The following is a 57671-nucleotide window of genomic DNA, read 5'->3' on the forward strand; positions in this document are numbered from 1 at the left end:
TAAGGCCGGGTTAAAGTTTGGGATCAGTTGCTTCACCTTATCGGCGGTAGAGTTATTCATATCCAGGAACGACCAGTTTTTACCACCATCGCCACTAACTGCCAGCAGGTTACTGTGCATAGCTACCCTGCCTTTAGGGCTTGACATAACGATGGTTTCCGGCAGCAGGCAATGAGTTTCGGTACCGGCCTTGTAAAATTTGCCGGGGTCGCCTACGGTAATACTTTCAAAGTTTATACCAGCGGCTTTCATCTGCTGCATGGCTGCGCCCATCATAGCTGTCATTTTTTCTTTACCACCGGCCATTTGCACCGCTTTAGGATAAGTGTAATTAACGATGCCTTTGTAATCGCCTTTGGTCATGCTTTGGGCCATTAAGGTAGCCTGTTGTTTTACCACAGCCGGATTTTGCGCGTGTAAAGCCAGTGGCGACAATATGATGATCAGGAGCCTGAATACTTTTTTCATAGGATGTTTCTATTTTTTAATGAGGATCTCATCGGCAAGTTGATCGGTACCGTCAACCTTACCATTGTATTTAAGCCCCAATATCCGATTTACTAAATTAAAAACATCAACATTTTTAAAAGAAGGTACTTGTTTACCTGTTTTAAAGGCCGGCCCCCAAGCCAGGAAGGTAGCGTGCATATCTTTTACAGCGTAGGAATCATAACCATGCCAGCCGATATTTATTTTTTTATTGTTCCATAAATTAAAAATCAGGGGATAATGCGGAATCAGCAAAATATCGCCTATGCGGCTATGCCAATCATCGGCAGCGCTGTAGTGCATATTAGTCGGCATATTGGCTTTCAGATATACATCGTAATCCTTCGCTTCAGCTTTAAGGCGATCATAAGTTGGCTGGATAGCCGCTTTGTCTTTAGCATACAATTCAACTAATATACCATCGCCAGAGATCCTGAATTTAGCCGTATCGATTGCAGCAGGAATGCCCAGGGTATGTTCGCGGTCAATTTTGGTCATGCCGTGGTCTGATACAAAAATAAAATTAACATCAAGCCCTGCAGTTTTTACAGCCTTGTTCAGCTCATTAACTGCCGAATCAACAAAATGTACCTCATGTTCGGTTTCTGGAGCATCGGGCCCAAAGGTATGCCCGGCATGGTCAACCTGTGGAAAGTAAAAGGTAATAAGGTGCGGGCGCTTATCTTCAGGCAGCTTCAGCCAGTTTACCACAGCGCTGATCCGGTCATGAATAGCTATCTTATCATTGTAAACATAATAGTAAGTAGGGTTAATGCCCTGTATAGCAGCCTCCGAAGCTACCCAGTAAAAACTTGCCGAAACCATTTTTTGCTGCTCGGCCAAAACCCAAAGTGGCGAGCCAAAATACCAGCTGCTGTCCTTTACCTTTTGTTTATTACCCATAGAATAGCTATCGTTACGTGCCCGATCATAAAAGGAGTTATTAACCAAACCCGAGTGCGATGGATATAACCCGCTCACTAAAGCATAATGATTAGGGAAAGTTACCGAGGGATATGAAGGGATCATAGATTCGGCCCGCACGCCTTTAGCACTTAAATCAAGTAAATGCTGGGCGTTATACTTTTTAGCATAATCATACCTGAAGCCATCTGCCGAAATCAGGATAACATAAGGCTTTTTCTGTTGAGCAATGCTGTTTTTACGGTTAGGGATGATTTTTTGAGCGGTATCCTGCGCGAAAGCGGTGCTAACCAGTAATAGGAAAACTAAAAGAATACTGTACTTTTTCATGCTGAAACAATGATGCGCGAATTTATACATACTGGGTTACCTGAATAAAAACAACCGGTAAACTTTGGCTGTTTTTAGCATTATCTAATCAAATTTTTACATCTTGCTATAAAAGCAGCAACGTAGCTATAAATTACTTTCCTCTTAATTTAATTGCGAATGAAAATCTTTATAGCGCTTTTATTATCTGTTACCCTTAGCTGGTCTGTATCGGCCCAAACACCGGTTGCCCAAAACGGTAAGCTAAAGGTTGAGGATGGCAAACTTGTAAACGAACATGGTGTTGCCCCACAATTACGGGGAATTAGCTTTTCATGGTCGCTTTGGCAGGGGCGTAAATATTTTAATCCGGGCGTAGTAAGCTGGTTAGCCGACGATTTTAAAGCATCCATTATCCGGGCCGCAATGGGTGTGCAGCCCGATGGCGGCTATCTGCAACAACCTGAAGAGCAAAAAGACCTGATTGTAAGTGTAGTTGACCAAGCGATAAGGAGCGGTATTTATGTGCTGATAGACTGGCACGATCATAACTCAAACATGCATGTGAGCGAGTCGAAAGATTTTTTCAGGCAGATGGCTAAGAAATATGCCGGTATACCTAACGTGATCTACGAAATCTGGAACGAACCTGAAAAAACCGACTGGAAAACGGTTAAGGATTATGCGCTGCAGATCATCCCCATTATCCGCAAATATGATAAAGACAATGTAATAGTAGTGGGCAGTCCGCACTGGGACCAGGATGTAGATATTGCCGCTGCCGATCCGATAAAGGGCTACAGTAATATAGCCTATTCTTTCCACTTTTATGCCAGCGACCCGTATCATCAGGATGCTTTACGGGCAAAAGCTGACAAGGCTATCGCCATGAAACTACCGTTGATTGTTACCGAATGGGGCGTTGGCGAAGCCAGCGGCGACGGTGAATTTAATCTGCAAAAAACAAAAACCTGGCTTAAATGGACCGAAGACAATAAACTAAGCTGGACTAACTGGAATATCACCGATAAACACGAAACCACCGCCCTGCTGCAAAACAATGCCCCCATACAAGGTGGCTGGACAGAAGCCAACCTAACCCCGGCAGGCATCTTTATCAGGAATGTATTAAGGGAATTAAATAAGTAGGAAGTACAAGTTTGAATATCTAATAACTCATGTCATTGCGAGGAGCGGCATGGGCAAAAGTGCTTGGACGCGACGCGGCAATCTCGTAGCCAATGCATATTCGATATGCTCAGCTACGAGATTGCTTCGTCGTTCCTCCTCTCAATGACCTTTTTTCCTAACGGTTATTTAGATTGATGTAATTGCAGATTTACTTCTTTTTCAACGCCTCTGCTATCCCTTTCTCCACCAACGATCCCATTATCCGGTACCCCTCTAAAGTAGGGTGTACACCATCGGCGGCAAGATTTTTTGGCAGGCCTTTGCGCTCGTCGGCCATGGCGCTGTGGTAATCTACATAAACCATTTTCTGGGCATCGGCAAAGGTTTTAAGCATGGTATTAAGCTGGATAACTTTTGGGGCAGGCTCCATACCCGGACGCCATGGGAAAGCATAAGCAGGCAATACTGAACATATTACCACTTTAATATTGGCAGCTTTAGCCAGCAAGGCCATAGATTGAATATTGCCAAATATATCTTCGATAGCTATAGGCCCGTTGTTTTGGGCTATATCATTAACGCCTGCCAGGATCACTACCGCGCCGGGTTTCAGATCAATTACATCCTCACGGAAACGTACCAACATTTGAGTAGTGGTTTGCCCGCTGATGCCACGGTTATAATAAGGTTTGCCACTCCAAAAGGTCGAATCCCTGTTGAGCCAGAAATCGGTAATGGAATCGCCCATATAAACTACACTTTTAGGGTTTAGGGCCGATGCTTTTAATTTATCGTTATCGGCCTTGTAACGGCCCATATTTGCCCAGTCTTTATGAAAGGCGTCTTCCCATTGTTTATGGTAGGCCTCCCACTGTTCGTTCCTTTCTTTTACCGATTTTATTTTAGGGTCAACCGGTTTCAGTAAGCCGTTTAGCTCCAGCCAATCGTTAAAACGCTCTATCCAGTTGTCGGTAGGCAGGTTTTGTTTACGCATGCCAAAACCGTGACCGCCTTTTTGGTACATGTGCAATTCGGCACTATGTTTTGATGCCTGCCATTTGCTGTACAGCTCAACACTGTGTGGCGCAAGACCAAGTTGATCGTCGGTAGCAGCGGCAATAAACATCGGCGGCGCGTCATCAGGAATCTTTGAAAGCAATTCGGGCGGCACGTAGGCATAAATAGGCGCATCAAAATCAGGTTTATTGGCGGCTGTATAATTAAATGCGGCAGCGCCTGCCAGCGTCCCCCCTGCCGAAAAGCCCATGATCCCGATGCGTTGCGGCGAAACATGATATTCGGCAGCATGTTCCCGCACATAGGCCAGCGCCGTACGCGCGTCTGCTACGGCCAGAGGGATAATTGGTGCTACCTGTTTCGGGAAATCTTTCTGACTCATTTTGCTCATCAGCTCTTTTACCGGATCGTTGGTTAAACTATGTGCCAGCCGGTATTTCAATACAAAACATGCTACGCCCTGTTTGTTGAGCCATTTGGCAACATCATACCCTTCGCTATTGATAGAAAGGGTATGAAAACCGCCGCCCGGACAAATAACCACAGCGGTACCGTTGGCAATAGTTGAATCGGGCAGGAAAACGCTTAACGATGGATGGGTAACATTGTAAACTACCTTGGTGTTAAAGGCGTTATTATCGCTTTCGGCTTCGTTCCAGTTCCAGTTTTCGGAACCGGGAGCAGCACCGGGATACAACGGAATAACTTTTTGCTGGGCTTGCGCACCAAGACACGCTAACAGGAGTAAGGAGCCTATCAGTTTTAAATTCATGGGAGGTTTAATTCAGGTTAATGTTGATGTACAAAAATAACAGCATAAAGCTAATAATCAAGATGCCGAAACGTTTTAGCAAAGATAAATTCCTAATTAGTCACCGTATCTGTAACCTCGCTGTAAAATATCTGTTATAAGGTTTAGTGACAGATATTTTCGCTATCTTAAACATTCCTGATTTATATGACTGCGGCGTTTATCCATATCAAAAATCTGCTCCGGATTTTTCCGTTGCTCATTTTGCTTGGAGCATGCGCCAAACAAAAAAAGATCTTTCAAAGCGATTGCAATATCTCCAAAGATTACAAGAAGGTTTCTTTCACCGAGTTGATCAATCATATCGAAAAATACGACAAGCAATACGTTGAGGTGAGTGGCAAATACAAAGAAGGAAATGAGCAGTCGGCGCTTTTTAATGATAGCCTTTTTTCAAGCCACAAATTGGAGAATGCTTTATGGATTGATTTCAGCCAGGACTGCCCGCTTTATCTTCCCGGTACACATATCGGTTTATTTACCTATAATGATGGGCAGTTTACCCAAATGAATAAATGTAAGGTAACCATTCGTGGCGTGGTTGACGCAAGCGACAAAGGCCATTTAAAACAATATAAGGGAACTATTGACAGGGTAAGCTTTATTGAGTTATAAGCCCTGACAGGTATTCAGGCACGCAATATTGATTAAGCCGGTAAAGATCTCAACGAATCATTAACAAAGGCCGAAGCATCTATATAGATAGATGAACTACAGCATAAAACCGGTCACGGGCTGAATAACTAATTTTTAAAACGACAGCGGCAACATATTGATCTTCGCAAAAGTTTTGAGCATCAAAACGGTAGCATGATTGTTGTCGCCAATAAAATTTGAGTTTGATGGATTTAAATAGCCCTCTATTAATTCCAATACGTCCGCATTTACTGAAGCAAAAGCCATTGACCAGTTGGAGAAAATCCTTTCTTCAACACTTCCGGATACCATTAAAATAATGTTACGATGACGAGAGTCGAGTGTGATAGCGTTATAGATAACGTAAAGATTTTCTTTTTCACCCTCAAGGGCTTGAATAAAAGTACCTTCACTATAAAGGAGCATACCTGTCACATTATGTTCGGCATTTTTTATCCGTGCTGCTTGTAACAGATCCAATAGTTCTGCATCGCTCATGAATTTTTTTGCCGTGCTTACATAAACAAGATATTCCATGAAATTAGGGTCAATATTACCTCCTCAATATACGAAGAGTTAATACAAAAAAAGCACAAAAAATGTTAATGTATCAACCCAGTTTCTAACCTAAATAACTAATTGAACAGCGTAAAAACGGGTGTTGCAAGCCTGTTACTTTCTGCAAAGGTTTTCACCATATTTACAGTGGGGTGATTATTAACATCAGCTGCAAAACTCATCTTTGCCGGGTTTAAGTAACCTTCAACCACTTCAAGCACATCCGCGTTAACCGATGCGAAAGACATCGACCATTTTGAAAAAATCCGTTCGTTAAGTATTCCGCTGATCATCACAATGATGTTACGATGCCTGAAATCGGCCTGGATGGCATTATAAACCCTGTGCAGATCTTCCTTTTCACCTTCAAGAACCTGCAAAAAGGTTCCTTCGCCATAAAGAAGCATTCCGGTAATGTTGTTTTCGGAGTTTTTTGACCTGGCCGATTGCAGCAGGTCCAATAGTTCGGCATCGCTCATTAGCTTTTTAGCGGTGCTAATAAATACAAGATATTCCATATAGAAATAAAATTAGGGGCTATTTTATTTTCATAACTACGAAGAAAAAGAGGCGGTGGTTTTATGTCGATGTTAAAAAGTCAATTTTAACCCGTCATAAGCCAGTTCGATACCCGCAGGTAGTTCTTTAGAAACATCGGCATGTTTGCCCAGCCTGTGGCTGATGTGCGTAAAATAGGTGGTTTCCGCGCCAATATCATTGGCAAAAGCAATGGCTTCGCTAAGTGTAAAATGCGAGATATGAGTTTCCTTTTGCAGGGCATTTATCACCAGCGTTTTGGTACCCCTTATTTTTTCCTTCTCAGCGTCCGGAATTGTTTTGGCATCGGTGAGATACGTAAAATCTTTGATCCTGAAACCTTTGATGGGAAGCTTATAATGAAACACCTCGATGGGGATAAGCTCAACATTACCTATCCTAAACGGATCAAGCGCGATAGTATGCATTTTTACCTGCGGAATACCAGGATAACCTGTGCCATCAAAAATGTAAGGAAATTCACGCGTCAAAGCTTTTTGAACCCGTTCATCCGCATAAATATCAATAGGTGCGTTTTGCTTGTAGTTAAACGCCCGGATATCATCCATGCCGGCAACGTGGTCTTTATGCTCGTGGGTAAAAACTATAGCGTCCAGATGCTGTACATTGGCGCGAAGCATTTGGTATCTGAAATCGGGACCCGAATCGATAGAAATGACCTTATCTTCGGCCTCAATTAAAATAGAGCTGCGCAGGCGCTTATCATGCTTATCTGCCGAGAGGCATACCTCACAATTACACGCTATAACAGGTACGCCCTGCGATGTTCCGGTTCCTAAAAATGTTATGGTCACAGCTGCAGTTTTGTTTGTTTAATTTCCTGCAAAAATGCAATCTGTTTATCATCAAGCAGCTTGTAGTCAACCTCAAGTTCGCGTAACAGTTCTGTTAAAGCAAGGATCTTACTTTCCAGGTTAGAGAAACGGTTCACTACGATCATTTTACTGCTGAGCAGCAAACATGCCCCGGTTTTAAAGTTGCCTTTTTCATAGCGTACCTTGTAACCTGCCGTTTTTAACAGCATTTCCAGTTTCTCGAGCGTATGGTTTGTTGCGGGAAGCATTAATTTCAAAAGTAGTAAAAACAGGGGTATTTAAAGTACCCAAATTGGCATTTGCATGTCACATTTGCTAATTAAATTTCTATTTTTATTTACCTTTTATATCCTAAAACTATCCAGATGAAGAACTTACTGCTCACCACAGCCGGTATTGTTTTTAGTATTGCCGTTTACGCCCAGCAAACAAAAACCTATGCCGAAAAGCTTGGCTGGCCCAAAGGCGCCCGTGTAATTATTTTGCATGTTGATGATGCAGGCATGTCGCATGAATCAAATAAGGGCGTTGAAAAAGCCATTGGTGAAGGTGTAGCTACATCAACCAGTGTGATGATGCCCTGCCCCTGGGTGCCCGATTTTAAACATTATATGGATCAACACCCCGGCATAGATGCCGGCCTGCATTTAACCCTAACTTCCGAATGGCAAAATTGCCGCTGGGGACCACTTTCCGGTAAAGCCGCGGTGCCCGGACTGGTGGATAAAGAGGGGGCTTTCTGGCCGGGAGTTGCCGCCGTATATTTCCGTGCTACCGCAGATGAAATTGATAAGGAAATACGTGCCCAGCTTGACCGCGCCTTAACCATGGGCTTTACGCCAACACATCTCGACTCGCACATGGGAACATTGTTTGCCAAGCCTGCTTTTCTTGAAAAATACATAAACCTGGGCATCGAAAAAAAGATACCGATAATGCTGCCCGGCGGCGAAGATCTTTTTTACCGGGCCGAAGCTAAAAACGCTACCATTGCCCAGCTTAAAAAAGATGGTAAATACACCGAGGGCATGACCATTCCTGAACCGGCAGAGCTGGCTAAAGTACGTGAGCTTGGCGAACTGGCCTGGAAAGGCGGTCTCCCCGTATTAGACGATCTTGATAATTCAAGCTACGACTGGGTTATGCCCGATATTGATAAGGCTACCGACAAAGAGCTACAAAAATGGTACACCGACCATTATATTGAAAACTTCGACCGTTTTTCGCCGGGCTTAACCATGGTGTTGATGCATTGCACCAATCCATCACCCGAATTTAAAAACATCTGCAACGAAGGCCAGAAACGAAAAGGCGACCTGCTGGCCATGACCGATCCGCGGTTGAAAGCTTACCTGAAACAAAAAGGGTTTATTTTAACTACTTGGAAAGAGGTAATGGAACGGCGGGTTAAGGTGGGAAATGAGTAAGTTTGTTTTATGAGTGATGATAAATACGTTAAAGTACTATTCAGGGTTTATAGCGATATATTAGAAGAGATTACTGTAGAAACCATGTGGACTAAAGTAATTGACGAGGTTCAAGGACTCTACGAGTTAAATAACATTCCTTTTTATCTACCCATTATAGCATCAGGCGATATCATATTTGCTGAGTTTGATGAAGATGAAAAAATGCTCACTTACCGTGAAACCCGGGAGTATTCGGGCAATTCAACTATCCACGTAATTTTGATGGATGATACCGCAGGGCTCAAAAACATTGGTAAAACATTTGAAGAACTGGGATGTAACTGGGAAGGGATGGGCAATAAATATTTTGCCATAGACGTCCCTGTTTCGGTCAATTACGTTTTAGTCAAAGCCCGCTTAGAAGAATTAAAACAGCAGGATATTATAGGTTATGCTGAATCATGTTTATCAGAAGAGCATCAATATTAACTATCTGAAATTACTCAATACACTGAGTTATTTTACTCAATGTATTGAGTAAAATAATAACCCAACTATAATCAATTGATTTATAGCTTATTTTTAATCTACTCCACATCACATCTTTGGCGGAATTTTAGTTACTTGCCGAACATTCTATCTGCTTTTATGCGCATCAACATCTTTGGAGCGTCAGGCTCAGGAGTAACCACGCTCGGCCAGGCTTTAAGCGAAAAACTTGGCTACCCCTATTTCGACAGCGATCATTATTTCTGGTTCCCTTCCAGTCCTCCTTTCACTAACCGGCGACCACCCGAAGAGAGAAATGCCATGATCAATAATGAAATCGCTGATAACAAAAATTGGATCCTCGGCGGCTCCGTTATCAACTGGAACAATAATTGGCAATTTGACCTGTCGGTATTCTTATATATCCCGCCGGCCATCAGGATCAGGCGTTTACAGGAAAGGGAGTTTGAACGTTACGGCGATATCATCCATACCGACAGAGAACGCAACAGGCTCTATAATGAATTTATTGAATGGGCACGAGGCTATGATGAGCTTATCACTAATAGCCGCAGCCTTCACTCGCACAAAAACTGGATGAATAACCTAAAAACGCCTTTATTGGTTATTGAAGGTGACACTACTGTGGAGGAAAGAGTTGAAGCTGTTTTGGGGAAGTTAAAAGTGATTTAAAAAAACTGCCGCTGCTCGCCACCAGGCCACGAGTATTGGCCGTTGTTGGTGTTGTCACCAACAACTCTACGACGTACAATTATCATATTTCGTTGGCTATCTGATGGTTGCTGATAACAGCATCAACAACAGCGCGAAAAACAAATAAAAACCATGTCATTGCGAGCGAAGCGTGGCAATCTCGTAGCCAATGCATGTCCGATATGCATAGCTACGAGATTGCTTCGTCGTTCCTCCTCGCAATGACATATTTTATATTAATACCCCGGTAATCCCCGTCTTTCCAACACTTGTAGCCGGGAGGCGAGCGGCGGCGAAAAAATTAAAAGAAACAAAAAAAGCGGGAAGTAAACCTCCCGCCTTCAAATATCTCACATCTAAATAAAACTTACCTCAAGTCCACCAATTCAACACCAGGGTGGCCTTTAACATCCCACGCAAAAGTTGCATCGGGCGCAGGTACATTTGGAGTAAAGGTGCGGACGGTATAAGTATACCTGTTTCCGTTCTTATCAAACAGTAAGGCGCTGTAGATTTGCTTTTTTACCTTATCGATAGTGAGTTTTACTTTGTAAATGGCCTTTTTCTCATCTTCCGGAGTAAGCTCAATGGTTTGATAGGTTTTACCTGCTATCTTCTGTTCGCCGGTGTACAGGTATTTGAAACCTTTTTCATACATGGTAAAAATCTGGGCCGGGTTGCTTAGTCCGTCGCCGTTTTTATCGGCATCGCTTACCTGTACTTCTTTATCTTTTTTTAGGTAAGTCCACTGACTTTTGCCATCGCTTAGTATTTCCTTATCAACTTCGGGTTTTGCTGCCGAGTTATACAATGTTACCCTGTATTTTCCGGATTTCGCTTTTGATACCAACGTACCGGTTTGTGTTTCTTTGATGTTGGCCTGCTGGTTATTGAGGCTCAGGGTAAAATCGGTTTTTATAACATCGTATGAACGATACTTTTGACTAACCTCACCTAAAATCGCTTTTGCCTGGCTGTCTTTTTGCGCAAAAGCCGTGCTGTATGTACTTATTGCTAAAATGGTATATGCTATGATCTTTTTCATTCAGTTTTATTCAACAACAACTATAATCATTAATAGTTATTGGATTAGAGTAATTAAATTTTGCTTGGTTTAATCTTTAATAGGTTTTTGCAGCGTTTCCAGGTAACGCTCAAGGCTGTACTCATCAGGATAAAGCACGTCGCGGGCTTTGCTGCCTTCAAACGGACCAACAATTCCTGCTGCTTCCAGCTGGTCAATGATACGACCGGCGCGGTTATAGCCCAGTTTCATTTTACGCTGAATAAGCGAAGTTGAGCCCTGCTGATGCAGTACAATTAAACGCGCGGCATCTTCGAACATCGGGTCGCGGTCATCAGGATCATACTCTTTGGCCCCGCTGCTGGCTTCACCTTCGCCAACATATTCAGGCAGGTACATGGCCGATGGATAACCTTTTTGGTTGCCAATAAAGTCGGAGATAGCTTCAACTTCAGGCGTATCTACAAAGGCGCACTGTAAACGGATCAGGTCGCTGCCGGTTGAGAACAACATGTCCCCGCGACCGATCAGCTGATCGGCACCACCCGCATCCAAAATGGTACGTGAGTCAATCTTAGAAAGTACCCTAAATGCCAGCCTCGACGGGAAGTTGGCTTTAATAGTACCTGTAATGATATTTACAGAAGGGCGCTGCGTAGCGATAACCAAATGGATCCCCACCGCACGGGCCAGCTGCGCGATACGGGCAATAGGCATTTCCACCTCTTTACCAGCGGTCATCATCAAATCGGCAAACTCGTCAATTACCAGTACTATAAATGGCAGATAGCGATGTTTTTCGGGATCGCTGATCTTGCGGTTCACAAATTTGGCGTTGTACTCTTTCAGGTTACGTACCTGTGCATCTTTCAACAAGTCATAACGCTGATCCATCTCAATACAAAGCGAATTGAGCGTATTTACTACCTTTTTGGTATCCGTAATAATGGCATCGCCATCATCGGGTAATTTCGCCAAAAAGTGCCTTTCTATCTTGCGGAAAAGCGTAAGTTCTACCTTTTTAGGGTCAACCAAAACAAACTTAAGCTCGGCCGGGTGCTTTTTATATAATAGCGATACCAGGATAGCGTTAATACCAACCGATTTACCCTGACCGGTGGCACCCGCTACCAGTAAGTGAGGCATTTTGGCCAAATCGGCAATAAACACTTCGTTTGATATGGTTTTACCTAAAGCTATAGGCAGGTCCATGGTTGTATTCTGGTATTTTTCTGTCGATAATATCGAACGCATCGAAACCATCTCCGGATTCTGGTTTGGTACCTCGATACCGATAGTACCTTTACCCGGCATAGGCGCAATGATACGGATCCCCAAGGCTGCCAGACTTAACGCGATATCATCCTCCAGGTTCTTGATCTTACTGATCCTTACACCTGGGGCCGGGATTATCTCATACAGAGTAACTGTTGGCCCGATAGTCGCTTTGATCTTATCAATCTCGATGTTGTAGTGGTTCAGCGTTTCAACAATCTTGTTCTTGTTAGCTTCCAGCTCTTCGGCATTAACCGAGATCTTGTTTGAACCATGGTTTTCCAACAACTCAAGGTGCGGCAGTTTATAGGAAGCCAGGTCGAGTTTGTGGTCGTAAACACCAAACTTGCTTAGCAAATCATCCTTTTTAGCTTCATCGGCCTGCTCAACACTCAGTTCGGGCAGAGGCCTGTTGGTATCAATAGTAAGTGGGATCTCATCCTCTTCTTCCGGTTCGTGTTTAAGGGTATTTTCCGGACGTAATACAACAGGCTCATGATATTCGGGCACCTGCTCCATAGGAGGCTGCCTGAATTGTGATGGAGGGGTAAGCGGTTCCTGCACCATTGGTTCAGGCATAATACTGCTTACATGGGTTTCACGAATCTTATTATTTCCCCGCGGCCATTCAAGAGGTTCTGATGGTTCTTCGTCAATCAATTCAACCGGTTCGGGCGCTACTTCTTCAACCTCCATCGGTGCTACCGGACGGTCTTTACGTTTAGGTATTTTAAAGTCGATGTTATAGGCTATTACCAATACGGTAAGGGCCAAAAACACCAGCAAGCCTCCGGTACCCGCCTCGCCTATCTGTGCTGCAAGTAAGCGGTTGCTCCAAAAACCAAAGCCACCTTCAAAGTAGTGCGGATAATCAATAATAAATGAGTGAAAATAAGCTATCGCTACCGAGATAAAAATAATGCTGAATAACGAGTATGCCAGTGTTTTACGGATAGAAAACAACCTTGCCTTGAAAAGCAAACGGTATCCAGCAACAAAAAACACAAAAACAAATATGAACGAAGCCACACCAAACCACTCATAAATAAACTGGTTTGATAACAGCGCTCCAAACTTACCCAGCCAGTTTTGTGCCCTGACGGTTTGATCGTTGAGGTCTGCTATTTCATGAATAGTGGTACCAGTTGAAAGGTTATGCCAACCGCCATTTGTTTTGGAAATATAGCTTTGATCTTCCTGCCAGGTAAACAGGTACGAGGTAAAAGCAATCAGGAAAAAAACAGATAAAAGCAGCGAAAACAAACCCGCAATTTTAACAGCTTTGCCATTTTCATAGTCAAAATCAAAGCTGGGCAGCTTAGGTAATCTCCTGCCTGTCGCACGTTCCTTTTCAGCTTTACCGGTTTGGCGTGGCTGATTTTCTCCCTTGAAATTATTAGTTCTAAACTGGTTTCCTTTTGCCGGCATCCTGATGTAACAATCGTTTATGTGCAAACTTACGTAAAATTTCACCTATGTAAACTTTGCGGCTACACCCGGTAAATATTTTATATAAGATTCATTAACCTGCCAAAAATTACAGGCCGAATGAATATAAAGTTAACAGATTATATAACTTATTGGTAACATTTTTAATTTTTTAGTATAATTGAAAAACAACATTTACCTCTAACATAAAAAGCAACTTTAATAAAGCAAATATACAGCGGGCTTAATAGTCACGCTTTACTTAACCGAGTAATGAGCATAGAAAGACTGGAAGAATACATTGCATCTGCCGATTTAGATAGTATCAATACCCTGCTTGGCCGCGACCGGGCATTGGCTACCAAAAAAACGAGCCTTAACGTATCTCCGCTTATGCTTTCGTGCTATTATAAAAAGCCCGAGGTTACCAATTTGCTGTTAAATTACGTAAGCGATATCAGTTTATTTGAAGCTGCTGCCGCCGGTAAATTCGATATTGTTGCCCACCTGGTAAGCAGCAACCCAAATACGCTGGATGATTATGCCGATGATGGCTTTACCGCCCTTGGATTGGCTTGCTATTTTGGTCAGTTTGATGTGGCGCGATACCTGGTGCTTAAAGGTGCAAGCGTAAATCTTCAATCAAATAATGGGTTCAACGTTTTTCCTATTCATTCGGCTGCCGCCGGTAATTACACCGAAATTGCCCGGATGCTGATTGAAAACGGCGCTAAAGTGAACGTTGTACAACAAGCAGGTGCTACCCCTCTGCATTCGGCTGCACAAAATGGCAACCTGGAGCTCATTATCCTGTTACTGGAAAGCGGAGCCGAAGTTTTTACCCGTATGGAAGGCGGTAAACTCCCTGCCGATCTGGCCCGCGAAAAAGGCTTTGAAGAAATAGCCGACATCCTGAGTTAATGTTTAAACGCTTAATTTCAAACTGATTAAGCGATAGTATTTTATAGTTCATGGGCGTTTTTTAAAGCTTATCGCATGTTTTTGTGTCGGGTGCTTTTATATATTTGTAATAACCTGAATTATAACAAATGAGAGAAATAGCGCTGCTTATTCACGAAGACATCAATCTTTCAACCATTTCCGGGGTATTGGATATGGTGAGGCATACCAACCGTTTTTTGGTAGAAAGCGGCAAAACCGAAGCTTTCAGCGTAATGCTTGTAGGCGAAAAAATAAACAATAACCTGCTTTATTTTCCTGCCCAGTTTACCGGTTTCAAAACCATTGACGAGATCGATAATATCGACCTGGTTATAGCTCCGGCATTTTACGGTCCGCCTGATTTGGTGATGCGTAAAAACAAAAACCTGATAGATTTTATCAAAAATATGTATGATAAAGGTGCCGAAGTAGCCAGCCTATGTTTTGGCAGCTATTTTTTGGCCGAAGCAGGGGTACTTAACGGCAAACCCTGTACCACGCATTGGGTTGCTGTTGACGATATGAAACGCCGCTACCCCCAGGTAGATATTTTACCCGACATGGTGACTACCGATAAAGATGGTACCTACACCAGCGGCGGAGCCTTTTCAAGCATGAACCTGGTACTATACCTTATTGAAAAATATTGCGGCCGGGATACCGGCATCTGGGCCAGTAAAATGTTTTCGCTGGACATTGACCGTACCAGTCAGGCACATTTCAAAGTGTTTGAAGGTCAGCATCAGCATGAAGACCAGGAAATTATGCGCTCACAATTATTTATTGAAAACAATTACCATCTGCCTATTTCGGTAGAGGAAATTGCCGGGCAAACCAATATGAGCAAGCGCAATTTTATCCGCCGTTTTAAAAGCGCTACCCAAAACACCCCTATGGAATACCTGCAAAAGGTAAAGATAGAATCGGTAAAAAAAGGGTTGGAGAAAACCAACCATAACATCAGCGAGCTGATGTATAAAGTAGGCTATAACGACTTAAAGACTTTCCGAAAGATATTTAAAAGGATAACAGGCTTAACCCCACAGGATTATCGCAGCAAATATTGCAGAAGGGCCGTGTTAGAGAATTAGATTTACGTTTTCACATCCCACGTTTACGGTTCAAGCTTAGCAATCAGCCATTGCTCACGGTATTGCTTGGGGGTTACCCCTTCAAAACGTTTAAAGAATTTAGTAAAATTTGACGGATCGAAGGTAAGCTTGCCTGCTATTTCGGCTACGCTTACCTGATTTTCCTGCAGCATGGCTTTGGCAATTTCCATGATCTTTTCCTCAAAAAAGAAACAGGGATGTTTGCCGGTAGTAAGCTTGATGGTATTGCTTAAATGCGTGGGATGGATATGCATTTCATCGGCAAAATCACGGATCTCGTACATATCCAATACGCGCTTGTTCAGCACATCGTCAAGATGTTTGTCAACAGCCTTTAGATAGTCGGCAGTAATTTCATGCTGCCGGGCCAGTATTTTCTTCGGAACGGTAAGCGTTGCTTCCATAACGCAAAATTAAGCAAACAGATCGGGCTTAAACAAAGGTGCTACCCGCTTTTTAGATGCCTGCTCATAGGCATATCCTAATTTGATGATTTCCCCTTCTGTATATGCGGTACTAAAAAACGATAACCCAATTGGCAAACCATGCGCCAGCCCCATAGGTACCGTGATGTGCGGATACCCGGCCATAGCAGCCGGCCCGGAAAAGCTGAAGCCATTATCATAATCACCATTTACCAGGTCGATACATACTGCCGGACCGTTGGTTGTGCCGATAATAGCATCGAGCTTGTATTTGGCCAGCATGTCATCAATAACTTTACGGGTACCAGTAAAGGTTTGCTTAACCGCGTCAAGATATTCCTTGCTGTTCAAACCGCCTTTGGCCTGGGCCTGCTCCAGAATCTCTTGTTTAAAAAATGGCATGGCTTTGGCCTCGTTCTGCTTGTTAAAGGCAATCACATCGGCCAGCGTTTTTATTTTGCTATTAGCGTTAACAAAGTATTGGTTAAGGCCGTCTTTAAATTCATAAAGTAGTACATTAAACTCACTATTATTGATGGTTTTCAACTCTTTGTTCAATTCTATCTCCACCACCTCAGCACCCTTGCTTTTCAAGGTTTTGATAGCTTCCTGCAATAGTGCTACAACAGCCGGATTATCATTTAATGCCGATTTTTCGATACCAAGCCGTTTGCCTTGTAAACCGTTGGCATCTAAAAATTTGGTATAGTCGGCCTCTACTCTGTCTTTGCTTCCAAGGGTTGCCAGGTCAAGCGTATCTATCCCGGTAAGTGCCCCAAGCAATATGGCGGCATCTTTAACCGTACGCGTCATTGGGCCGGCGGTATCTTGAGTTTTAGAGATGGGAATTATTCCCGACCGGCTCCATAAGCCCACAGTCGGCTTAATGCCCACCAAGCCATTAACCGAAGCCGGCGAAACAATAGAGCCATTAGTTTCGGTACCGATGCCTATAACACAAAGGTTAGCTGCAACGGCCGTTCCCGTACCGGCACTTGAACCGCTGGGGTTCCTGTCTAAAATATAAGGGTTTTTAGTCTGCCCTCCCCTGCTGCTCCAGGCGCTGGTTGAATGTGTAGACCGGAAATTTGCCCATTCGCTTAAATTGGTTTTACCCAATATCACCGCTCCCGCCTCGCGAAGCTTATGCACTATAAAAGCATCCTGTTTAGCAAAATTATCGGCCAAAGCCAACGAACCTGCCGTGGTATGCATATTATCGCCTGTATTAATATTATCCTTAATGAGTACAGGTATGCCATGCAGCGGACCGCGTACTTTACCTTTTTCGCGTTCCCTATCCATGGCATCGGCCATATTCAGGGCATCTTTATTAATCTCGATCACAGAGTTGAGCATAATACCCTTTTTATCGATCTGATCTATACGTTTCAGGTACAGCTCGGTGATGAGCCTTGAAGTAAACTGTTTGCTCTGCATTTTTTGCTGCAGATCAGTTATTGTTATTTCGCTCAGTTCAAATATATCGTCCTTGCTGTTTTCGGCAGCAACAGTATCATCGGCTTTGCTCGTCGCAGATGGCTGATTGCAGGAAGCAGCTACCAAAGTAGATATCGTTAGCCCGGCCAGCGAGCCGGTTTTGAGGAAATTTCTTCTATGCATAAATGTTTAAAATAAAAGGCATTACAAGTAACAAAATATTTAACTACTTTGAAAATTGTGGAGGGTGGAGATAGTTAAATGTTACAATGTGAAGGAAAATACAAGGAGAATGGCAGCAAAGAGCGCGGTCATGTTGAACTTGTTTCAACAACCCACTTGCTAAGTCGCCCGCCAATCAAATCGCCAACCCATCCTGTGGGGTGCTGAAACAAGTTCAGCATGACAGGTTGAGATATTATGAACTGCGGGTTTAAATCACCCGGCAATGCTAAGGATTCAATTTCATGTGATTTAATCTTACTTCGATATCATCCCCGATATCACATTAATACTCAGCGCCACAATAGCCGTATTAAAAGCGAAAGAAATTAAGCCATGCAACCAGGCCAGGCGGCGGATAGACCGGGCAGAGATCTCGACATCGGATACCTGGAAAGTCATGCCGATAACGAATGAGAAATAAACGAAGTCGAGGTAATCCGGCTCTTTTAAATCGCCCGGAAAGTCAAGGCCACCTAATGGTTTTATTTTTTTATCATCGTCCGGATCGGTAGCGTAGTACATATGCGCGTATCGCAGGGTAAAAATGGTATGCACCAGCCACCATGAGATAATAACTGAGCCCATAGCCAGTAAAACCCGGGCGGTCACCACCTCGTCCGACTGATTTTTAGTAGATATCAGTAAAAACACGATTGCCAGCAAGCTTGCCATTGAAGCTACTATTACAAACAAAAATATCAGCGTACGGCTCGAGTCTTCGATACTCGCTATCCTTCGGATCTCGGCCGGTTTGGCGGTCAGGATAATGATCCAATCCATAATGATGATGCACATACCAAACGCTATCCAGGTTACCAGAGCAATTACCGGTGCCGAAAAATGCCCCCATGAAAGAAATAAAGTTATCGCGGCAGCTCCCAATGAGATCAGGAGGCGGTGATGGGCATCAAGACTAAAAAATACTTTTGTTTTTATTCTGGCTTTTTGAGACATATCACTTAGGCTACACGGTAAATATGCACATGATTAGTGTAGAATAAATGAAGATACTAAAAATCGTCTTCCTCAACAATCCAGGCCACACGGCCTACCTGTCCGTCATCCAGCTGCACTTTTATCCCGCGCGAGTGGTAAGCCGCACTGGTAAGCAATCGCTTCACAAAGCCGCGTGTAAGCGTACCGGTACGCTGATCTTTTTTAAGTATAATGTCAACCTCAAGGCCTGGGTATATATCGCTTCTGTTTTGTCCGTTCATGACCGTTGATTGTTTTTATTACGTTGATTGCGCTGATTTCACCTTTTTGATATTTCTGATTGGTTTGATTTCACCGATCTAACAGGATTGATAATGTCTTTTGTTTTGCTTCGTCGTCAATTCCTTTAAATGGCTTTATGGTTACCCATCGCTGTGTTATCCATTCGGGCAGTTGGTTTATTGACGGATCATCATCAAGAATTACAAAATTTTCATCACAATTATCTTTTGCCCACACTTCAATCTCTTTTCCCCTTTCCCCCAGTTCGGCAAGAGATAGCTTGTTGTTTAACTTCGAAATACTATTTATAGCAATCCCTCTTAACTTAAATATCTCAAACCACTGTTGATTGGTGAAATTAATTCGATGTGTTGTAGTTAAAACCACAGCGGCATTTGTTTCTGCTAAGATATGTGCAAGATTATTGGCGGATTGTTTATCAAACCGCGTAAATCCGTCTGCTTCCGATTCAACTTTTCGCCATGCAGGTTCGATTACCAATACACCATCAATATCAAGCAAAATCACCATGGCTTTCACTTAAAGAACGTTCCCATATATTCGCAAAGATCAATTTTTCGCGAGATAATCGGCTATAAAAGTTTTAACGCGCTCTTCGTTACCCTCATTGAAACCGTCTATCTTTTTTACTACTATATTTTTATTATTAACCAGGTATACCTGTGGCACAAATCCCAAATTGTATTGTACTTGCGCTTTTTGAAAAATTGGCCGAGGGATGATCAACTGCTGCCAAGGCATATCTTCAGCTTTCATAACCGTTAACCAATTTTCTTTTTTTTCATCTACTGACACGCTCACAAACCTTATATCATCTTTATTAAATTGAGCTGCAATTCGCTTTAAGGATGGGATTTCCTGGCGACATGGCCCGCACCAGCTCGCCCAGAATATCACCATATTTAGTTTTTTAGTATTATCTACCAGGTTTACCGGTTTTTCATCAACATCATTGAAAATGCTGTTAGCAAACTGACTTTTATTTGCAGGTTGATTGTCTATAAACTGCTTTAGTTTTCTACCATAGTAAGATGTTCTTGCGGCATCGCCAAAAGAGTTGTATAATTCTATTAATTGGGCATGTTCTACGTAAAATCTAAAATTATGCAATGCTGATAAACTCCAATATGAGTCGGGGTTTTCACTAATAATTTTTTTTATCCTTTCTGTCTGGGCAGCTCTCCTAACGCTGTCTTTACTTATGCGGATATAAGGCAACGTTATATTCTTTAAATACGACTCAGATTGCGATCCACCGTTCAGGATTGCCCCCTCAGTTTTAGAAAGATCACCGGTTATTGTTGTCACTCCCGTCCCTACAACAAAATCAACGTACCTGGAATGATTTTTAGCGGGTTCATTCGGATTACCAACAGCTATATACTCTCTTTTCCCCTTTTCATCTTTATAACTTAAAGAAACAATATCAGCGAAGAAGGCGGTATCAGGCCGAAAGTTAAATTCAAATTTCCCATCAGTGACTTTGGCCGAATCGATGGATTTGCCTCCAATAGGAAATGTAGGTTTATAATAAACCCACTTGCTTTTAAGGCCTTTGATGTTGCCTCTGATAGTAACTGTATTATCTTGTTTACAGGAAAACAGGCCGATGAGCATCAGCAAAATGATGTAATAAGGTTTTTTCATTGGTTTAGTATCAGGGTTTTCAGAATTATCCTGATACTAAGATAACTATTCAACCAACCCTTTTATTGCCTGCTCTACTTTTCCGAAGTCAAAATTATTGATCAGCTTGTCGAAAGAAGCCGAGATTTGCTCATTACCCAAATTACCAATACTACCTTCATGTGTATGGTTCACGGTTTTATCTGGATTAAAATCACCTGCTTCAATAGCCAGGCCAACCTGTTTGTAAGCGTCACGGAATGGTGTGCCACTCAGGGTTAAACGGTTCACTTCTTCTACACTGAACAGGTATGCGTATTTAGCGTCATTCAGGATATCTGTTTTAACAGTGATATTTTGCAGCATGAAGGTTGCCATTTGCAGGCAGTGTTTCAAATCGGCAAAGGCAGGGAACAGCAGTTCTTTTAGCAACTGAAGTTCACGGTGATAGCCGGATGGTAGGTTAGTGGTCATCATGGCTACATCTGTAGGCAATGCCTGCAGGCGGTTACATTTGCCGCGCATAATTTCCCAAACGTCCGGGTTCTTTTTATGCGGCATGATGCTGCTGCCGGTGGTCAATGCATCCGGATAGCTTACGAACGAGAAATTCTGGCTTAGATATAACGTTTGATCCATGGCCATTTTAGCCAGCGTTGCCGCGATGGTTGAAATAGCCTGTGCTATGATGCGCTCGGTTTTCCCACGCCCCATCTGTGCGTAAACAACGTTATAGTTCAGGTTATCGAAGCCTAAAAGTTGTGTAGTTAAGGTACGATTAAGCGGAAACGACGAGCCATAACCGGCAGCCGAACCCAACGGATTTTTATTAGTGATGCGGTAAGCAGCCAAAACCAATTCCAAATCATCAACCAAACTTTCGGCATAAGCACCAAACCACAAACCGAATGACGATGGCATGGCTACCTGCAGGTGGGTGTAACCCGGCAATAACACGCCTTTATGTTTTTCACTCAGTTCAATAAGCTGGCGAAACAGAGTTTCGGTATTTTCAACGACTTCCTGCAGCTGGCTACGGAAAAATAGTTTCAGGTCCACCAAAACCTGGTCGTTACGGGAGCGGCCGCTATGGATCTTTTTGCCGGCATCGCCGATACGTTGCGTCAGTAGTAACTCAACCTGCGAGTGCACGTCTTCAACATGCTCATCAATTTTGAACCCTCCTTTTGCGATATCGGCATAAATATTTTTTAACTCACGCTGAACAAGCTCCAGATCGGTGTCGTCCATCAGCCCTACGCTTTGCAGCATACGGGTGTGGGCCAACGATCCTAAAACATCAAACGCCGCCATTTGCTCATCAAATTCGCGGTCGCGACCAACAGTAAAGTTTTCAACCAGTTCGTTAACGTTGGTAGTTTTTTGCCAAAGCTTGCTCATGGTGCAAATGTATAAATTTGTGTATTTATGTGCATTATTGTGTATTATTTAATGTCACCACCGCTCGGCGCCAACAAACTGGAAGCGTGAATTTGTCTGAACCGGAATTTTTGAAATTAATTGAATTCTCAGAATTACAGCAAAATGGATGATTCGATAAATTCAAAAATTCGTTTAATTCGAGTTCAGACAATAAGACAGTTCAGGATGCCAATCCCGATCTATCCGGTTAACATTGTTGATTGCGACAACATTTCATAGCCTTTGGCCAATATTGTATAAACCGCTATCTTAACCACATGAAACACCCTTTACGTAAGCCATTGCTTTGCATTGCCTTATTATGCTGCTCTTTTTCGGTAACACAAGCCCAAACGCCGGGGGCTGCAGGTCTTAAATCCGAATATCTTGTAAACCCCATAGGTATCGACAATGCGCATCCCCGCTTAACCTGGTTAATGAACGATAAAGCACAGGGTGCAGCCCAAAGTGCTTATCAGCTTTATGTAGGTACCGATTCAGTTGCTGTTTCAACAAGCAAAGGCAACGCGTGGACCACCACCAAAATAGCTTCATCAAATAACCTTGCTACTTATAGTGGCCAGCAACTAAAACCTTTTACTAAATATTACTGGCGGGTTCAGCTTTGGGACAAGGCAGGTAAAAAGCTTACATTATCGCCGGTAGCCAGTTTTGAAACCGGCATGATGAGCATGCAAAACTGGAAGGGCTCATGGATAAGCGATAATAAAGGGATAGCGGTTAACCCTGCGCCCTATTTCCGCAATACATTTAAGGTAGCTAAACCTATCCGCTCGGCACGGGCCTATATCGCCGTCGCGGGTTTATATGAACTTTATCTAAACGGTAAAAAGATCGGCAATCACAGGCTCGATCCTATGTATACCCGGTTTGACAGGCGTACACTTTACGTTTCGTATGATGTTACCGCACAATTACAAAGCGGCAAAAATGCGGTTGGCGTATTATTAGGTAACGGCTGGTATAATCACCAGAGTACAGCCGTTTGGTTCTTTCACCAGGCACCGTGGCGCGGTCGCCCGGCATTTTGTATGGATTTGCGTATAACCTATACCGATGGTACCGTTGAAACTGTAAAATCAGGTACCGACTGGAAAACATCACTCAGCCCTATCGTTTTCAATAGCATTTATACTGCCGAGCATTACGACGGCAGACTGGAACAACCGGGTTGGAACACCGCCAACTTTGACGATAGTAAATGGAAGCCGGTCATTAACCGTTCGGCGCCTTCTATGAATATTGTATCGCAGGCTATGCAGCCTATCCGCGCGGTTGATACCATCAGCACCAAAAGTGTTACTAAACTCGACAGCGACGTTTGGGTATTTGATATGGGCCGAAATATTTCGGGTGTAAGCCAAATTACGGTTAAAGGCGATTCGGGTACGGTGATCCGTCTGAAACATGCTGAAAGATTGAATAAGAACGGGCATGTCGATCAGTCAAATATAGACCTGCACTACCGCCCTACCGATGATAAAGACCCTTTCCAAACCGATATTTTCATTTTAGGCGGCAAGGGCCAGGAAACTTTTTCGCCTCGCTTTAATTATAAAGGTTTTCAATACATTGAGGTAAGCAGCAGTAAACCAATTCAAATCGGTAAAGAAAACATCAAGGCCTTTTTTATGCACAGCGATGTGGAACCTATTGGTACGGTTAAAGCATCTAACCAAACTATTAACCAAATCTGGACTGCCACTAACAATAGCTATTTAAGTAACTTGTTCGGTTACCCAACCGACTGCCCCCAACGCGAAAAGAATGGCTGGACAGGCGATGCCCACATCGCCAGCGAAACGGGTTTATACAATTTTGATGGCATCACAGTTTATGAAAAATGGCTGGCTGATCATCGCGACGAGCAGCAGCCCAACGGCGTTTTGCCATCTATTATCCCAACCGGTGGCTGGGGCTACGAATGGGGCAACGGCCCCGATTGGACAAGCACCATCGCCATTATTCCGTATAATATTTATTTGTTTTATGGCGATAGTAAGCTATTGGCCGATAGTTATAACGCCATCGAAAAATATGTGAACCACATTGATGAACTTTACCCAAGCGGTCTCACCACCTGGGGCCTGGGCGATTGGGTACCGGTAAAATCAGTTTCGCCGGTTGAGTTAACCTCATCGGTTTATTACTATACCGATGCCAGCATACTGGCCAAAGCAGCCAAAATATTAGGCAAACAGGCCGACTATGTAAAATACGCTGCATTGTCCAATAAGATCAAAAATGCCATTAACGCTAAATATTTAGATACTGCGACCGGCATTTACGGCAAAGGCTTACAAACAGAACTAAGCGTACCACTTTACTGGGGAGTTGTGCCTGAAAATATGAAAAGTAAAATCGCGGCCAATTTGGCAAAACGTGTTGAGGCCGATAATTTCCATTTAGACGTAGGTATATTAGGAGCCAAAGCTATCTTAAGCGCACTAAGCGATAATGGCTATTCGGATGTGGCTTACAAAATAGCATCGCAGGAAACCTTCCCGTCATGGGGCTGGTGGATGGTAAACGGTGCTACCACCCTGTATGAAAACTGGCAGATAGATGCTAAATCGGATATCTCACTCAACCACATCATGTTTGGCGAAATTGGCGCATGGCTTTACAAAGGCATTGCAGGTATCCATCCGGATCCTGAGCATCCGGGTTTTAAAAACGTATTGCTGCAACCGCATTTTGTACCGGGCTTAAATGAGTTTACCGCTACCCACAAAGGGCCTTATGGTAATATTGTTTCGTCATGGCAGCGCAGCAGCAAAAGGGTAACTTATAAAGTAACCGTACCTGCAAACTCAAGTGCCACCATTGCCTTCCCGGCGGGCAAAGTTTATCTTGCCGGCAAGGCAATTAACAATCCTGCGTTGTACAAGATAAACGCGGGCAGCTATGTATTCGAGGTAAAATAATATCGCCACAAATGCCATAGCATTTTCATATTTTAATATCTGCACATATCAAATGACCATTTACTGACAGGCCGGGGCAATCCCGGCCTGTTTTTGTATATAAATTTGTCACACCTTATTTACAGTCACTGATACAATGCGCAGGATATTATCTATCATCGTTTTATTATTTATTGCCAAATTTGCCGTGGCAGGACCTGAAGAGCCATGGTCGCTAAGCACCGACAAGGAAGGCATCAGGGTTTATACCCGGCACATTCCCGATTCAAAGATCAAAGCCATTAAAGTAGAATGCACTTTTAACGCCACAGCGGCTCAATTGGTAGCTGTACTAATGGATATTAAAACCTGCAGCGAGTGGGTTTATCATACCAAATCGGCCACTGTTATTAAAGAAGTATCTCCCTCAGATATATATTATTACTCAGAGGTAAACATTCCATGGCCGGTACATAACCGCGATTTTGTAGCGCATTTAAAAGTTACGCAAGATCCTAAAACCAAAGTGGTTACCATCGATGCGCCGGTTATATCAAATATGGTACCAGCAAAAGATGGCATTGTAAGGGTTGAAAACTCAACCGGCAGATGGGTTATTACCCCCATTGACAGCGCCCATGTAAGCATTATTTACACCCTGCACCTTGATCCCGGAGGTTCTGTACCTGCCTGGCTCATCAATATGTTTGCCGCGCAAGGCCCTACAGAAAGCTTTAAAGGCTTAAAAAAACAACTTCAGAAACCTGCTTATAAGGATGTGAAGTTGTCATATGTGCAGTAAGTTCCTCCGTACCCTACTTCTTAATCCAACCGTCATTGCGAGGCACGAAGCAATCCCAAACTATACAGAGCCGCTCTACTAATCGGGGATTGCTTCGTACCTCGCAATGACTTGGTGGTATATACGGGTCCCAAATCCCGGCTCAGACAATTCTTTTTCTGCAAATAAACGTCAACATTTTGCAAATAAAATTGAAAACTCGTATCACACTTAGCTGTACTTTCGGTGTTTAGTGTATAACCGTTTAATTTGCTTACAGGATACCAAAGGATAGTTGTGCAAATTATAAACGCTAATATTGCTTTAACCAATAAAGTAAACGTGTAAACGATGAGAGTTGCCTTGTTTGTTCCTTGCTATGTTGACCAGTTTTATCCCAATGCGGCCATTGCCACGCTGGAGTTGCTGGAGAAACTTGGCTGTGAGGTCCATTACCCTAAAAATCAAACCTGCTGCGGACAGCCGATGGCCAATTCGGGCTATGAGCATTTAACCGGCGGTTGCAATAATTTATTTGTCGATAATTTTTCGGGATACGATTATATCGTTTGTCCGTCGGGGAGTTGTACCCTGCACATCAAAGAGCATTTACATGCCGATGGAAAAGAAGAACAGGCAACGGAGATCCGTAAAAGGGTTTATGAACTCACCGAGTTTTTGGTTGATATATTGCGGGTGAAACAATTGTCGGCCAGCTTCCCTTACCGGGTTGGCTTGCACCAAAGTTGCCACGGCCTGCGCGGATTACGCATAGCCCAGATGAGCGAGTTGGTTGCAGAGCCTTTCAGCAAGCCGGCCCAACTGCTTGATATGGTTAACGGGCTTGAGCTGGTGCCATTAAGCCGCCAGGACGATTGCTGCGGTTTTGGTGGAACATTCTGTGTGGTTGAAGAAGCGGTATCGGCAAAAATGGGTAAAGACCGCGTGGCCGATCACGTATCGCACGGTGCGCAATACATCACCTCGGCCGATCTGTCATGCCTCATGCACCTCGAAGGTATTTTACGCCGTCAAAACAGCGATGTTAAAGTAATTCACGTGGCCGAAATTTTAAACCACAGCATGCAATGAGTACTACCACCACCAAAGATCACCCGCATTTAGCTGCCGACTTTAACCGTGATGAACCCCGTGTAAACTGGCACGATGAAACCCTGTGGTGGGTACGCGCAAAAAGGGATATTGCAGCACACAAACTACCCGAATGGGAATTACTGCGCGAAACGGCATCACAAATAAAATTTAACGTACTCTCAAACCTGAGCACCTATCTGGAGCAGTTTGAGGCCAACGCCACTAAAAATGGCATTATAGTACACTGGGCGGCAGATGCTGCAGAACATAACCAGATTGTACATAGCCTGCTTGAGCAACGCGGCATTACCAAAATGGTAAAAAGTAAATCGATGCTTACCGAGGAGTGCCATTTAAACGACTACCTGAAAGACCACGGCATCGACGTAATTGACTCCGACCTTGGCGAGCGTATTGTACAATTGGCCAACGAGCCACCAAGCCACATCGTACTGCCTTGTATCCATAAAAAAAAGGAAGAGATAGGCGATATTTTTCACGAGCATTTAGGGTCGGCCAAAGGCGAGTCGGACCCTAAAATATTGACTGAAACCGCGCGTCAACATTTGCGCGAGGTATTTTTAACCCGTCGCGCGGCACTTACGGGTGTTAACTTCGCTGTTGCGGAAACCGGCGAATTTGTGATTTGCACAAACGAAGGCAATGCCGATATGGGCGCGCACCTGGCCGAGATCCATATTGCCTCAATGGGTATTGAAAAGCTCATTCCCGAAAGAAAGCATCTGGGTGTATTTTTACGCCTGCTTACCCGCAGTGCTACCGGGCAGCCGATCACCACTTATTCGAGCCATTTCAGTAAACCACGGGATGGCAGCGAAATTCATATTATTATTGTTGATAACGGTCGCAGCATTCAGTTGGGTCGTGAGGAATTCCGCAACTCATTAAAGTGTATTCGCTGCGGGGCATGTATGAACACCTGCCCGGTTTACCGCAAAAGTGGTGGGCATAGTTATCATACAGCCGTTGCCGGGCCAATTGGTTCTATCCTGGCCCCTAACCTGGATATGAAAAAATATGCCGATCTGCCCTTTGCTTCTACCCTATGTGGCTCGTGCAGTAACGTGTGCCCGGTTAAAATAGATATTCATGACCAGTTGTATAAATGGCGTCAGGTAATTGTCAAAGAAGGATATTCGCCTAAAGCAAAAACTATGGCCATGAAGGCTATGGCTTTAACACTGGCTTCGCCAGCTTTATACCGCATGGGCGGCAAAACCGGTCGACTGGTATTTAAATATGCTCCATTCGCGGTAAATAACAAATTAAACCCCTGGTATAACCAAAGGGAAATGCCTAAAGCACCCGACGAATCATTTGGCGAGTGGTATGCCAAAAGGAAAGGAGCAAAAAACTCATGAGCCGCGAAAAAATATTAGCCGCTGTAAAATTTAATCAGCCAGCAGCTTTGCCTCTGCCTGATATGGAGGTATTGAATACGTTAACCGATGTCAGAACGGACCTGGTATCAAAATACAAAACCATAGCTACAGCAGGCGGCAGCTTCGTTTACGAGGTAAATAGTTTTGACGAGATTAAAACTATCATCAATAATGAATTTAAGCCAGGCGTAAAGATCATATCGGCCCTCGATGAGCTGAGCGATTACATTTATGCCGAAACCGTAAAACACGAAGACGGCCACAACTTTGCCGATGTGGAACTAACGGTACTTCGCACCCAACTTGGTGTTGCCGAAAACGGTGCACTTTGGCTCACCGAAAAGGATATGGGCAGCCGGGTATTACCTTTTATTGCCCAGCATCTGGCAGTTGTGATTGGCAAAGATAATTTTGTGCCTACCATGGCCCAGGCCTACCAGGTCATTGGCGCGGCCGATTACGGCTATGGCGCATTTATTTCCGGACCTTCAAAAACGGCCGATATTGAGCAATCCTTGGTTATCGGCGCCCACGGGCCGAGGAGTTTATCGGTGTTTATACTCTCGTAAAAGATTATTTCAATAATAGAGCGTCATTGCGAGGTACGAAGCAATCCCCTATAAGCAGGTCCGCCCTGTATAGTTTGGGATTGCTTCGTACCTCGCAAATGACGTTTTTGTTACATATTTTATCTCGAGCTCGTTTGTAACGAGTGCGTAACACTGGTTTGCTTTATAACGCAAACGGCGATACAATCGCCAGACCATATTAAGCGCTCGTTGCAAACGAGCGCAAGGCTAATTCCTTACAACCGAGCCCCCCTATTTCTCCTAAAAATCAACTATTTACAACAATGACAAAAAGATGATAAAAAAATATACCAATCGGTATATTTTTGTCTTGTCGAAATTAATGACACTCAACAAAATGAAAAACTCACAAAATACAGTACTTATCACCGGTGGCAGTGCCGGTATAGGTTTTGAAATTGCCAAACAACTATCAGCAAAAAATAACCATGTAATTATCATTGGCCGCAACCAGGAACGTTTGGATAAAGCAGCAGCTCAATTACAGAATGTAACTGCTATTAAAGCCGATATATCAAATGCCGATGATGTAGAAGCGTTAACCGCAAAACTGACTAAAGATTTCCCTCAATTGAACGTAGTGATCAATAACGCCGGTGCAGCATCAATCAACGACCTGCTTACTACGCCTAATGTTTTTGAAAACGCGCAAGCAGAAATGTTTACCAACTATATTTCAGTTATCCGTTTAAATGAAAAATTGTTGCCTGTTTTACAACAACAAAGCGAAGCTGCCATCGTGAACGTATCATCAATAGTTGCCTTTTTGCCCGGCAAACAAACTTCTACCTATTCGGCAAGTAAAGCTGCTTTACACTCATACACCATCTCGTTAAGGGTAGCTTTAGAAGATACCAATGTTAAAGTATTTGAATTGATGCCACCATTGGTTGATACCGAATTTTCGGCAGAGATTGGTGGCCATAACGGTATCCCGGCCTCACAGGTTGCTGATGAATTTGTTGCCGGTTTTGAAAGCAATAACTTCGAGATCCGCGTTGGTGGCACCGAGCCATTCTACCGCTTGTTCCTGTCAAACCCAGCCGAAGCGTTGAAAGCCCTTCACCAGAGATAATTCTCTGGTTTAATTTTTTCGGCCTAAAAAATACCGATTGGTATTTTTTAGGCCGATTATTAGTTTATAATTCATACTCCAATGAAAAAAAGCATCCTTATCATAACCGTTATAGCCGCCGCTATCATGGAACTGATAGATACCTCCATAGTAAACGTAGCCCTATCGCACATGAGCGGTAACCTTGGCGCCACGCTTGAAGATACATCCTGGGTTATTACAGCTTATGCCATAGCTAACATTATAGTAATACCCATGACCAGCTTTTTGACCACAAAACTCGGTCGCCGCAATTATTATATCGGCTCCATCATCGCGTTTACCTTCTTTTCGGCTATGTGCGGGCTGGCCTCAAATATCTGGACGCTGGTCGCCTTCCGCTTCTTGCAAGGCATTGGCGGCGGTGCACTGTTATCGGTATCTCAGGCCATTGTGTTTGAGGTTTATGGTAAAGAGCGCGTGAGCATAGCCAGCGCGTTATTTGGCGTGGGTGTGTTTTTAGGTCCGACCATTGACCCTACCCTTGGTGGTTTCATTACCGAAAATTATAGCTGGCCATGGATCTTTTACATCAACATCCCCATTGGTATTGCTGTAACCGTGTCAAGTTTATTACTGGTTACAGAACCGGAGATAAAAGCCAAAGTAAAAAGTGTAGACTGGTGGGGGATTCTCCTGCTGATCATAGGCATTGGATCGCTTCAAACTGTGCTGGAACGTGGTGAAACTGACGACTGGTTTTCTGCCAATTACATTATCGTTTTAACTATTGTAGCCGTTATCTCTTTAAGCACATTTATCTGGTGGGAATTGACAACCCCTAACTCGGTTATTGATTTAAGGGTATTACGAAGCAAATCCCTGGCTGTTGCTGCTATCCTTACATTTGTGACCGGTTTTGGATTATTTACATCTGTATTCCTTACACCGGTACTTGCACAAAGGGTGTTACTATTTCCGCCTACCATTACCGGGCTTATTTTGTTACCAGGTGCGGTGCTGGCCATTGTGGGCTTGCTATTTTCAGCAACGCTATTAAAGAAGGGAGTATCACCGTTGGTTATTATCACCGCAGGCTTTGTTATCTTCATCTCGTTTACCTGGCAAATGTCGCACATGAATCTGGAGGCATCACCCGGCGACTTGGTTGGCCCGCTTATTTACAGGGCTATGGGTATCGCGTTATTGACCGTTCCACTTACCGCTTTGGCTGTATCAGGTCTTGAGCCTAAAGATATCCCACAGGGTACAGCCCTTAATAACATGATGCGACAATTAGGCGGCTCCTTTGGTATCGCAGTGATTAATACCTATGTTGCCCAACGTTTCGGGTTGCACCGCAGCGACCTGTTGCAGAACATCAATATCTTTAACGATCAAACTACGGCAAGGATAGCCAAGTTAACTAATTATTTCAGCAGCCGGGGTTTCTCATCGTTCGACGCGCATAATAAAGCAATGGCTGTTATTGACAGTACCATTAACAGGCAATCATCACTGCTAAGTTACCTGGATGCCTACCTGTTTTCGGGCCTGATATTTTTACTGGCGATGCCGCTCCTGTTTTTGGTTGTTAGCCGTAAAAAACAAACCAGACCTGTTGTTATTGTTAGTGACCACTAAAAACTAAATACCAGTTGGTATATTTGTATTATGGAAAACGAATTGTCAAAAGCCGAGCGTACGCGTCAGTTCATTATTGAGCGTACTTCACCTGTATTTAATAAAAAAGGTTACGCGGGCACTTCTCTTTCTGACCTTACCGAGGCTACCGGCCTTACCAAAGGCAGCATTTACGGCAACTTTAAAAACAAGGAAGAAGTAGCTGCCGAAGTATTTGAATATAACTCGGGCAAGGTGCGTAAACAGATCCAGGAGCGCATTCAGCGGGCTACCAGCTATCATGATAAGCTATTGGTTTACGCCCAGGTATATCACAGCTTTACCCGGGGTGATTTTATTCCCGGCGGCTGCCCTATCCTGAACACCGCTGTTGATGCCGATGACACTAATCCGCTGTTAAAAGATAAAGCTGCCAAAGCGGTAATCCGCTGGAAAACCGGCATCGAAAACCTTATTAAAGGAGGTATTGAAGCCGGCGAACTAAAACCGGACATTAATATTACGGAGACAGCTTTAAGCATGATTGCGATGATTGAAGGCGGAATCATGATCTCGAAAGTGACTGATTCACCTGCAAATCTTGATATCGTTTTGACATCTGTTCATAGCATGGTAGATAGCCTGAAGCTGTAATTTTATAGCCCCAGGTTGTGACTTGATTGTTACAATAATTGGACATAACTTTGAAAACAAAAGAAACGTTCCCAGCGTTGTCTCCTTTACCAATTATTATTTATGTCAAAAAAAATTTTGATCCTTGATGATAGCGAGGATATTTTGGAAGTGATGAAAGATGCTCTTGAAATGGAGCACTATGAAGTTGAGGTATTGAATTATACTGATGACATATGCAAGGCGGCCCTATCAGCCAATGCCGATCTTGTAATTTTGGACTACATTTTATTCGGTATTAATGGTGGTGAACTTTGCCACATGCTCAAAACAACCCCGGCTACAGCGCACATCCCGGTGGTGATGGTATCAGCCTACCCGCGCGTACTCGAATCATTAGGTAATTACGGTTCCGATGCCTTTATTGCCAAGCCTTTTAACATCAGCGATATTGTTGACACGGTTAACCACTGCTTTTTAGGAGCCGGTGATGACGTGGCACACGTAATGTAAGATTTTTCTGCTTGAGAATTATAAACTTACGAAGTTTTAAAAACTTCGTAAGTTTTCACTTTATCCAGCCTTAAAGTTTACTTAAACAATTCAAAACTATATTGTGCTACACTCCAAAACTCATCAAGCGCGATGATTCTTGGTTTAAAAAAGGAGATGAGCACGGGCCAGTCTTCCTGTTTAAATACACTTACATCGGGTAATCTTTTAATGATCCGGCTTACAGTTTTGTTATACTCGTCGGTAGTATGCAATTGCCAGTCCCATTCTTCATCGAGCTGGGCGTTGAGCACATTTTTTAATTCCATAAACTGATCAAACATCAATTGCTGAATGTCTGCATCAGGGTGGCTCATTTCTATGGCAATAAAAGCCGACTTTTTATCAGCTTCCATTTTAAAATACAGATGTTTAATGCCTGTTTTATAATTAACCCAGTTGGTGCGCAGGCCATCGGCGGATAACTGGGGTTTTAAGTATTGCCCGAACGCTGTCCAGAAAGCCTGTTTTAATTGAGTTGCCTGTTCTTTTGAATACAAATTTATGGGAATTGATAAGGGGCAAAAGTAAGGGTTTTAAAATTAAACGATGTAAAGTGTTATCCGAAGTGTAGGAAAATTGAGATATGTGAAAGTGAAATGATTTCTCCTCCATGTTATTGCGAGCGAAGCGCAGCAATGGCACAAAGGCAGGTAACAGCTGCGAAAAACACTATTTTTTATAATGTCACTGGTAAAAAGATAAACCATATCTTTATCCCTACCACATTTATATTTTATGGCAAGCTATCAGGTAAATTGTATTGATAAACCCAAAGCATCGAGCACGGTTGAACAGATCACCCACATTGGTTATTATGAATCGTTAGACAGGCCAAGGGTAGTAATTTCCGTTGCTGAAGCCATAGCCCGCATTGAAGTTAATAGCCAGGCCCTGTATGTAAGTACCGAACGAGGCAAAACCTACCTCACCATAGTAAAACCAGAAAACGGCGGTAAAAAACACCTCAAATCATTAACCGACAGGGCGGGTATTGACAACCTGCTGACGTTGGAAGAGGTTTAAACAGTCCTGCAAAAACTAAACCTTTAACCTTTTCCCTTTCGCCTCAAAAATTGAGCTCCACACCAAAGCAAATTTGAGCCACACACCAAACCTGCCCCCTTGTTTTAACCCGACCTTTGATTTGCTGTAAGGCTGATGCCATACAGTCAACAAAATATCAAAATTGAAACAATGAAAAAGAAAGTAATATTGGTAACCGGCGCCTCGGCCGGTATGGGGAAAGCATTTGCCGAAGAACTATTGAAAGATGGGCATACAGTATATGGTGCCGCCCGCCGGGTTGAAAAAATGGAAGACATCGGCAAGCTTGGCGTAAAGATACTGGCCATGGATGTAACCAATGAAGCCGAAATGATAGATGGCATTGAAACCATTATAAAAACTGAAGGCCGGATAGATGTACTCATTAACAACGCGGGTTTTGGCTCGTACGGAGCTATTGAAGACGTGCCTTTGAGCGATGCCCGGTATCAACTCGAAGTAAATGTTTTCGGGGCTGCCCGGTTAATCCAGTTGGTGTTGCCCTACATGCGTGAACGACGAACAGGTACTATCATCAATATTTCAAGCATTGGTGGCAAATTTGCCGCGCCTCTGGGCGGCTGGTATCACTCAAGTAAGTTCGCGCTTGAGGCAATGAGCGATAGTTTACGTAATGAGGTTAAGCAATTTGGTATCAACGTAGTCGTTATTGAACCGGGTGGCATTAAATCCGAATGGAGTGGCATAGCGGCGGATAACCTGCTTAAGGTTTCTGCCAGGGGGGCATACGCTTCTTTAGCAAATAAGTTCGCAAACATGTTAACGCAAACAGTTGATGCCAAAATTCCAGGCCCAATGGTAATAGTGAACCTGGTACGCAAAGCCATCACCAGTAAAAAACCAAAAACGCGCTACCATGGTGGCTATATGGCTTCCTTGCTGCTTTTTTTGCGTAAGCTGCTATCTGACCGTGCTTTTGACGGGCTCATCAGCAGCCAGATGAAATAAGTTTGATTTATATTAGCGTTAAGCAAAACATGGAAGATAAAAGCCATATCCAGTTCAATAACCTGCTTTACTCCTGTACCGAGCAAAAGGAACGCGGCAACGAGCAGTTTGTACCCGAACACGCGTTTGGGTACATCATATCGGGCGAAGTACATTCGCTTAGCAATAATGAAAAACAGGTTTTTAAACAAGGGATGATTGGCCTGGTACGCCGCAATCAACTGGTAAAATCAGTAAAAGTTCCTGCACCGGGCGGCGATTTTAAATCGATCAATATATTTCTGGAGCAGGGCTTTTTACGTCGTTATGCAGCCGAAAATAAGCTCCCACCAGTTGACCATTATACCGGTGAGCCTTTAATTGAACTGACCAATGATCCTTTTATAAAAGGCTATTTTGATTCATTGCTGCCCTACTTCACCTATGGGGCGCAGCTTAACGCGCAACTGGCCGAGCTCAAAACCCGTGAGGCAATTGAGCTATTGTTAAGGGCAAATCCCGAACTAAAAAACTTTCTGTTCGATTTCAGCGAGCCGCACAAGATAGATCTTGAAGCTTACATGAACCGGCACTATATGTACAATGTGCCCACCGCGCAATTCGCCCGCCTCACAGGCCGCAGCCTTGCAGGTTTTAAGCGCGATTTTGAAAAGATCTTTAAAATACCGCCGGGCCAATGGCTGCAGCAAAAGCGCCTGAACGAGGCTTATTTTCTTATCCGTGAAAAAGGGCGCAAACCATCGGATGTTTACCTTGATGTCGGTTTCGAAAATTTATCGCACTTTTCGTACTCTTTCAAGAAAACATTCGGGGTAGCGCCATCAACTATATGATGGTGCTTATTCCTTTTTATCAACTATATATGAACTAAGCTTCTTTACTTTGCCATTTTCCAGCTCGTAAAAATCGGCATAGTACATAGCCATATCTTCGCCGTTTTTGCCTTTGCACTGAACAAGTCCGTCAACTGCGGCGATATTACCGTCAACTACAATATGATCTTTAGTTGATGAAACCATTTTTACATCTTCCATTCCGCCGAAAAACTTATAAACCGAATCCTTTCCGTTCATAACCGTTACGGATGAGCCTCTCATTGTCCATTCTACATCATCTGAAAAAAAGCTTAAGATCTTCTCCACGTCGTTATTATCAAAAGCGTCCAGAACCTGCAATACAATTTCTTTAGTTGTCATGATAGTTTTGATTTTGTTTAGGATAAAGTTAGGGAGGATACTTCCGGGATAAGAGGGGCAAAAACGACATTATCAGGGCGGTTTGTGACCATTTCCCAATTTATTATTTAAATTGCTGCAATTAAATACCAGCCATATCACATGATTAGCAAACAAGCACAAAACCAAAGCCCGGCGGCCATTGTAAAAACCCTCCCTATAATACACCTTGCCCTTGTAGCAGGCCAGACATTATTTGTAGCAGTCACATTTATCATTCCTAAAAACCCGGTAAAAAGCGCAGGCAATGATATGCTGATCTATATAGCACCTATATTAGCTGTAACCTGTTTTATCGCGGGCCATTTCCTGTTCCTGAAATTATTGGGTAATATCAAAAGCGATAGTACCTTGAAGGATAAACTTATGGCCTATCAATCTGCAACTATTGTCAGACTGGCCTTACTTGAAGGCCCCTCATTGTTTAGCATTGTGGGCTTTTTACTAACGGGAAACATGATTTTTTTGGGCATAACCGGAGCCATCATAGCCTACTTTATTTACCTGCGCCCAACAAGGCAAAAAATTGAGGATGATTTGAGTTTAAGTTATGAGGAAAAGGCAGAATTAGACGGCACAGGTAAAGTTTACTGACGATAACCCATGAAATCGAAATTCAAATTTTGGCCTAAATTCTTTTTGCTGATCTGCCTGTTTTTGTGGTGTACTATAATTGTTTATGCTTTCATTAATTTCGATGTTCTTTTTGCCCACGACGCGCCCATTCATTTCCTATCGTTTCCTTTTATCATTCTTAACAGCGCCGTAATTAGTTTGATTGGGAATCAATTAAATCATAAAACACCCAAAATCATTATTAATGATAACACGATAACCAAAGTCCCCAACTTTGGTCTTGGTTTCAGGAAAACTTATCAAATAAATATCATTGACGGATTCTTGACCTATACCACATCTGATAAGAATAACGCTAATGAATATCTATACCTGATAGCCGGCAACGAAAGAATACTAAAATTATCAACCTACTACTACCAAAATTACCGGGAATTAAAATCTTCAATAATTCAGTATCCAGTCAAAAATTTGGGGAATGAACATTGGAGCATATGGAAACATCTTTTTTCATGATCTATTTGATCTTAGGCATAGATAGCATTTATGTTCAATAGTATACTTACAAACACAAATTCATTAATTGAATCCAATTTCTGAGATTTGTGCCAACTAATTTGCGCCTGATCTATGTATCCCGAACTCATCAACCATATAAAACGATACATTCAACTATCCCCGGCTGATGAGGAAATCATTTGCCAGCATTTTGAACTGAAGAAATTTAAAAAGAAAGAACTCATTCTGGAGCCGGGCAAACTTTGCGCGGGCAACTATTTCGTGATCAAAGGCCTGGTACGGCAATATTTTGTTAACAATAAACTTAACGAGCAGATCATCCAGTTTGGTTTGGAAAGCTGGTGGATTGCCGACCAGGACAGCCTGCTTAACCATCAACCGGCTACCACCTATATCCAAACTATTGAGGCTTCAGAATTACTGCTGCTTAGCGAAAAGAACCGTGTAACCCTATTTCAGGCTGTGCCGCAAATGGAAGGGTATTTCCGTGTAATGATGCAAAAGGCCTTCATCGCGTCGCAAAGGCGCATCGGTTATATTTTTAATCAGAATGATGAGGAACGCTATCGACACTTCACCGGCCTTTTTCCGGGCTTTGTACAGCGGGTGCCTCAATATATGCTGGCCTCCTATTTAGGCTTCACCCCTCAGTTTTTAAGCAGGCTCAGAGCCAAAAAAATCTGATTTTCTTAAACTCAGTTCATTTTTTGAGGGCATGTTTATCCCCAACTTTGTGTTAACAAAAAACAGAAAACATGAACCGCTTAAAAATCAACACCGCCGAACCTGCCGGATACAGGGCCATGATCGCCCTTGAAAAATACATCGAAAGCACCGAGTTAACCACCCGTCATAAAGACCTGATCAAGATCCGTGCTTCACAAATTAATGGCTGTGCCTTTTGCGTGGATATGCACACTACCGATGCCCGCAAAGCAGGCGAAACTGAACGCCGCATTTACAATATCAGTGTTTGGCACGAAGCTCCTTTCTTTGACGAACAGGAACGCGCTATCCTTGCTTTAACTGAAGAAGTAACCCTGATCACCGGCCGCGTATCTGACGAAACTTATAAAAAAGCAGCCGAACTATTTGACGAAAAATATTTAGCGCAGGTAATTATGGCCATCATCACCATTAACGCCTGGAACCGCATTGGTGTAACTACACAACTGCAGCCACCGCTTAACTAATCCTTTTAATTTTGTTGTTTTGATTTTGAGCCGCGCGGGTAATACCCGGGCGGCTTTATTGTTAGCCTAAACTAAGACGGCATCCAGGCCATCATCAATGCAACTTCATAAGTCCCCAGCGCATTGGCCGGGTCATTGGCAATGATTTCCTGCACTTGTGCTTCATCATCAACAACCACAATGCCCAAACCGTAAACACCTTTCGGGTCGAAAACGGGGCCAAAGATAAGCACCAGTCCCTCCTTCATTTTTCCTTTCAGGTACTCAGAGTGCGCCTGCATGATAAGCCGCTCATCCTCGGTCATATCATTAGGAAACGTCGGGCGTTTACCGATTAGCTTGATTACGTAATGCTTTTTCATCCTAATAAATTTAGGCTATTTTTTTTTTGCTTTATATAATAATGAAAGGGGCAATTATTACTTTAGTAAAACCATAAATCTTTACACAATGATCAAACCTTTATCACTTGGCTTAATTGCCTTCTTGCTGCTTATCAACCTGCGTACAAATGCCCAGCAAACGGTAGTACATACATTTGAAATTGCCGAAATAAGCTATGGCATTTATACATCAAAAACAGTAGCCAAAGAACCCATGGTCGGTTCGCCTACAGGTTACCATAACGTTACCGATACCTCAGTACTGGTAAAAAGAACACAAAGGATCCCGGCTAAATTAGGCATCCAATTTGGTGCCGAATACAAAGTATCAGCAGATGGGGACAACGCTGTTGCTGTCGAGGTTGAATGGGTACTTCCGGGAGTGTATGATCCGGCCAAAGGCACTACCAGTACAAGCCTGAAATATCCCCTGTCTATCCCGGCAAACATGGTGAATAACAGCAGTTACACGCTCGAAAAAAAATCTGAGCTTTTAAAAGGTAACTGGGTATTAAATATCTATCATGATAGCAAAATAGTATACAGCAAAAAATTTGTGCTGTATTAAAAACTTCCGGTAAGGGCAGCGCTTAGGAATAATTATTGATAGTTATATGAAACATCATTATAATCTAAAAATACTCCTATGGCAACAGAAGCAAATGCATCCCATGGCAGCGCTAACGATATAGTACTGCAATTTATAAAAGCATTAAATGAAGAAGATTTTGCGGCAGCCCGAGGTTACGCCGCCGGCGACCTGAAATTTGTAGGCGTACTTGGCGAACGCGATGGCGCGGAAGCCTATTTCACCGATATGCGTAAGATGAAGTTAAAATATGATATCAAACGCGTATTCAGCGACGGCGATGACGTGTGCATCTTTTACGATATAGATATGGGCCGCACAACCATATTCAGCTGCGGCTGGTACCACGTATTTGAGGGCAAAGTAAATTCCATCAGGGTGATATTTGATCCGAGGCCGTTGTTGTAAATGAAGCCGATAAACAACAAAAATGTCATTGCGAGGAGGAACGACGCGGCAATCTCGTAGCTATACATATCGAATATGCATTGGCTACGAGATTGCCGCGCTTCGCTCGCAATGGCATAAGTATTTCTTAAATCACTCTATTTAAATTATTTCCCCTCCCAATTATCTGTACGGAAAGGCGAAGCAGGCAATCCTACCCCGTTGTATAAAGTACTCACCGGGTTGTTGGCCCAGGCATAGCGTACCGCTATCGGGCTTTTAACATCTGGACTACTCACAATAACCTTGTTGCCTTTTATTACCGCTGTAGCCCAATGAAATTTCATATCCTCACCTGCTATGGCAAAGCCCTGCATATTGTCGCCGCCTTGCGTTTTTAAACCTCCATCAGTAAAATTGAAGCTTAACTCAATTTTATCGCCATCAATTTTTTGCGATTTATACATCGGGCCCGAATAAGGCTGCGATTTGTGATAAGTTTTATCCAGGGCCACCAGCGCCAGTCTCCTGCCTACTTCCTGTTTATTTTTAGGGTGGATATTATCGGCTTCGCCAAGATCAATAGCCACGGCCATGCCTGTGTTTGGTAATTCAAGCGTTTGGGTTTGCGCTTCTCTTAACTCGGCCCAACCCGAACGGACAGGTTCGGTATCACGTTTCTGCCAGTTAGCTAACTGCACAAAGTAAAAAGGGAAATCACCTTCGTTCCAGATGCTGCGCCAGCCTTTTATCATCCCTTCAAACAGATCTTTATATTGGGCTGGCCGGCCGGTGTTGGCTTCACCCTGGTACCAGATAGCACCGCGGATAGCCATTGGTGTAAGCGGGTTGATCATGGCATTGTATAATACTGCAAGCCTGTTGGGATTATTTGCAACCGGTACTGGCGGCAGGCTTTTCATATTAAAACCTACTTTATAATCCCAATTGCCGGCCAAACTAATTTTTTCGCCCGATGCCGAGATTAACTGCATATCATCAACACCATAAAGGCCGCCCCCGCCGCCACTGTCAAAAACGCGCACGGTAATCACTGGTTCACCGGCTTTTACTTTTGAACCGGGAATAGTGTAATTGCGAGATTGTAAGTAACCTTCTGTAGCGCCTATTTTTTCGCCGTTGATCCAGGTGATGTCGTTATCATCAATCTTACCCAGGTTAACTTTAACATCCTGCCCGGCCCATGCCGCGGGGATAGTGATCTTCTTCCGGAACCAAACCACGCCGTCAAAATCGCCCAATACACTTTTTTCAAAAAACTGTGGCAACACCATGGTTCTCCATCCTGTTGTATCGGGATTAAAAGCGTTGTTATTGGTATAGCCCCAATCTGCCGCCGTAGCCTGCTGGTTCCAGGCTTCCAGTTTTTGGGCAAAAGTTTGCTGACTTTCGGTTTTGGCTGTTTCCTGCTGTTGTTTGATTTGCTGACTAAAAATGGGATTACCGGTTAATGTATTTTCATCGCTCCAGGCTTCAATCATGGTACCACCCCAGTTTGTGCTAACCACACCAATCGGAATATTTGCCTGCTTGTTGATTTCCCGCGCAAAAAAGTAAGCTACCGATGAAAACTCGCCAATAGTTTGAGGCGAACATACCATCCAGCCGTTGTTAGCTATTTTAGCTTCGGTTTGCGGTATCAGGCTGTTAGCTTGCGATACCTGCAATAAGCGTATTTGGGGATAATTGGCATTGGCGATCTCTTCCTTGTAATTATTCACCTGGCCCCAACCGGCTACAGGCATTTCCATATTCGACTGGCCTGAGCAGATCCACACTTCACCTATCAATACATTATTTAAAACAACGGGATCGCTGCCATCGGTAATGGTAACCTTATACGGCCCACCGTATGATGGTGTTTTAACCTTCAGCTTCCAGTTACCATCGGCATCGGCTACCGTTGTATAGGTTTTATTATTCCACGATGAGGTAACGGTTACGATTTTACCGGCATCAGCCTTACCCCACACACGAGCCATTGTTTTTTGCTGTAAAACCATGTTATCGCTAAAAACACCCGGCATTACCACTTTGGCGAAGACCCCGGTATTAAGCAACAAGCCCCCGATTATTACAGGTAAACACTTTTTCAGGTTCATTAAATTTTGATTTAAGATTACAGGTTTATTGATTGATTTGATTGGCCTTAAAGTTAAGTGCTGTAACTGACAAATTAAAAAACGTTTTAGCAACATTTAACAAACAATTATTTCTATTAAGGCGGCAAAAGCAACACATCCTATCAAATTTCATTTTATTTAGACTTAATATAAATAAGCCAGTATATTTGCCGGCGTTTAAGTTATACTAACTCATATTGACTATTGATGAAACCCTTATTCTCCATCATCCTCGCATTCCTATTTATAACACCATTTACTTTACAAGCCCAAACAACGGGCAATATCACAGGTAAAGTAACCCTGGTAGATGGCCAGCCACTGGCATCAGGCTCAGTTTCCATCACGGAACTCGCCAAAACCACCCTTACCGACGAAAATGGTAATTACTCCTTTAACAACATTGCCGAAGGTAATTATACCATCAAGGTACAGGTGCTGGGCGCAGCCGAAAAAGATATCCCGGTAAAAGTTACCGCAGGGCAAACCGTTACGGTTAATTATCAACTTCCGAAAGAGAACGTTCAGGCCCTGCAGGAGGTAACCATAACAACCAACACCAACAAGTTTTCAAAAAAAGAGAGTGTTTATATCGCCCGCCTCCCTTTAAAAAACCTTGAAAACCCACAGGTTTACAACTCAGTTTCTAAAGAACTAATCCAGGAGCAGGTAGCTGTTGATCTGGGTAGCATCTCCAAAAATGTACCGGGCGCAGGCATCCCAATGATAGCCAACCAGGGCAGGGTTACTTTCCGCTCACGCGGATTTGAAACCGAGCCTAATGCCCGTAACGGTGTTGCAGGCGCGGCATTTTCTTTTATCGATCCGGTAAATTTGGAACGTATTGAGGCCATTAAGGGTCCTTCGGCTACATTATTTGGTACCAGTATCTCCAGTAGCTACGGCGGCTTGTACAACCGTGTTACTAAAAAACCCTACAACGGCTTTGGCGGCGAAGTAGCTTATTACGGCGGCAGCTGGAACTTTAACCGTATTGCCTGGGATGTAAATACCCCGGTTAATGCCGATAAAACAGCGTTGTTCCGTTTAAACGGTGCTACCTCTTTTCAAAAAAGCTTCCAGGATTTGGGCTTTACCAATACTATAAGCCTTGCGCCAAGCTTTTCATACCAAATAACCGACAGGCTTTCCTTATTGCTTGATGTTGAATTTGGACAGGCTAAAGCAACATCGGTAGTACGTTTTAACCCTTATGTTGGCAACAAAACCCCGGTAGCTCCAAAATCAATCGCAGATCTTAATTTTCCTTACAACAAAACTTTCATGAGTAATGATCTGGCTTATTCAACCCAGATGATCAACATTTTTGCTCAGCTTAACTATAAGATTTCCGAAAAATGGACTTCACAAACCATTATCTCACGTGCACGTTCAACCATAAACGGATATATCACAGCGCTTAATGGCAAATCGGCAACTACAATAAGTCCTCAAATTATTGCGGGTAATACATCATTTATCGCAACAGATCTCCAACAAAATTTCATTGGTGATTTCAAGATCGGTAATCACCGCAACCGCGTAGTGGCCGGATTGGATTATTACAACAACTCCAACAGCTTTGACAGGGTGACGGTTAACCTGCCTGCCATTGATTTTATCAACGTTCCGTCAAGCTACCGTGTTAGCCGTTTCAAAATCGACTCGCTGACCAGCAAAGGCACACTGCGTAAAGAAAACAATGGCGACAATACTTACGCCGCCTACATATCAGATGTATTTAACGTTACTGATCAATTATTGGTGATGGCCAGCTTACGTGCCGATCGTTATCAATATGGCGGTGTTTACAATATCGCTACAGGCGTAACAGCCGGTGGACTTGGTGCCAATGGCGTGCAAACCGGTCCTTACGGACAAACTGCTTTCTCGCCTAAATTAGGTGTAGTTTATGAACTGTTTAAAGACAAGCTGTCCTTATTTGGTAACTACATGAATGGTTTTTTTAACAAAAGCGGCGTGTTTAAAGATGGTAGTGCCTTTAAACCTGAACACGCTAACCAGCTTGAGTTTGGTGTAAAAGGCGATGTGCTTGACCACAGATTAACCGGTACCATCAGTTACTACGATATTGAAGTGAAAGATATCATCAGGCCTGATCCGGCAGACCCGGTAAACTATTCGGTACAGGATGGCAACCAACGTAGCCGTGGTGTTGAGGTTGACCTTACAGCCAACCCGTTCGCGGGCCTTAACATCGTGGCAGGTTATGCTTATAACGATAGCAAGGTAACCAAAGGCGACTCAACAACTCAAGGCTTGCGCCCGGGCTTATCGGGCTCGCCGCATACTGTAAACTTTTGGGTTAGCTATCGCATCCCTACAGGCAACCTGAGGGGCTTAGGTGCAGGTTTTGGCGGTAACTATGGTAATGCTTCGTACCAAACTAATACCACACTTACCAAGATCATTATCCCATCGTATACCCTGCTTGATGCAACGCTGTTTTATGATCAGCCTAAATACCGCATCAGCTTCAAGGTTGATAACCTGACAAGCGAAAAAGCATGGTCGGTAAGGTTAACGCCGCAGGCACCTGCCCGGTTTATAGGCAGTATGAGCCTTAAATTTTAATAACAGAACACCTTAAGCAAAACAAAGGCCGGAAGATTAAACTTCCGGCCTTTGTTTTTATCTGTCGGCAATAATTACCTCGCGATGCTTCTTTCCCCAATCGGCAAGGTCATGAATAATACCTTGTAATGTCCAGCCGTATTCGGTTAAATTATACTGAACGGTAACAGGCTGGGTATCCAAAACAGTACGCTTGATCAGCTTATTCTGTTCCAGCTCCTTCAGTTCTTTACTGAGCATTTTGTTTGATATGCCATCCACATCGTTCAAAATATCTGAAAACCTCCTCTGGTTATAATAGCAAATTGATGATATAATGGAGATCTTCCATTTCCCGCTCAATACATCCATCGCGTCATGGATGGCCATGATCTCTTTTTTGTGCCCTGCAATACAGGCGTTGATGTCAGTCATAAGTTACCTGGTTACTCAAAAGTTACTGTTACTTTTAGTTACAAAGTAACGAAAATAAATCAATCTACCCTAAGTTTGCATCATAAACAAACGAAAATTTAAAATGAACTTCAAAGACAAAAACGTAGTTATAACCGGTGGCAGTACCGGAATTGGCCTGGCAAGCGCACATGCATTTATTAACGCAGGCGCAAACGTATGGATCACCAGCAGAAGTGCCGGTAATCTGCAAAAAGCCGCCGAAACCATCAACAGCCCAAAACTAAAAACCATAGTTTCCGACACATCAAACCTGGAAGGGATAGCAATTTTAGAGAAAGCCGTAACAGAAAGCGGTAACAAACTGGACGTGCTTTTCCTCAACGCCGGCATTGCCGTATTTACCCCGATTGAACAAGCCACCGAGGCTGATTTTGACGCGCAATTTAATACCAATGTTAAAGGCTATTTCTTTACGCTTCAAAAGTTGATTCCGCATTTGGCAGATGGCTCGGCGGTAATATTCACATCCTCAACCGTGGCTACGGCTTCAAACGTAGGCACCAGTGTATATTCTGCCACCAAAGGCGCTGTCAATAAAATTGCCCAGATCGCGGCAAATGAATTAGCTCCCAGAAAAATTCGTGTAAACATTCTTAGCCCCGGACCAATCCAAACACCCGGATTAGAATATGCTATACCTGCCGAGGCTAAACCACATTTGGCAGCCGCTACAGCCCTGCAACGGATAGGTGATGCTGAAGAGGTTGCCAGCACCGTATTGTTCCTGGCATCGGATGCAGCAAGCTTTATTACCGGAACAGAGATTGTAGTTGACGGCGGTTATCTTAATTATGGTTTAAAGTAAACCAGAGGGACAATCCTGTAAAAGCATTGAAACCGGAGGAAATTCCGGCCTCAATGCTTTTATTTTTATATGATGGCTTATTATTTAGCTGTAATTGTTGATGCCTCAACCTGCAGGCAATAATTACAACGATGACGTACCGCTTTATAAGCTACGCCTTTGTAGTTTCCGGGAGATGGATCTTCCCAATCTTCCCTGATAATATATAAGCCAGACATGGTAGGTTTAAAAAAGGCTTCGCCTTCTTCATTGATAATTAACTCCTTTTCCCAGTTTTCAGGATTAAAAACCCTTAGCGATGTTTTTGGTTCGGCAATACGGCCATCTTTAAACGCTTTAACCGATATCAATCCCTTTTTGCCGGTTGCTACAATGATATCCAATAACTGGGCCGGGGTTGAATTCATATTTCCGGTACCCACTACATAAGCAGAGCACAAATAATCAATAGGCCTGATATTTTTACCCCCGGTTTTAGAGCGGTCAACAACCTCGTGAGTATCATTTATGCCCAGGATGCGGTAAACGCCGTTATGTGAGGGTGTAAAGGACGCTTCCCAGCAATCGGCCTTTTTAAGGATAGGTAATGCTGTTTTGTTCCCATTTTCATCCTGAAGGAAGACTTCAAAATCGCCGGCGCGGTCAAGCTCAACTCCTGTATCACGGTGCCGGATACTAAACTCATCAATGTTGCCGTAGCAAACCTGGATATATGCGGTTTCGTTCAATTTACCAGAACCTTTAATCTCCATCCAGTAAGCGCTCGCGTTACCGGCAAAAGGCATAAATATAAAAAGCAGTATAACCCTGAATACAGATAGTTTCATGGCGCCAAATTAGCAATTATTAAGCAGCCGCCAGGCAGAAATCCACCGGAGGGGGTAATAGCCCATCATTGGACAGCAACGGAAAATGACAGACTCTATAGTGGACTCACCCGGTCTACGCTACGCTGGACCACCCTCTCTTCGCCTTTGGCGGAAAGAGGATAAGAAAAATAAAGGATATAAATTCCCCCCTCTCTTTACGCTTGCGTAGAGAGGGGTCACGAGCGCAGCGATGTCGGGGTGAGTTGATATGCTAACTGATTTTACCCATTATGTCTAACATGGGATATTACTCCCCCGGAGGGGGTACAGGTTTGTAGCAATGTACACATCCAAAACAACCGTGCCGTAGGCACGGAACATCAACTGGAATTGTGTACCGCTGGCACACTAAAAATTGACTATAATTTATTGCTACATACCTTTTGTACCCTCTGGTGCAACCTGCCTGCTATTTAGCTAAAGACACTACTGGTGATGGCAACCATGAAGATCATGCCAGCACAAAAAGATTGATATTCAGAAATTGAGAAGAATACTTGGAAGGAAAAAGATCGGAAAAACAGCTATCCGAAGCAGAAGAAACAAACAATGTGCTATCCCTGGCTAACACATTGCTTTTTAACTAAAACTGTATTTTACAATGAAAATACCCATTAAAGAACTATCGGGAATATCGTTACGGGAAACAAATGTTTGCCCGGTATATTCTTAATTAAATCTTTCAGCAAAAACATCACTAAACCAATTAACAGACATAGCTGTTAACATCTCTATATTTTCAATAAGACGACTTTGATCGGGTTATCGTTGCAGGATGGGATATTTTTTTCAACACTGAATAAGATTAAGGTTATTGCAAAACTAAACAATTCGTTAACAAAAAGATTAAAAATTGATTAGAAAAGTGTTTTTTACCTATTAATTGAGGTAAAATAAAAGTTACTTGCCCTCTTTTGCCTTAGATAGATGGCATTTTCTTTTCCATTTTAATGATTTCGCGTCATTTGATCCTGTTATAGTTTTTAGCTATCAGCTTATAGAATTAATTGATTGTGATTGTTGAAGTTAACATCATAATTTTATGAAACTTAATACCTGACCAGGGGTTAAGCAGCAGATTCAATATATAAACACATTATGGAAAACGGATCAAATGACATCAGTAAATGCCCGTTTCACAACGGCACTATGAAAAACAATGCTGGCGGTGGCGGTACACGCAACCACAACTGGTGGCCTAACCAGTTAAAGCTTAACATCCTGCGCCAGCACTCTTCGCTGTCAAACCCGATGGAAGAAGATTTTAACTATGCTGAAGCCTTTAAAAGCCTCGACCTTGAGGCTGTAAAAAAAGATCTTCACGCGCTCATGACCGATTCGCAGGATTGGTGGCCAGCCGATTTTGGTCACTACGGTGGCCTGTTCATCCGCATGGCCTGGCACAGTGCCGGAACTTACCGTGTGGGCGACGGGCGTGGTGGTGCAGGTGCGGGTTTACAACGCTTTGCGCCGCTTAATAGCTGGCCCGACAATGTGAGCCTTGATAAAGCCCGCAGGTTACTTTGGCCTATCAAACAAAAATATGGCCGTAAAATTTCATGGGCCGATCTGATGATCCTTACCGGTAATATTGCGCTTGAATCAATGGGTTTTAAAACCTTTGGATTTGCCGGTGGGCGCGAAGATGCCTGGGAGGCAGATGAATCTGTATACTGGGGTGCTGAAACTACCTGGCTGGGCGGCGATATACGCTACGCGCATGGCTCGCATGGTGTACAGGAAGGTCACGGCGTGCTGGTATCTGACGATGATGCCGATGGCGATATCCACTCGCGCAACCTCGAAAAACCACTGGCCGCTGTGCAAATGGGCTTAATATATGTAAACCCTGAAGGTCCGGATGGCAATCCTGATCCGGTTATGGCGGCTAAAGATATCCGCGATACCTTCGGCAGGATGGCGATGAACGATGAGGAAACTGTTGCTTTGATAGCCGGTGGCCATACCTTTGGTAAAACCCACGGCGCGGCATCTGCAGATAATGTAGGTAAGGAGCCTGAAGCGTCTGATCTTGAACTGCAGGGCTTCGGTTGGAAAAACGGATACGGATCCGGTAAGGGTGCCGATACCATTACCAGCGGTCTGGAAGTTATCTGGACTACAACCCCAACCAAATGGAGCAACAACTTTTTTGAAAACCTTTTTGGCTACGAATGGGAATTAACCAAAAGTCCGGCCGGCGCGCACCAATGGGTTGCAAAAAATGCCGAAGCTATTATCCCTGATGCCTATGATGCATCTAAAAAGCACTTGCCAACCATGTTGACTACCGACCTTGCCCTGAGATTTGATCCTGCTTATGAAAAAGTATCAAGGCATTTCCTGGAAAACCCGGATGCTTTTGCCGATGCCTTCGCGCGCGCCTGGTTTAAATTAACCCACCGTGATATGGGCCCGCGGGTACGTTACCTGGGTGCCGACGTACCGGAAGAAGTACTGCTTTGGCAGGATCCAATCCCGGCTGCCGATTACACGCCGATAGTTGAAAGTGATGTGGCCACCTTAAAAGGAAAGATCCTGGCATCGGGCTTAAGCGTGTCTGAACTGGTTTCAACAGCATGGGCTTCGGCTTCCACTTTCCGCGGTACTGATAAACGCGGCGGCGCCAATGGTGCACGTATCCGCCTGGCTCCGCAAAGGTACTGGCAGGCAAACAACCCTGTACAGCTGCAAAAAGTGCTGAACGTGCTTGAAGGCATCCAGAAAGACTTTAACGGAGCACAAACCGCTGGCAAAAAAGTTTCACTGGCAGATTTGATCGTACTGGCCGGAACCGCGGCTGTTGAAAAAGCAGCTAAAGATGGTGGTCATAATGTTACCGTTCCATTCACTCCGGGCCGTACCGACGCATCGCAGGAAGAGACTGATGTGGAATCATTTGGCTACCTGGAACCTGCGGCTGATGGTTTCCGTAATTATCGTAAAACAAAACATCCGGTTTCTACCGAAGAACTGCTGATTGACAAGGCACATTTGCTTACACTTACAGCGCCTGAGTTAACAGCATTGTTAGGCGGTCTTCGGGTATTGAACATTAACCATGACGGATCGAAACATGGTGTGTTTACCGCGCACGAAGGCGTGCTTAGCAATGATTTCTTTGTGAACCTGCTTGATATGGGTACAGCATGGAAAGCTACATCTGAAAGTAAGGAACTTTACGAGGGTAGTGACCGTGAAACAGGTGCAGCCAAGTGGACTGCAACCCGTGCCGACCTGGTATTTGGCTCCAACGCCGAATTGAGGGCTATTGCCGAAGTATATGGCAGCGCCGACGGAAAAGATAAGTTTATAAAAGACTTCGTAGCCGTTTGGACCAAGGTTATGAACCTTGACAGGTTTGATCTGTAATCTTATAAAAGCAATAATGAAAACGCCTCAGGTCGGATGATCTGAGGCGTTTCTGTTTTATTTATACTTATCAGGATCGAGCCTGAAGAACCTTACAGCATTATTGAAGAGGATATCCCGTTTTTGATCGTACGACAGGTAATCGGCATTTTCTATCACGCTTAGTGAAGTTTCAACCAGTTTAGGCCATATCAGCATATCGGTGCCGTACATAATCCGTTTTCCGAAACCTGCCTGCACCAATCTTTTCAGATAGGCATTAACCTCAACTTGTGAATAGCTCCAGATCAGGCCTGCTATATCCACATAAACGTAGGCGTTTGCACCCATCAGCGCTATCATATTATCAACCATTGGGTATCCGGCATGCATTACCCAAACTTTCAATTTAGGATGGCGTGCCAACAGGTCTTCCAGTAATAGCGGGTCTCCTTTTGAAGCCCTGTATTTGGGTGATGTAAGGTTGGCCATACCGTTACCTCCCGTACCCATGTGGATGCCTACAGGGATATTATTTTTTTCGGCGGCGGCAAAGTAGGCATCAAGCGACATATCACTTGGCGAAAGTCCCTGGTACTGCGGCGCTACCTCTCCCATCACTTTGTAAAAGCCTGAAGAAAGTGAATCGGTAAATGCCATTACAGTCATATCGCTTGGTGAGCTTACGCCGATGCCGGGAATAATACGGTCACCGGCCACTTTTTTCCAGTTGCGGATGATACCGGCATCGCCATAAACTACCATGGTCATGTTGAGGCGTTTCATGGTAGCCATAAGCGAGTCCTGCATTTCCTTGTCAGAGTGCGCAGGCTGCAGCGGTATGGCGCAACCTGTAGATAGAAAAGATGGCGGTGCCGAATTGGGATCGCTACCGGGCATATCCCTCAAAAACCATGGGCATAAGGGTGCCATGCCGGGCGATACCTTCATGGCATGAACGTGAACATCAATAATGGGCAAGGGCGCGCTTTTTTTAGGGGCAGTCACTGTCTGGGCGTACAAAAAAGCGGGAAAAAGCGCACAGGCGGTTAACAAAGTAAATTTTCTCATACAAAGCTTTGGGTTAATTGGTTATGGCTTACCCTTTAAATTTAAATAAAAGCAAATCAATTTACAATCGATTACCTAAATCATCTTAGTGTTAGAAATGGATATTTACTAAGAAATAACGTCTTAAAATGAATGATAGTCCCATCTTTCGTCGTTGCCATAGTTGTTAATCTGAGCAGCAATGGGGGTTAACAGGGTTAACAGAAATTCGATTATTTTTATATAAACAATTTACAATCAACTAATTAAATAAAAGGTGGGGTTAACTCTAAATTCGTCACCCAGCTAATGTCTGTGCAATATCAGCACGGCTCTGAGCAACGTCCACATTTGCGAATCAATAAATTAAAATACACCTAACAATCAACAACTTACACGATACTATTTTAAAATACGAAGACAACCAAGCAAAGAAAACTTATTAATTCCTATGAAAACAAATCATAATAATTAATAATTCCCAATAAGCAGAGTAGCAATTCAAATTCGTCTGAAAAGTTGGGGATTGCTTCGTACCTCAAACCCATGACGCCTTTCGGTTTTACGCCACTTTTAATGTACTAAACAATGCTTTTGGTTTAAATCAATTTTATATCTTTGCCCCTATATGCTTCCGTAGTTCAATGGATAGAATTATGGTTTCCGGTACCATCGATATGAGTTCGAATCTCGTCGGGAGCACAAAAGGGATTTACAGCTTGTAAGTCCCTTTTTGTTTTATCCTTTCACCTCCGCGTACCTTTTTCTAAACGCGGTCGGGTTTTCTCCCTTATACTTTTTAAAGATCCTGTTCAGGTGGCTTTCATCGGTAAAACCAAACTCGTAGGCTATTTCGCTCATGCGCTTATCGGTGTATTGCAGGCGGGTTTCTATTAGTTTGAGTTTATAGTTGGTGATGTATTGCTGCAAACTTTCACCCGTGGTTTTCTTAAAGTATTCGCTGATATAGTTTGGCGAAAAGTTAAACGACAAGGCCATACATTCGGCCTTTAAGCGCTCGGGCTGGTAAATATATTCGTGGATATAATTAAGCAGCGGCAAGGTGGTTGTTGATGGCTGTTTAATGATATTGGCGTGTTGCTGCAGGGTGATATTACGGGCGGCAATAGTAATAATAGTATTCATCAATTGCTCCACCACCTCATTATGCTGCGGAAACTCGTTTGATGTTTCCCGTTGTAAAGCTTCAATCAGGGCCCTCACCAGTGGTTTATCGGTAACGGTTTTCAAAATGCAACCCGGCAAATGGTTGTGGTTATGAAAAATGTATTCCATTTTTTTAACCCACTTTTCGCTTTGTGTTTTCAGGTAGCTATCGGTAAAGCGGATAAAGTAAAACCGAGTTAACTCATGCACTTCAAAGCCGTGCTGGTCTTCAGGAAAAATCAGAAAGAACTTATTAGAGGAATAAGGTAATTCGTGCCCGTTAATGATCTGGATCCCCTTCCCTTCCAGCGTAAAAACCATTTCAAAAAATGTATTGCGGTGCGGCTTGGCCGTGTACTGGTTGGTTTCAAGCAGCTCCAACTCATACGGGCGGTAAAGGTTTTTGATCTCCATACCTGTAAAGTTACATATGATACCCTGAAATGTACAACGCCAGGGGCCTGATAATGCGGAACTTTGACATATCAAAACAAAACGAAAATGAACACTACATCTTTTTTACTTTTAAGACTGGCCATCGGAGCCAGCATGTTTGGTCACGGATTGGTTCGCTTACCTAAACTTCATGGTTTCAGCAACTGGATGGTTGGCACTTTTGAAAAATCAATGCTGCCCAAAGCTATGGTAACACCATTCAGCTACCTGCTTCCCATCGCCGAATTTACAATTGGTTTATTACTGATATCAGGCTTATTTACCAAACCTGCTTTAATTGGCGGTGGCCTGGTAATGATCATCTTAATATTTGGCAGCTGTATGATTGAGAACTGGGAGATCCTGCCCTCACAACTGATCCACGCTGCTTTTTTTGCTGTATTACTTCAGTTTGCAGCAAATAACACTTACTCATTAGATAAACTTTTCTTCAATAAATAAAATCATGAGCTCAAGAAGAGAATTTATGAAACAAGGCGGCCTACTGGGTTTGGCTGGTCTTGTAGGCAGTAATTTGGTATCTGCTAAAGAACACCAGGCTGCCAATAACGTTAACACCTCAAAATGGGCCGATGGCTCAAGACTGGTGGTTTCTGTATCCATGCAGTTTGAAGCGGGGGGGCAGCCGGATAACGCCGAAAGCCCATTTCCGCAAAATATGCAAAAAGGCTATATCGATCTGCCGGGTGCAACCTGGTTTCAGTATGGTTATAAAGAAGGTATTCCCCGCATGCTGGATAACTGGGATAAACTGGGCGTAAAGGTAACATCGCACATGGTTGGTTCGGCAGTGCTGAAAAATCCGGCACTGGCTAAAGAAATTGTAGACCGTGGGCATGAGGCAGCCGCACATGGCATGAATTGGGCTACACAATATACCATGCCTTACGAGCAGGAAAAACAATTTATAAAAGATGGCGCCGATGCCATCAAAAAAGTAACCGGTTTTACCCCCGTGGGCTACAATGCCAACTGGCTGCGCCGCGGCGAAAACACGCTGAAAATATTACAGGAGCTTGGTTTTGTATACCATATTGACGACCTGAGCCGCGACGAACCATTTATCATCCCCGTAAATCAAAAGGATTTTGTGGTGGTGCCGTATACCCTGCGCAACAATGATATTGTACTTATTGAAGGAAAAAACTTCTCTGTTGATCAGTTCCTGAACCAGGTAAAAATGGAGTTTGACCAGCTTTATGCCGAAGCCGAATTTAAACGCCGCCAAATGTCTATCAGCTTCCATGATCGTATTGGAGGCACCCCACAAATGGTTAAAGCCGCCAACGACCTGATTAAATACATACAGCAACATAAAGGCGTAAGCTTTAAACGCAAAGATGAGATCGCAAAAATGGCTTTGGAGGATAAAACAACGATAAGGGAGTAATAGTAAAAATTGGGGATAGCATATGAATGGTAACTCCCTCTCATGGGAGGGGTGTGTTGGGATTGAGCGAAGGCAGGGAGGGGTTTATACGCCTTTGCAACGATTGGGCTTCTCGCTGAAACCCCTCCCTACACCCTCCCAAGGGAGGGAATCGCGCAGCCCCCTAAACGAAAATCCGCTAACTATCTTTCCGTGGCTATTCCTTTTGAGAAAGGATTTTTGAAAAACCTTTATTCAGCATTATACCAAACAAGAAAGGCTACCTCATAAGGCAGCCTTTACTCGTTTTATCAAAATTATTTCAATCAGATCGCCTCCAACTGCAATACTACGCTGGTGTGGTAAGTATTAGTTTCCGGGTTGATACCTACATTCATTAGGAAATCGCCGGTAAAAGTTAAATCCTCATTACCTAATACCGAACCTGTGCCCGGGTAAAGGTTAATCTCTTTTACACGGTATTTTTTGTTAGGATCGAGGCCTTTTAAACGTACCGGAACTTTGGTGCCCGAACCGTAACGGTTATTTACCAGGTAATTGAACATAACCGCTTTTGATTTATCAGTATTTACGTACATGATAGATGCAGCATCGTTATCCCATGGCGAGGCTAAACGGTACTGATCGCCATGCCAGATCGCATCTTTCAGGCCATCATAATTTTTAAGAGCCGACTGGCAGAAGCTCAGATCATTTTCGCTTAGCTTGCCGATAACAATATCAAAGCCCATTTTACCCATCATAGCCACATCCACACGGTATTTAATAGGCTGCTTGCCCCAATCGGTTACGTGGTTTGAGCTGGTGATAGCCGGGTAAAAGAACGAATACTCCCACTGAATAAATACGCGCTCCAACGGATCGGTATTATCACTTGGCCAGTACTCGGTAAAGTATTGCAATGCTCCATAATCCACACGACCGCCGCCGCCTGAGCAAAGCATCAAAGGCACTTTAGGATACTTAGCACGAACACGTTTCAATACATTGTACAAGCCGTTCACATAGTCAACATAAATATGCGACTGGTCTTTTTTCAGGTATGCTGAGTAAGCATTATAGATAACCGCGTTGCAATCCCATTTGATATAAGCCAGGTCAGGATTTTTAGTGAACAGGTTATCAACCACGCCAAATACAAAATCCTGTACTTTAGGGTTGGCCAAATCAAGTACCAACTGGTTCCTGAAATATTTTTCAGGGCGGTTTGGTTGTTTGATCACCCAATCAGGATGAGCTTTGTACAAATCACTGGCCGGGTTAACCATTTCCGGCTCAATCCAGATGCCGAATTTAACGCCGTTAGCCTGCGCTTCTTTTACCAATGAGCTGATTCCGTTTGGCAGCTTTTGTTTATTCTCCTGCCAATCGCCTAAACCAGCATTATCGCCGTTACGCGGGTGGCTGTTACCAAACCAACCATCGTCCAATAAAAACAGGTCGACGCCTAATTTTTTGGTATCTTTTAACAAACCTGCAAGTTTGCTCTCGTTAAAATCAAAATAGGTAGACTCCCAGTTGTTCAACAGTGTAAGCCTTGAGCCGTTACCGTCAACAATTTTGTACTGGCGTGCCCAGCTTTGCAGTTTACGACTGGCATCGCCTTTACCGTGATCAGAGTAAGTATACAGGAACGCCGGCGTAGTAAATTCAACACCCGGCTTTAAATGATACTCAGAAGCTGCATTGTTAATACCTGCAATAATTTTAAGGTTATTGGCTACATCCAATTCAAAATCCACCCTGAAATTGCCCGACCATTCCATAGCGCCATAAAGCACTTTGCCTTCGTCTTCGGTAGCTGGTTTATCCATTGATATGGCGAACATAGAATGCTCGTATAAGTTGGCACGGGTACCCAGTTTGCTGTCGATGGTTTTAATACCGTGGGTTAAACGGGCCTCTTCCGGCTGAACTTCCATAGCCCAGTTGCCATGGTATTGTTTCAACCAAAAACCGCCGGTAGTATTGCCCTTCAGGTTTAAATTGGCCGATGCATATTTGTTAAGGGTAACAACACCTTTTTCGTTGTGCTTAATAACCGACCATTGTTCGGTCACATCTTCTTTAAAGTATGTTTTGTAGTATAGTTTTACCTCAAAATCATAAGCAGGATCTTTCAGGGTAACTACCAATAATGAAACATCATCGCTCACCTTGCTCATCGTGTGGCTCACATAAGCAAGGTTCAGTGATTTATTACCATCGGCATGGGTAACGGTAATGGCAGGCTCGCCCAAACTTGCCGATCCTGATGGCGTATAAACATCATTCTGTACACCCGAATCATCGGCTTGTTTATACATTTTGCGGATGCTGCTGTACTCAGTTGCATTGGCAAGCTTTGCACCCAGGTACACCATGTTCAGGTGTTTCTCGGCATCGGTTTGTAATACCAGCGCGTTATGCTGGGTTTCAACAGGAATGGTTACATCCTGCGCTGCCGCCCTACCGGCCAACAGCATTGAGCCTGCGAAAAGCAGGCCCAGTGGTAAAGTTTTTCTTTGAGTAGTTCTCACGTGTGAATTTTGGTTTAACCGGCTACTTCGGTAATTTGGTTTATCATGTTTTGATGTATCCTCGCGCCATAGTGCCCGGCATCAAGTTTCAGAACCTCGGTGAAGGCCTTTTGTGCCTGCTCAAAATCATGTAAACCGAGGTATCCCAGTCCCTGTAAAAAGTGGCAATGCACGCGGTTCCTTACCTGCAGATCATCTTCAAAAATGAGCAAATTTGGCAGCGAGACGGCAAAGTAATCAATTTTTACGTTATCATGCATGTGCTTAATACCATAATTAAGCAGTTTTTTGAAGATACGCTCTGCTGATGTACTGTCACCCAGACATTTTTTAGCTAAACCCTGATAAAAGATCTTATCCGGCTGTTGATCGTTATAAAAAACAGCTGCCGTCGGGTCTTCCAAACCTATGGCTGCTTTCTCAAAATAAGCCTTCGCCAACGCTATTTCCTGCAGACCTTCATATGCTCTTCCCAACCAATAAAAGATATCATTTTCCTGGGTGCCGAACAGCTTGCCCTCGCCCAAATTATGCGGGTAAGTTTGCGCCTGCGTTAACTGCTCAACGGCCTCATTGTATTTACCATCGCGGATGTTTTGTTTAGCCAATTCAACCAGCGCCGCAACATACTGACCGGATGCTTTACCTTCGCCGCCCTCCCATGGGTGGAAAGTCCTTTGCATCACTTGTTCAAACGCCGTTTGATGCTCACCCAAAAAATTGTATAGGGTAGCCCGCTCTAAATAAACATCATCGCGCCGTTTGGCGGTCTCCAGGTTGGCTTCAACAAATTGCAGGCGTGAATCGGCCGCATGGTTCAGTTTTTTATAAAGCTGATCAAGCTCCATCAGGATCCGGGCATCGGTGGTATCCAGGGCAAAAGCCTTTTCAAAACAAGCCAGGGCTTTTGCAGGGTCGTTTCGTTTATTGTAATAAGCTATTCCAAGGTTCCTGAACACTGTTGGGAAAGTATCATCCAATTGTGCCGACGTTTCCCAGGCGGCAATGGCATCGTCATACTGCAGTTTATCATAAAACAAGTTGCCTAAGTAATATGGCGCTTTGGCATCGGTAGGAATTAAAGCAGCAGCCAGTTTTAGCACACTGATATCTTCCAGCCTGTCGGGAAAACATAAATATGAATCAGCGGCAGATGCCTGTTTGAAATACTCGGATGCCTGTTCGTTATTGCCTAACTGGCAAGCAAAGTAGCCAAGGTAATAATATACCATAGGGCTGGTAGCATCGCCATTGACAGCATAAATAAGCAAATCGGCAGCTTCCTGGTACAGGCC

At 43.6% G+C, this 57671-nt stretch carries 55 protein-coding genes and 1 tRNA gene (2 of these 56 cut by a window edge); 30 read left to right on the forward strand and 26 right to left on the reverse strand.

Annotated elements, in window-relative coordinates; all coding sequences use genetic code 11:
- Together EAH55_RS22160 and EAH55_RS22165 are read right to left on the reverse strand one after the other, a co-directional pair.
- Positions 1 to 468, reverse strand: partial view of a hypothetical protein gene (locus tag EAH55_RS22160; RefSeq protein ID WP_121811566.1) — the 5' portion only. The gene continues 36 nt to the left of window position 1, outside the view; only the first 468 of its 504 coding nucleotides appear in the window; it begins with the start codon at positions 466 to 468; its stop codon lies off the left edge, out of view.
- A 9-nt stretch (positions 469 to 477) separates the two neighbouring features.
- On the reverse strand, positions 478 to 1743 hold the full coding sequence (locus EAH55_RS22165; RefSeq protein ID WP_121811751.1) for an alkaline phosphatase family protein: 1266 nt from the start codon (positions 1741 to 1743) through the stop codon (positions 478 to 480).
- Positions 1744 to 1902: 159 nt separating this feature from the next.
- Here EAH55_RS22165 and EAH55_RS22170 point away from each other — a divergent pair, with 159 nt between their 5' ends.
- Positions 1903 to 2871 (forward strand): glycoside hydrolase family 5 protein, encoded by a 969-nt coding sequence (locus EAH55_RS22170; RefSeq protein ID WP_121811567.1) that lies wholly within the window; start codon positions 1903 to 1905, stop codon positions 2869 to 2871.
- Positions 2872 to 3061: 190 nt separating this feature from the next.
- On the opposite strand, the gene EAH55_RS22175 is transcribed toward EAH55_RS22170, so the two are convergent.
- Positions 3062 to 4642, reverse strand: coding sequence for a GDSL-type esterase/lipase family protein (locus tag EAH55_RS22175; RefSeq protein WP_121811568.1), 1581 nt, complete (start codon positions 4640 to 4642; stop codon positions 3062 to 3064).
- A gap of 186 nt (positions 4643 to 4828) precedes the next feature.
- Between EAH55_RS22175 and EAH55_RS22180 the strand changes: the two genes are divergently transcribed.
- Positions 4829 to 5296 carry a hypothetical protein gene (locus EAH55_RS22180; RefSeq protein ID WP_121811569.1) on the forward strand — a complete coding sequence of 156 codons (468 nt, stop codon included), beginning with the start codon at positions 4829 to 4831 and terminating at the stop codon, positions 5294 to 5296.
- A 135-nt stretch (positions 5297 to 5431) separates the two neighbouring features.
- Here the strand turns inward: EAH55_RS22180 and EAH55_RS22185 are convergent, their stop codons facing one another.
- From EAH55_RS22185 to EAH55_RS22200, 4 genes are all read right to left on the reverse strand, one after another.
- Positions 5432 to 5854, reverse strand: a complete 423-nt coding sequence (locus EAH55_RS22185) for a BLUF domain-containing protein (RefSeq protein WP_121811570.1) — start codon at positions 5852 to 5854, stop codon at positions 5432 to 5434.
- 98 nt (positions 5855 to 5952) lie between these two features.
- Entirely contained in the window at positions 5953 to 6393 is a 441-nt protein-coding gene (locus tag EAH55_RS22190) for a BLUF domain-containing protein (protein WP_121811571.1), read from the reverse strand.
- Between the two features lie 72 nt (positions 6394 to 6465).
- Positions 6466 to 7227 carry an MBL fold metallo-hydrolase gene (locus EAH55_RS22195; protein WP_121811572.1) on the reverse strand — a complete coding sequence of 254 codons (762 nt, stop codon included), beginning with the start codon at positions 7225 to 7227 and terminating at the stop codon, positions 6466 to 6468.
- Positions 7224 to 7496 carry a hypothetical protein gene (locus tag EAH55_RS22200; RefSeq protein ID WP_114939009.1) on the reverse strand — a complete coding sequence of 91 codons (273 nt, stop codon included), beginning with the start codon at positions 7494 to 7496 and terminating at the stop codon, positions 7224 to 7226. The genes EAH55_RS22195 and EAH55_RS22200 overlap by 4 nt, the downstream gene beginning before the upstream one ends.
- Before the next feature lie 117 nt (positions 7497 to 7613).
- Between EAH55_RS22200 and EAH55_RS22205 the strand changes: the two genes are divergently transcribed.
- The 3 genes from EAH55_RS22205 (at position 7614) to EAH55_RS22215 (ending at position 9839) form a co-directional block, all read left to right on the forward strand.
- The gene (locus tag EAH55_RS22205; protein WP_121811573.1) at positions 7614 to 8675 is read left to right on the forward strand and encodes a polysaccharide deacetylase family protein; all 1062 of its coding nucleotides are present in this window, start codon (positions 7614 to 7616) and stop codon (positions 8673 to 8675) included.
- A 9-nt stretch (positions 8676 to 8684) separates the two neighbouring features.
- A complete protein-coding gene (locus tag EAH55_RS22210; protein WP_121811574.1) occupies positions 8685 to 9146 on the forward strand; it encodes a DUF4265 domain-containing protein in 462 nt (153 codons plus the stop codon).
- A 159-nt stretch (positions 9147 to 9305) separates the two neighbouring features.
- A complete protein-coding gene (locus EAH55_RS22215) occupies positions 9306 to 9839 on the forward strand; it encodes an AAA family ATPase (protein WP_121811575.1) in 534 nt (177 codons plus the stop codon).
- Between the two features lie 388 nt (positions 9840 to 10227).
- Here the strand turns inward: EAH55_RS22215 and EAH55_RS22220 are convergent, their stop codons facing one another.
- Both EAH55_RS22220 and EAH55_RS22225 read right to left on the reverse strand, forming a co-directional pair.
- The gene (locus EAH55_RS22220) at positions 10228 to 10905 is read right to left on the reverse strand and encodes a LolA family protein (RefSeq protein WP_121811576.1); all 678 of its coding nucleotides are present in this window, start codon (positions 10903 to 10905) and stop codon (positions 10228 to 10230) included.
- A 69-nt stretch (positions 10906 to 10974) separates the two neighbouring features.
- A complete protein-coding gene (locus EAH55_RS22225) occupies positions 10975 to 13587 on the reverse strand; it encodes an FtsK/SpoIIIE family DNA translocase (protein WP_121811577.1) in 2613 nt (870 codons plus the stop codon).
- A 273-nt stretch (positions 13588 to 13860) separates the two neighbouring features.
- Here EAH55_RS22225 and EAH55_RS22230 point away from each other — a divergent pair, with 273 nt between their 5' ends.
- Both EAH55_RS22230 and EAH55_RS22235 read left to right on the forward strand, forming a co-directional pair.
- The gene (locus EAH55_RS22230) at positions 13861 to 14508 is read left to right on the forward strand and encodes an ankyrin repeat domain-containing protein (RefSeq protein ID WP_121811578.1); all 648 of its coding nucleotides are present in this window, start codon (positions 13861 to 13863) and stop codon (positions 14506 to 14508) included.
- Between the two features lie 128 nt (positions 14509 to 14636).
- Positions 14637 to 15620: a GlxA family transcriptional regulator gene (locus EAH55_RS22235; protein WP_112572475.1), complete on the forward strand. Its 984-nt coding sequence runs from the start codon at positions 14637 to 14639 to the stop codon at positions 15618 to 15620.
- Positions 15621 to 15643: 23 nt separating this feature from the next.
- Here EAH55_RS22235 and EAH55_RS22240 read toward each other — a convergent pair whose 3' ends face one another.
- From EAH55_RS22240 to argH, 7 genes are all read right to left on the reverse strand, one after another.
- Positions 15644 to 16045: a helix-turn-helix domain-containing protein gene (locus EAH55_RS22240; protein ID WP_121811579.1), complete on the reverse strand. Its 402-nt coding sequence runs from the start codon at positions 16043 to 16045 to the stop codon at positions 15644 to 15646.
- A gap of 9 nt (positions 16046 to 16054) precedes the next feature.
- Positions 16055 to 17689: an amidase gene (locus EAH55_RS22245; RefSeq protein ID WP_121811580.1), complete on the reverse strand. Its 1635-nt coding sequence runs from the start codon at positions 17687 to 17689 to the stop codon at positions 16055 to 16057.
- A 297-nt stretch (positions 17690 to 17986) separates the two neighbouring features.
- On the reverse strand, positions 17987 to 18685 hold the full coding sequence (locus EAH55_RS22250) for a DUF1345 domain-containing protein (protein WP_121811581.1): 699 nt from the start codon (positions 18683 to 18685) through the stop codon (positions 17987 to 17989).
- Between the two features lie 56 nt (positions 18686 to 18741).
- A complete protein-coding gene (locus EAH55_RS22255) occupies positions 18742 to 18948 on the reverse strand; it encodes a YwbE family protein (protein ID WP_091211944.1) in 207 nt (68 codons plus the stop codon).
- 70 nt (positions 18949 to 19018) lie between these two features.
- Positions 19019 to 19480, reverse strand: coding sequence for an HAD domain-containing protein (locus tag EAH55_RS22260; RefSeq protein ID WP_121811582.1), 462 nt, complete (start codon positions 19478 to 19480; stop codon positions 19019 to 19021).
- Between the two features lie 39 nt (positions 19481 to 19519).
- Positions 19520 to 20617 (reverse strand): TlpA disulfide reductase family protein, encoded by a 1098-nt coding sequence (locus EAH55_RS22265; protein ID WP_121811583.1) that lies wholly within the window; start codon positions 20615 to 20617, stop codon positions 19520 to 19522.
- 45 nt (positions 20618 to 20662) lie between these two features.
- Positions 20663 to 21997 carry an argininosuccinate lyase gene (gene argH, locus EAH55_RS22270; RefSeq protein WP_121811584.1) on the reverse strand — a complete coding sequence of 445 codons (1335 nt, stop codon included), beginning with the start codon at positions 21995 to 21997 and terminating at the stop codon, positions 20663 to 20665.
- 299 nt (positions 21998 to 22296) lie between these two features.
- Between argH and EAH55_RS22275 the strand changes: the two genes are divergently transcribed.
- From EAH55_RS22275 to EAH55_RS22315, 9 genes are all read left to right on the forward strand, one after another.
- A complete protein-coding gene (locus EAH55_RS22275; RefSeq protein ID WP_121811585.1) occupies positions 22297 to 24966 on the forward strand; it encodes an alpha-L-rhamnosidase in 2670 nt (889 codons plus the stop codon).
- Positions 24967 to 25102: 136 nt separating this feature from the next.
- Positions 25103 to 25747, forward strand: coding sequence for an START domain-containing protein (locus EAH55_RS22280; protein WP_121811586.1), 645 nt, complete (start codon positions 25103 to 25105; stop codon positions 25745 to 25747).
- A gap of 330 nt (positions 25748 to 26077) precedes the next feature.
- Positions 26078 to 26818, forward strand: coding sequence for a (Fe-S)-binding protein (locus EAH55_RS22285; RefSeq protein WP_121811587.1), 741 nt, complete (start codon positions 26078 to 26080; stop codon positions 26816 to 26818).
- Positions 26815 to 28203, forward strand: coding sequence for a lactate utilization protein B (locus EAH55_RS22290; protein WP_121811588.1), 1389 nt, complete (start codon positions 26815 to 26817; stop codon positions 28201 to 28203). Before EAH55_RS22285 ends, EAH55_RS22290 begins: the two co-directional genes overlap by 4 nt.
- Positions 28200 to 28793 carry a LutC/YkgG family protein gene (locus tag EAH55_RS22295; RefSeq protein ID WP_121811752.1) on the forward strand — a complete coding sequence of 198 codons (594 nt, stop codon included), beginning with the start codon at positions 28200 to 28202 and terminating at the stop codon, positions 28791 to 28793. Before EAH55_RS22290 ends, EAH55_RS22295 begins: the two co-directional genes overlap by 4 nt.
- A gap of 358 nt (positions 28794 to 29151) precedes the next feature.
- Entirely contained in the window at positions 29152 to 29889 is a 738-nt protein-coding gene (locus EAH55_RS22300; RefSeq protein WP_121811589.1) for an SDR family oxidoreductase, read from the forward strand.
- A gap of 81 nt (positions 29890 to 29970) precedes the next feature.
- A complete protein-coding gene (locus EAH55_RS22305; protein ID WP_121811590.1) occupies positions 29971 to 31512 on the forward strand; it encodes a DHA2 family efflux MFS transporter permease subunit in 1542 nt (513 codons plus the stop codon).
- Positions 31513 to 31542: 30 nt separating this feature from the next.
- Positions 31543 to 32145, forward strand: a complete 603-nt coding sequence (locus tag EAH55_RS22310; RefSeq protein WP_112572506.1) for a TetR/AcrR family transcriptional regulator — start codon at positions 31543 to 31545, stop codon at positions 32143 to 32145.
- A 102-nt stretch (positions 32146 to 32247) separates the two neighbouring features.
- Complete coding sequence (locus EAH55_RS22315) at positions 32248 to 32637, forward strand: response regulator (protein ID WP_121811591.1); 390 nt, start codon at positions 32248 to 32250, stop codon at positions 32635 to 32637.
- A 77-nt stretch (positions 32638 to 32714) separates the two neighbouring features.
- Here the strand turns inward: EAH55_RS22315 and EAH55_RS22320 are convergent, their stop codons facing one another.
- Entirely contained in the window at positions 32715 to 33176 is a 462-nt protein-coding gene (locus tag EAH55_RS22320) for a DUF4268 domain-containing protein (RefSeq protein ID WP_121811592.1), read from the reverse strand.
- Positions 33177 to 33414: 238 nt separating this feature from the next.
- Between EAH55_RS22320 and EAH55_RS22325 the strand changes: the two genes are divergently transcribed.
- From EAH55_RS22325 to EAH55_RS22335, 3 genes are all read left to right on the forward strand, one after another.
- Positions 33415 to 33702, forward strand: coding sequence for a DUF3892 domain-containing protein (locus tag EAH55_RS22325; protein WP_121811593.1), 288 nt, complete (start codon positions 33415 to 33417; stop codon positions 33700 to 33702).
- A gap of 171 nt (positions 33703 to 33873) precedes the next feature.
- The gene (locus EAH55_RS22330) at positions 33874 to 34692 is read left to right on the forward strand and encodes an oxidoreductase (protein ID WP_121811753.1); all 819 of its coding nucleotides are present in this window, start codon (positions 33874 to 33876) and stop codon (positions 34690 to 34692) included.
- A gap of 29 nt (positions 34693 to 34721) precedes the next feature.
- A complete protein-coding gene (locus tag EAH55_RS22335; protein ID WP_121811594.1) occupies positions 34722 to 35525 on the forward strand; it encodes a helix-turn-helix domain-containing protein in 804 nt (267 codons plus the stop codon).
- A 6-nt stretch (positions 35526 to 35531) separates the two neighbouring features.
- Here the strand turns inward: EAH55_RS22335 and EAH55_RS22340 are convergent, their stop codons facing one another.
- Positions 35532 to 35888, reverse strand: coding sequence for a nuclear transport factor 2 family protein (locus EAH55_RS22340; RefSeq protein ID WP_121811595.1), 357 nt, complete (start codon positions 35886 to 35888; stop codon positions 35532 to 35534).
- A 141-nt stretch (positions 35889 to 36029) separates the two neighbouring features.
- Here EAH55_RS22340 and EAH55_RS22345 point away from each other — a divergent pair, with 141 nt between their 5' ends.
- The 3 genes from EAH55_RS22345 to EAH55_RS22360 all read left to right on the forward strand — a co-directional run bounded on the left by EAH55_RS22345 (position 36030) and on the right by EAH55_RS22360 (position 38215).
- A complete protein-coding gene (locus EAH55_RS22345) occupies positions 36030 to 36521 on the forward strand; it encodes a hypothetical protein (RefSeq protein WP_121811596.1) in 492 nt (163 codons plus the stop codon).
- 612 nt (positions 36522 to 37133) lie between these two features.
- Positions 37134 to 37706 (forward strand): Crp/Fnr family transcriptional regulator, encoded by a 573-nt coding sequence (locus EAH55_RS22355; protein ID WP_121811598.1) that lies wholly within the window; start codon positions 37134 to 37136, stop codon positions 37704 to 37706.
- A 71-nt stretch (positions 37707 to 37777) separates the two neighbouring features.
- Positions 37778 to 38215 carry a carboxymuconolactone decarboxylase family protein gene (locus tag EAH55_RS22360; RefSeq protein WP_112572526.1) on the forward strand — a complete coding sequence of 146 codons (438 nt, stop codon included), beginning with the start codon at positions 37778 to 37780 and terminating at the stop codon, positions 38213 to 38215.
- Between the two features lie 71 nt (positions 38216 to 38286).
- Here the strand turns inward: EAH55_RS22360 and EAH55_RS22365 are convergent, their stop codons facing one another.
- Positions 38287 to 38577: a YciI family protein gene (locus tag EAH55_RS22365; RefSeq protein WP_121811599.1), complete on the reverse strand. Its 291-nt coding sequence runs from the start codon at positions 38575 to 38577 to the stop codon at positions 38287 to 38289.
- An 88-nt stretch (positions 38578 to 38665) separates the two neighbouring features.
- Between EAH55_RS22365 and EAH55_RS22370 the strand changes: the two genes are divergently transcribed.
- Both EAH55_RS22370 and EAH55_RS22375 read left to right on the forward strand, forming a co-directional pair.
- Positions 38666 to 39166 (forward strand): DUF3859 domain-containing protein, encoded by a 501-nt coding sequence (locus tag EAH55_RS22370; RefSeq protein ID WP_121811600.1) that lies wholly within the window; start codon positions 38666 to 38668, stop codon positions 39164 to 39166.
- A 78-nt stretch (positions 39167 to 39244) separates the two neighbouring features.
- Positions 39245 to 39595: a nuclear transport factor 2 family protein gene (locus tag EAH55_RS22375; RefSeq protein WP_114939038.1), complete on the forward strand. Its 351-nt coding sequence runs from the start codon at positions 39245 to 39247 to the stop codon at positions 39593 to 39595.
- A 146-nt stretch (positions 39596 to 39741) separates the two neighbouring features.
- Here the strand turns inward: EAH55_RS22375 and EAH55_RS22380 are convergent, their stop codons facing one another.
- The gene (locus EAH55_RS22380) at positions 39742 to 41697 is read right to left on the reverse strand and encodes a sialate O-acetylesterase (protein ID WP_121811754.1); all 1956 of its coding nucleotides are present in this window, start codon (positions 41695 to 41697) and stop codon (positions 39742 to 39744) included.
- Positions 41698 to 41925: 228 nt separating this feature from the next.
- Between EAH55_RS22380 and EAH55_RS22385 the strand changes: the two genes are divergently transcribed.
- Entirely contained in the window at positions 41926 to 44313 is a 2388-nt protein-coding gene (locus tag EAH55_RS22385) for a TonB-dependent receptor (protein ID WP_121811601.1), read from the forward strand.
- Positions 44314 to 44370: 57 nt separating this feature from the next.
- On the opposite strand, the gene EAH55_RS22390 is transcribed toward EAH55_RS22385, so the two are convergent.
- Positions 44371 to 44727, reverse strand: coding sequence for a winged helix-turn-helix transcriptional regulator (locus EAH55_RS22390; protein ID WP_121811602.1), 357 nt, complete (start codon positions 44725 to 44727; stop codon positions 44371 to 44373).
- A 103-nt stretch (positions 44728 to 44830) separates the two neighbouring features.
- Here EAH55_RS22390 and EAH55_RS22395 point away from each other — a divergent pair, with 103 nt between their 5' ends.
- Positions 44831 to 45574 (forward strand): SDR family NAD(P)-dependent oxidoreductase, encoded by a 744-nt coding sequence (locus EAH55_RS22395; RefSeq protein ID WP_121811603.1) that lies wholly within the window; start codon positions 44831 to 44833, stop codon positions 45572 to 45574.
- Positions 45575 to 45654: 80 nt separating this feature from the next.
- On the opposite strand, the gene EAH55_RS22400 is transcribed toward EAH55_RS22395, so the two are convergent.
- The gene (locus EAH55_RS22400; protein WP_121811604.1) at positions 45655 to 46401 is read right to left on the reverse strand and encodes a hypothetical protein; all 747 of its coding nucleotides are present in this window, start codon (positions 46399 to 46401) and stop codon (positions 45655 to 45657) included.
- 1140 nt (positions 46402 to 47541) lie between these two features.
- Here EAH55_RS22400 and katG point away from each other — a divergent pair.
- Positions 47542 to 49815: a catalase/peroxidase HPI gene (gene katG, locus EAH55_RS22405; protein ID WP_121811605.1), complete on the forward strand. Its 2274-nt coding sequence runs from the start codon at positions 47542 to 47544 to the stop codon at positions 49813 to 49815.
- Positions 49816 to 49872: 57 nt separating this feature from the next.
- On the opposite strand, the gene EAH55_RS22410 is transcribed toward katG, so the two are convergent.
- Positions 49873 to 50865 (reverse strand): amidohydrolase family protein, encoded by a 993-nt coding sequence (locus EAH55_RS22410; RefSeq protein ID WP_208644905.1) that lies wholly within the window; start codon positions 50863 to 50865, stop codon positions 49873 to 49875.
- 609 nt (positions 50866 to 51474) lie between these two features.
- On the opposite strand from EAH55_RS22410, the gene EAH55_RS22415 reads away from it, so the two are divergent.
- Positions 51475 to 51546: transfer RNA gene (locus tag EAH55_RS22415), tRNA-Arg, on the forward strand.
- A gap of 36 nt (positions 51547 to 51582) precedes the next feature.
- On the opposite strand, the gene EAH55_RS22420 is transcribed toward EAH55_RS22415, so the two are convergent.
- On the reverse strand, positions 51583 to 52425 hold the full coding sequence (locus EAH55_RS22420; RefSeq protein ID WP_121811606.1) for a helix-turn-helix domain-containing protein: 843 nt from the start codon (positions 52423 to 52425) through the stop codon (positions 51583 to 51585).
- 87 nt (positions 52426 to 52512) lie between these two features.
- Between EAH55_RS22420 and EAH55_RS22425 the strand changes: the two genes are divergently transcribed.
- Positions 52513 to 52908, forward strand: coding sequence for a DoxX family protein (locus EAH55_RS22425; protein ID WP_112572545.1), 396 nt, complete (start codon positions 52513 to 52515; stop codon positions 52906 to 52908).
- Positions 52909 to 52912: 4 nt separating this feature from the next.
- Positions 52913 to 53857 carry a polysaccharide deacetylase family protein gene (locus tag EAH55_RS22430; protein ID WP_121811607.1) on the forward strand — a complete coding sequence of 315 codons (945 nt, stop codon included), beginning with the start codon at positions 52913 to 52915 and terminating at the stop codon, positions 53855 to 53857.
- A gap of 305 nt (positions 53858 to 54162) precedes the next feature.
- Here the strand turns inward: EAH55_RS22430 and EAH55_RS22435 are convergent, their stop codons facing one another.
- Both EAH55_RS22435 and EAH55_RS22440 read right to left on the reverse strand, forming a co-directional pair.
- Entirely contained in the window at positions 54163 to 56376 is a 2214-nt protein-coding gene (locus EAH55_RS22435) for an alpha-galactosidase (RefSeq protein ID WP_244228298.1), read from the reverse strand.
- A 14-nt stretch (positions 56377 to 56390) separates the two neighbouring features.
- Positions 56391 to 57671 carry the final stretch of a tetratricopeptide repeat protein gene (locus EAH55_RS22440; RefSeq protein WP_121811609.1) on the reverse strand. 2058 nt of this gene lie beyond the right edge of the window, so 1281 of the gene's 3339 nt are visible here — the last part of the coding sequence; its start codon lies off the right edge, out of view; it ends in the stop codon at positions 56391 to 56393.

The organism is Mucilaginibacter kameinonensis (genome assembly GCF_003675385.1).
In the GTDB taxonomy this organism is placed as follows: Bacteria; Bacteroidota; Bacteroidia; order Sphingobacteriales; family Sphingobacteriaceae; genus Mucilaginibacter; species Mucilaginibacter kameinonensis.

What these genes read in the sequence shown, in the direction of transcription:
- EAH55_RS22190 (WP_121811571.1), bottom strand. Translation starts at nt 6,393, where the DNA reads ATGGAATATCTTGTATTTATTAGCACCGCTAAAAAGCTAATGAGCGAT.
- EAH55_RS22220 (WP_121811576.1), bottom strand. Translation starts at nt 10,905, where the DNA reads ATGAAAAAGATCATAGCATATACCATTTTAGCAATAAGTACATACAGC.
- EAH55_RS22230 (WP_121811578.1), top strand. Translation starts at nt 13,861, where the DNA reads ATGAGCATAGAAAGACTGGAAGAATACATTGCATCTGCCGATTTAGAT.
- EAH55_RS22360 (WP_112572526.1), top strand. Translation starts at nt 37,778, where the DNA reads ATGAACCGCTTAAAAATCAACACCGCCGAACCTGCCGGATACAGGGCC.
- EAH55_RS22265 (WP_121811583.1), bottom strand. Translation starts at nt 20,617, where the DNA reads ATGAAAAAACCTTATTACATCATTTTGCTGATGCTCATCGGCCTGTTT.
- katG (WP_121811605.1), top strand. Translation starts at nt 47,542, where the DNA reads ATGGAAAACGGATCAAATGACATCAGTAAATGCCCGTTTCACAACGGC.
- EAH55_RS22215 (WP_121811575.1), top strand. Translation starts at nt 9,306, where the DNA reads ATGCGCATCAACATCTTTGGAGCGTCAGGCTCAGGAGTAACCACGCTC.
- EAH55_RS22290 (WP_121811588.1), top strand. Translation starts at nt 26,815, where the DNA reads ATGAGTACTACCACCACCAAAGATCACCCGCATTTAGCTGCCGACTTT.
- EAH55_RS22300 (WP_121811589.1), top strand. Translation starts at nt 29,152, where the DNA reads ATGAAAAACTCACAAAATACAGTACTTATCACCGGTGGCAGTGCCGGT.
- EAH55_RS22375 (WP_114939038.1), top strand. Translation starts at nt 39,245, where the DNA reads ATGGCAACAGAAGCAAATGCATCCCATGGCAGCGCTAACGATATAGTA.
- EAH55_RS22180 (WP_121811569.1), top strand. Translation starts at nt 4,829, where the DNA reads ATGACTGCGGCGTTTATCCATATCAAAAATCTGCTCCGGATTTTTCCG.
- EAH55_RS22185 (WP_121811570.1), bottom strand. Translation starts at nt 5,854, where the DNA reads ATGGAATATCTTGTTTATGTAAGCACGGCAAAAAAATTCATGAGCGAT.
- EAH55_RS22385 (WP_121811601.1), top strand. Translation starts at nt 41,926, where the DNA reads ATGAAACCCTTATTCTCCATCATCCTCGCATTCCTATTTATAACACCA.
- EAH55_RS22235 (WP_112572475.1), top strand. Translation starts at nt 14,637, where the DNA reads ATGAGAGAAATAGCGCTGCTTATTCACGAAGACATCAATCTTTCAACC.
- EAH55_RS22425 (WP_112572545.1), top strand. Translation starts at nt 52,513, where the DNA reads ATGAACACTACATCTTTTTTACTTTTAAGACTGGCCATCGGAGCCAGC.
- EAH55_RS22315 (WP_121811591.1), top strand. Translation starts at nt 32,248, where the DNA reads ATGTCAAAAAAAATTTTGATCCTTGATGATAGCGAGGATATTTTGGAA.
- EAH55_RS22395 (WP_121811603.1), top strand. Translation starts at nt 44,831, where the DNA reads ATGAACTTCAAAGACAAAAACGTAGTTATAACCGGTGGCAGTACCGGA.
- EAH55_RS22295 (WP_121811752.1), top strand. Translation starts at nt 28,200, where the DNA reads ATGAGCCGCGAAAAAATATTAGCCGCTGTAAAATTTAATCAGCCAGCA.
- EAH55_RS22285 (WP_121811587.1), top strand. Translation starts at nt 26,078, where the DNA reads ATGAGAGTTGCCTTGTTTGTTCCTTGCTATGTTGACCAGTTTTATCCC.
- EAH55_RS22310 (WP_112572506.1), top strand. Translation starts at nt 31,543, where the DNA reads ATGGAAAACGAATTGTCAAAAGCCGAGCGTACGCGTCAGTTCATTATT.
- EAH55_RS22365 (WP_121811599.1), bottom strand. Translation starts at nt 38,577, where the DNA reads ATGAAAAAGCATTACGTAATCAAGCTAATCGGTAAACGCCCGACGTTT.
- EAH55_RS22370 (WP_121811600.1), top strand. Translation starts at nt 38,666, where the DNA reads ATGATCAAACCTTTATCACTTGGCTTAATTGCCTTCTTGCTGCTTATC.
- EAH55_RS22255 (WP_091211944.1), bottom strand. Translation starts at nt 18,948, where the DNA reads ATGAACGGACAAAACAGAAGCGATATATACCCAGGCCTTGAGGTTGAC.
- argH (WP_121811584.1), bottom strand. Translation starts at nt 21,997, where the DNA reads ATGAGCAAGCTTTGGCAAAAAACTACCAACGTTAACGAACTGGTTGAA.
- EAH55_RS22240 (WP_121811579.1), bottom strand. Translation starts at nt 16,045, where the DNA reads ATGGAAGCAACGCTTACCGTTCCGAAGAAAATACTGGCCCGGCAGCAT.
- EAH55_RS22245 (WP_121811580.1), bottom strand. Translation starts at nt 17,689, where the DNA reads ATGCATAGAAGAAATTTCCTCAAAACCGGCTCGCTGGCCGGGCTAACG.
- EAH55_RS22410 (WP_208644905.1), bottom strand. Translation starts at nt 50,865, where the DNA reads ATGAGAAAATTTACTTTGTTAACCGCCTGTGCGCTTTTTCCCGCTTTT.
- EAH55_RS22205 (WP_121811573.1), top strand. Translation starts at nt 7,614, where the DNA reads ATGAAGAACTTACTGCTCACCACAGCCGGTATTGTTTTTAGTATTGCC.
- EAH55_RS22345 (WP_121811596.1), top strand. Translation starts at nt 36,030, where the DNA reads ATGATTAGCAAACAAGCACAAAACCAAAGCCCGGCGGCCATTGTAAAA.
- EAH55_RS22390 (WP_121811602.1), bottom strand. Translation starts at nt 44,727, where the DNA reads ATGACTGACATCAACGCCTGTATTGCAGGGCACAAAAAAGAGATCATG.
- EAH55_RS22260 (WP_121811582.1), bottom strand. Translation starts at nt 19,480, where the DNA reads ATGGTGATTTTGCTTGATATTGATGGTGTATTGGTAATCGAACCTGCA.
- EAH55_RS22175 (WP_121811568.1), bottom strand. Translation starts at nt 4,642, where the DNA reads ATGAATTTAAAACTGATAGGCTCCTTACTCCTGTTAGCGTGTCTTGGT.
- EAH55_RS22330 (WP_121811753.1), top strand. Translation starts at nt 33,874, where the DNA reads ATGAAAAAGAAAGTAATATTGGTAACCGGCGCCTCGGCCGGTATGGGG.
- EAH55_RS22355 (WP_121811598.1), top strand. Translation starts at nt 37,134, where the DNA reads ATGTATCCCGAACTCATCAACCATATAAAACGATACATTCAACTATCC.
- EAH55_RS22280 (WP_121811586.1), top strand. Translation starts at nt 25,103, where the DNA reads ATGCGCAGGATATTATCTATCATCGTTTTATTATTTATTGCCAAATTT.
- EAH55_RS22200 (WP_114939009.1), bottom strand. Translation starts at nt 7,496, where the DNA reads ATGCTTCCCGCAACAAACCATACGCTCGAGAAACTGGAAATGCTGTTA.
- EAH55_RS22250 (WP_121811581.1), bottom strand. Translation starts at nt 18,685, where the DNA reads ATGTCTCAAAAAGCCAGAATAAAAACAAAAGTATTTTTTAGTCTTGAT.
- EAH55_RS22380 (WP_121811754.1), bottom strand. Translation starts at nt 41,697, where the DNA reads ATGAACCTGAAAAAGTGTTTACCTGTAATAATCGGGGGCTTGTTGCTT.
- EAH55_RS22170 (WP_121811567.1), top strand. Translation starts at nt 1,903, where the DNA reads ATGAAAATCTTTATAGCGCTTTTATTATCTGTTACCCTTAGCTGGTCT.
- EAH55_RS22335 (WP_121811594.1), top strand. Translation starts at nt 34,722, where the DNA reads ATGGAAGATAAAAGCCATATCCAGTTCAATAACCTGCTTTACTCCTGT.
- EAH55_RS22225 (WP_121811577.1), bottom strand. Translation starts at nt 13,587, where the DNA reads ATGCCGGCAAAAGGAAACCAGTTTAGAACTAATAATTTCAAGGGAGAA.
- EAH55_RS22210 (WP_121811574.1), top strand. Translation starts at nt 8,685, where the DNA reads ATGAGTGATGATAAATACGTTAAAGTACTATTCAGGGTTTATAGCGAT.
- EAH55_RS22420 (WP_121811606.1), bottom strand. Translation starts at nt 52,425, where the DNA reads ATGGAGATCAAAAACCTTTACCGCCCGTATGAGTTGGAGCTGCTTGAA.
- EAH55_RS22165 (WP_121811751.1), bottom strand. Translation starts at nt 1,743, where the DNA reads ATGAAAAAGTACAGTATTCTTTTAGTTTTCCTATTACTGGTTAGCACC.
- EAH55_RS22400 (WP_121811604.1), bottom strand. Translation starts at nt 46,401, where the DNA reads ATGAAACTATCTGTATTCAGGGTTATACTGCTTTTTATATTTATGCCT.
- EAH55_RS22325 (WP_121811593.1), top strand. Translation starts at nt 33,415, where the DNA reads ATGGCAAGCTATCAGGTAAATTGTATTGATAAACCCAAAGCATCGAGC.
- EAH55_RS22305 (WP_121811590.1), top strand. Translation starts at nt 29,971, where the DNA reads ATGAAAAAAAGCATCCTTATCATAACCGTTATAGCCGCCGCTATCATG.
- EAH55_RS22430 (WP_121811607.1), top strand. Translation starts at nt 52,913, where the DNA reads ATGAGCTCAAGAAGAGAATTTATGAAACAAGGCGGCCTACTGGGTTTG.
- EAH55_RS22275 (WP_121811585.1), top strand. Translation starts at nt 22,297, where the DNA reads ATGAAACACCCTTTACGTAAGCCATTGCTTTGCATTGCCTTATTATGC.
- EAH55_RS22340 (WP_121811595.1), bottom strand. Translation starts at nt 35,888, where the DNA reads ATGACAACTAAAGAAATTGTATTGCAGGTTCTGGACGCTTTTGATAAT.